This is a genomic window from Brevundimonas sp. AVps31 (assembly GCF_058681355.1).
In genome coordinates this window covers 772,182-829,256 of record NZ_CM178736.1, presented here as the reverse complement: position 1 = coordinate 829,256, position 57,075 = coordinate 772,182, and the positions used below count along the sequence as shown (strand labels likewise).

The following is a 57,075-nucleotide window of genomic DNA, read 5'->3' as shown; positions in this document are numbered from 1 at the left end:
CAGGGTCGGGGGCATGAAGACGACGGTGATCCGTCGCTTGAGCTCATCAAGAACGGCGGCGCGATCGGGCGCAGCCAGCAGGACGTGGGCGCCCCCCGCCGCCAGCACCGGCAGGAGGTAGTGGGACGAGCCGTGGGTGAGGGGCGCGACGGCCAGGTTCACATCATCGGCGGTGAACTCGTAGAAGGCCTGAAGCGAGCGCAGGGCGGCCACACCGCTGGCTTGGGACTGGATCACCCCCTTGGGCACGCCGGTGGAGCCGCCGGTGAATTTCAGGGCGAAGGGGGCGCTTGCGTCGTCGAGGATGGCGGGCGGGGCGGCGTCGGCTAGCTCGGCCAGCCAGTCTTCCAGCAAGACCGGCTCGGCGGTTGCGCCCATCAAGGCGGCGGAGGCGGCGTCGTGCAGGGTCAGGACCGGCGCGGCGCGGTTCTGGAACTGGCCGTTCAGGGCAGCGCCGTTGCGTGGGTTCAGCGGCATCCACACCGCGTTGGCGCGCAGGATGGCGAGGTAGGCGACGACATGCCGCCAGCTGTTGGCGGCGCACAGGCCGATGCGGTCGCCCGGCTGGATCCCGCGCGCGGTCAGGTCGGCGGCGGCGCGCTCGACCAGGGTGATCAGTGCGGCGTGAGTCAGGGTGATCGCGCCGTCGAACAGGGCGGGGCGTTCAGCCTTGGCGGGCAGGTTGTCGTAGAGGGCGCGGATCGGATGGGTCATGCGGCCCAGCCTTCCAGAACGGTGACCACGGTGGCCGCCTCCTCGACGCCGAGGAAGCCGCCGCCGTTCTCGGCCACGGCGATACGGGCGCGGGCGACCTGACGCGGACCGGCCTCGCCGCGCAGCTGGGTCGTCAGTTCGAACAGCTGGGCCAGGCCCGTGGCGCCGACCGGGTGGCCCTTGGCCACCAGACCGCCGGAGGGGTTTACGGGCGTGGCGCCCCCGAGGGCGAAGTCCCCGCCTGCCGTGCGCGCGCCGACCGATCCGGGCTCGGCGAGGCCGAGGTTCTCGATCTGCTGCAACTCGGCATAGCTGGTGGCGTCGTGGACCTCGGCGAGGTCGATGTCGGCGGGGCTGATCCCGGCCTGTTCGTAAGCTTGAGCCGCAGCGCGACGGCCGATGTGGTTGTCGAAGTCGCGCGCGTCGCGGGCCCCGGCGCTGACCAGCGCACAGCCCCGGATACGGATGGCGCGGGTTTCGCTCCCCAGCCGTTGCAACCCCCTCTGCGAGCAGACGACGACCGCGGCGGCGCCGTCGCTGACCGGGGCGCACATGGCGCGGGTGAAGGGGAAGACGATGGGCTTGTCGGCCAGCACCTGCTCCGTCGTCATCGGGGTGCGGTACTGGCTGCGCGGATTGTGCGCGGCGACGGTGTGGTTCTTGGCCGCCAGTCGGGCGAGGTCGAGTTGGCTCGAGCCGAAGCGAGCCATGTGGGCGCGGGCCTGGGCGGCATAGAGGTCCATGAACAGGCTGCGGCCGTCCGCCGGCGCCTCGCCCCCCATGGCGCGGATGTAGGCCAGCACGCCCTCGCGGTCGTGGATGTCGGTCCCGCCGGCGAAGGCCGCGGCGACGCGGTCGGGGCGGTCCGGGAAGACCATCTTTTCGGCCCCGACGACGAGGGCGATATCGCCCGCCCCGGCGCGGAGCCAGTGGATGGCCTGGAGCAGGGCCGTGGAGCCGGAGGCGCAGGCGTTCTCGACATTGACGATCGGGATGCCGGTCAGGCCGAGCGGGCGCAGGGCGATCTGGCCGCGCACCGTGTTCTGGCCCTCCAGCATGGGCTGGCGGGTGTTGGAGAACCAGGCGGCCTCGATGTCGGCCACGGTCGCCCCCGCGTCGGCCAGGGCGGAAGTCACCGCCTCGGCGGTCAGCGACTTGACGCTGTCGTCCGGTCGTTTGCCGAAGGCGGTCATGGCGGCGCCGGCGATGAAGACATCGGTGTTCACGCGATCGGCCGCCGTCTTTGGACGATGCGGAAGCGGGAGGCGACGAAGGCCAGGTCGGCGAGGCAGGCGTTGCCCGCCGGGTTCAAACCGGTGACGTGATAGTCGCTGTAGGCGGCCGCGAAATTGATCCACATCGCGCCGGTCAGATTGATCGAAAGATTGGCCCCGGCCGCCTCGTAGGCGGGGGTCGCCCGGTCGATGAATTCTTCGTCGGTCGAATAGAGGTACGAACTGATCGAGCCTTTGGTCTTCGCCAGCCAGGTCGCCTCCATCACCGCCTCGTCGGCGGGGCGGGAGACGAGGAACAACACCGGGCCGAAGCGTTCTTCGGCATAGATGTCGGAACTGCCGGCGCCGTCGATGGCGATCACCAGAGGCGTCAGGGTCCGGGCGTTCGGGAAGTCGGGATGGGCGTAGGGCGCGGCCTCTCTCAGGACGCGCGCGCCCTCCGTGACGCCGGCGGCGCGGCGGGCCTCGGCCACCACATCGAGGCTGACCTGCCCCTGTATGGCGCCCATGATCCCCGCGGCCTGAACGGGGTCGGCGGCGAGGGCGTCGATCTGGTCCACGATGGCCGTGGACATCGCCTCGAACAGGTCAGGCGCGATGTAGACGACCTGCGGGCTGGTGCACATCTGGGCCGAGAACAGGCTGGATGAGCGGGCGATGGCGCGGGCGACGGCGCCCACGTCCGCGACGCTGTCGATGACGACCGTGTTGACCCCGGCCGTCTCGGTGAACAGCAGCTTGCCGGTCACTGTGCGTTCAAGATGGCCGCCGTAGCGAGGGCTGCCGGTGAAGTCGATGATCCGGACGTCGGGGTGATCCACGAAGTGGCCCGCGATCGGCTCGGCGAGCGTGTCCACGGCCAGGGTGACGAGGTTCGGATCGAAACCGAACTCGGCCAGCACCTGGCGGCAGGCCTCGACGCCGATAGCCATGGGCAGGACAGCGATGGGGTGCGGCTTGACGATGACGGGGTTGCCGGTGGCGAGGTCGGCGAAGACGGCGGGCCAAGCGTTCCAGGTCGGGAAGGAGGCGCAGCAGATGACGAGGCCGACGCCGCGTGGAACGAGGGTGTAGGTCTTCTCAAGCGCCACCTGATCGGCGCCGAAGGGGCGGTGATATTCGGCGCGGGGCGTCACGTCGCGCATGGCCTTGGCGGCATAGGCCAGCGCCTCGACGCCGCGATCCAGCGCGTTGGGCCCCGAGCCGCTGAAGGCCTGGGTATAGCTCTGACCCGCGACATGCATGACCGCGTGGGCCATCTCGAAATTACGCTCGTAAAGGCGCTGCGCCATCTCGAGGCAGAGGGCGAGGCGAAGCTCGAAATCGGTCTCGCGCCACTGGGCCATGGCGGTCATGGCCGCGGCGACCAGCGCGTCGGGGTCGCTGACTGGATAGCGAATGTTCAGCGGTTGTTGCGTGAAAGGCGAGACTTCTTCACCGACCGTGGCGCCGGTCTGGCCGGGTTGGTTCAGGTCGAAGGTCGTGCCCAGCCGCGCCTCGAAGGCAGCCTTGCCCGCGCCCGGCTTGTCGGGGCCGTGGATCTTCGTCGAGGGTGAATCGCTGAACGGGCTCCAGGCCTTGCGGGTCCGCACGGCCTCGATGGCGGCGTCCAAGGTCGCGGCGTGGCGCGCGATCAGTTCGGCCTGACGATCCGGTCCGCCCCCGTCCATGATCAGCCGATCCGTTCGACGATCATGGCCGCGCCGACGCCCTGGGCGCCTGCCGCGACGACAAGGCCATAGCGACCATCGCAGGCGTCCAGTGCATCCAGCAGGGAGGACAGCAGGATGGCCCCGGTGGCGCCCATCGGGTGGCCCTTGGCCATATGGCCGCCGCCGACATTGACCCGGTCCACGTCTACATCCCGCTCCCGCAGGAATTTGACGATGGTGACGGCGAAGGCCTCCATGAATTCGATCCGGTCCATGTCGGCGAGGGTCAGGCCCGCCTTGGCCAGCACACGGTCCATGGCGGTGAAGCCGGCTGTCAGGGAGGCCTCGGGATCGCCTCCGGCCTCGGCATAGGCGACGATCTTCGCTCGCGCGCCGTCGGCGACGGCGCTGACCAGCGCCAGCCCGGCACCGTCGCACATGGGCGGGGCGTGGGCGACGGTGTGGCGGTGGTCGATCTTCCGGCCGTTCAGCGCCTCGGCGTATTGCAGGCCCAGCGGCGCGAAGGCGGCGTCCATGGCCGCCAGACTTTCGGCGGTGGTCGAGGCCCGGGCGGGCTCCTCGCGATCGAGTCCGTTCAACGGGATGCGCGACTTCACAAGCGCCGTACCCTCGGCGGCTGCGGTGCGCTGCTGCGAGCGCAGGGCGGCCTCGTCCATCTCCTGACGCGAGACGCCGATGTCCTCGGCCAGCCGGTCGGCGGCGACGACCACCGGGATGTAGCGGGTGCGCGGCGGGAAGCTGGCGTCCTCATAGTAGTCGGCCCTGTCGCCCATGAAGGGGACGCGGCTCATCATCTCGACCCCGCCCGCCAGCACGGTTTTCGCATCCCCGGCTGCGATCATATTGGCCGCCTGCCCGATCGCGGTCAGGCCCGAGACGCAGTAGTTGTTCAGGCTGAAGGCATAGGCCTCGTCCGGCAGTCCGGCGTGCATCTTGGTCACCAGCGCCACATTGGCGCCCTGGGCCCCGACCTGTCCCACGGCGCCGAGGATCAGGGCGTCCACCCGGTGCGCGGCGCCCTTGTTACGGGCGTCCAGCGCATCGATCAGGCCCGTGACCAGTTCATGCGGCTTCAGCGATGCAAGGCCGCCGTCGGGGCGGGCCTTGGCCCGGGGCGTGCGGACGGCGTCCACGATATAGGCGGTCATACGGAAGTCCTTCAGGCGGAGGCTTGGGCGCGAATCTGTGCGCCCGGCGCCCAAGTGCCGTGGAAGCCGGCGGGGATGCGGGCGGGCAGGGGGATGCGGGCGATGGGGCCCGCCTCGACATCCTTGGCGGCCAGAACCTGCACCTCCGATTTGCCGGTCGCCTCGTCGGTGGTGAAGACGATGACATAGCCGTCGTCCTCGTCGACCGCGCCGACCCGCGGAGCGAAAGCGGGTTCGGAACCCCCGACGCCGGCGGCGAACTCGTGCGTCTTCGAAGCGCCGGTGCGCAGGTCGTATTTGATGATGCCCGAGAAGCGCTGAAGCTCCTCCCTGCCCATGGCGACATGGTAGGACCAGTCGGTCTTTCGGCCGGTGTAGTCGAGATTGACCACCGGGAACTCGCCGATGCGGTCGTCGAGCCGGCGCTTCTTCACAACGCCCGTGACCATGTTCATGCGCCACTCGACCGGCACGGCGTTGAGCGCCAGCACGTTCACCATTGAGGCGTAGGGACCATAGGCCGGGTTGGGCGGATAGCCGTTCGGCGTCATCATGCAGGCGGTCATGACGACCTCGTCGCCGTCCTCCCACGCATTGACGACGTGATAGATGTAGCAGGTGTCGGTTTCGAACCAGCGGACCTGATCGCCGGTCCCGTTTTTCGGCACGACGCCGAAGCGGGCGGGCTGGTCGGCGACCTTGATCTGCCACATCGAATTGCGCAGTCCGGCCTCCGTGAAGACCACCGGCAGGTCGTGCAGGATGATGTAGTTCTCGGTCAGGCCCATGTCGTGCGGCAGGCGCGGTCCGGGCAGTTCGACCTTCTGGAAATTGGTCAGGGTGTTGTTGGCGTCGACGACGCCGAACGTCATCCACGGCTCGTAGAGCGAATAGTCGAAGAAGCAGAACTCGCCTGTCTTCGGATCGACCTTGCCGTGGGCGGAGACGTGACGCGGCAGGGCGCCGTTGAAGGTCTCGTTGCCGAGGGTTTCCAGCGTGCGCGCATCGACCCGCACCGGCTTTCCCGAGATATACCACAGGGCCATCAGCGAGCCGTTGTGGAACACCAGATCGGTGTTGGCCGTGTCCTTGTAGACGAGGTCGCCCCGCTTCGAGTCCGGGCGTGTGCGGGCCGAGGCGGCCAGCACGCCCCCGGCGCCGATATCCAGCCCGGCCTGTTCGGCGCGGTAGTCGTCGGTGCCGACGTAGCGGTTGCGATACTCGGCCTTGCCGTTCTCGAAATGGACGGCGTGGACCATGCCGTCGCCGTCGAACCAGTGGTGCAGGCCGGACGGCGCCTGGGCCGGATTGGGGCCGTTGCGCACGAAGGCGCCGTACAGGTCCTTGGGAATCTCGCCGATGACCGGCAGGTCGAGCGCTGTCGTCTCGCGCGCCACCGGCTCGTACAGGCCTTGGATGTAGGGGTTCAGTTGGTTCAGCGGCGTGAGTTCGCCGGTCTCGATCCGGCGCGCCGTGGTCGCGTCATCGGCCATGGTTCGGCTCCTTGGGTCTTGAAAAGTAATCTGCTCTGAATGGTCCGTTTGTGCAAGTCACGAAAGTCGCACGGCAGTCGCCGGGCGGGCTTTCAGGAAGGCTTCGAAGGCGGCGTTGCCGTCAGTCGGCAGGGTCCAGTCCTCCAGCGACATCAACGGCCCAAGGGCTGCGGTCAGGTCGTCGGGGGACACTTCGCCCGGCGGCTGGAACTGCACGCCCGGCCCTTCGATCCGCACCGCCCGGCGCACCTTTCCGGCGCCCGCAACCAGCGTTTCGCCGTTCAGCGGGCAGTCTTGGGTCATCAGCCAACTGACGACCGGAGCGACGTATTCCGGCGGCATGGCTGCGCCGACGGCGTCGGTGACATAGGCTTCGGTCATGCCGGTAAGGGCGTAAGGCGCGACCGCATTGGTGCGCACGTCCTTCGAAATCCCCTCCAGGGCCATGACCCGCATCAGGCCGATCAGCGCCGCCTTGGACGAGGAATAGGCGGCCATGCCGTGCACCCCGTGCAGACCCGCTGCCGAGGTGGTGATGACGATGCGGCCGGCGCCCTGATCGCGCATGTGCCGATAGAGGGGCAGGGTGGCGCTGACGGTGCCGAAGAAGTTGATGTCGAAGGCGGCGCGCAACTCGGCCAGCGTCTGTTTGTGCAGGCTCTTCGCCTCGGGCGCGCCGGCGTTGTTCACCAGCCCGTCCAGACGGCCGAAGGCGGTCAGGGCGGCGTCCAGGAGACGGTCGCCCGCATCGTCCTGTTCGACCGCCAGGGCGCAGGCGACAGCCTCACCGCCCGCGGCCCGGATACGCTCGACGACAGCCTCGGCGGAGGCCGGTTGGCCGGAGGCGCGCGGTCGAGTGTTCACGACCACCTTCGCGCCCCGGGCCGCGAGGTCCAGCGCATAGGCCAGCCCCAGCCCGCGTCCCGCCCCGGTGACCACGATGACCCGGTCTTTCAGTGACCGTTGTTCCATCGACTCCTCCATACTTGCGTAAAAAGACTTGCAAACTTGGTCCGTTGGCGCAAGCTACTCTTCCTGTCGAGCTTCCGATCAACGGGAAGCCGCTGCCCTGGGGAGGGAAACGCTGATGAAGTTTGCACACGCTACAACTGCGTCCGTCGCTGCGCTGATCGTGGGCGCGGCCTTGTCGACACCGGCCTTCGCACAGCAGGCGCAGGACCCGCAGGCGGCCGCGCTGGACGATGTGATCGTCACGGCCCAGCGGCGCGAGCAGAGCCTGCAGGACGTGCCGATCGCCATCACCGCCTTCAATGCCGAGACGCTGGAGCGGACGGCGGCGACCGGCATTCAGGACATTGCCGCCAAGGCGCCGGGCGTGACCCTGACCCAGTTCAATATCGGCGAACCGCAACTCTACATCCGGGGGGTCGGGACCTCGAGCGACTCGGCGGCGAGCGACCCCTCGATCGGCTTCTCCATCGACGAGGTGTCCATCGGCCGGGCGGGCGCCAGCGCCCTGTCCTTCCTCGATATCCAGCGGGTCGAAGTGCTGCGCGGGCCGCAGGGCACCCTGTACGGCCGCAACGCCTCGGGCGGCGCGCTGAACATCTACACCCGCCGTCCCGTGTTCGAGGACTCGGGCAGCATCACCGCCCGCATCGGCAGCTTCAACGAATACGGGCTGGAAGGGATCGTAAACCGCCAGCTGGGCGACGCCGCGGCCCTGCGCTTCGCGGCCCGCTACACCACTAACGACGGCTATGCCGAGAATGTCCCGACCGGCGAGGGTCTGGAGGGCGGCACGTCCTGGGGCGCACGTCTGTCGGTGTTGAAGGACGCGGGCGACTGGAGCTTCCTGGTCAGCGGCGACTACTCGAAAGACGACATGGACGGGCACGCCCGCATTCCGGTCACGGCGTCGGGGACCGCCCCGGCCTTCGTGACCCTGATCAACACCCTGCGGACCGGGCTGGACCGCCGCCAGAGCTTCTCGTCGCCGGACAACTATCAGGACCGGACCAATTTCGGGCTGACCGGCCGGGCCGAATACTCGGGCGGGGCCTTCGACTTCGTCTCCCTGACCTCGTTCCGCAGCAACGACTATTCGTGGCGGGACAATCTGGGCGGCCTGCCCTTCCCGGCCTTCCCGCTGGACGTCGATGACCGCGCCGACGAAGAGGCCAAGCAGTTCAGCCAGGAGTTCCGGCTGGTCTCCAAGCCGGAGTCGGAGATCAACTGGGTCGCCGGCGCCTATGTCTTCCAGGAGGAGATCGACCGTTCGGAGCGCTTCGTCGTGCGCGCCGCCCTGCCGATCGCTCCGCCCTCGTTCGGCGGGGACACGACTTTTGTCCAGGACGCCATGAACCGCAGCTTCGCGGTCTTCGGTCAGGCCAACATCCCCTTCGCCGACATCTGGGAGCTGACGCTGGGCGCCCGCTGGACCTATGACTATCGCGAGATCCATCAGGTCGCGATCGACAACGAGGGCGGCGCCAATCCCCCTCCGGGCATCCCGCTCGGGCCGGGCGGCGCGCCCTATAATGTGCGGGGCGACGAGAGCTTCAGCGAACCCAGCTGGAAGATCGCGCTGGCCGTGGAGCCGATCGACAACGTCCGCCTCTATGCAAGCTATGACCGGGGGTACAAGGCCGGGTCCTTCCCGTCGACGGCCCAGTCCGGGGCGCAGGCGCTGATGCCTCTGGCGTCCGAATTGCTGGATAACTACGAGATCGGTGTGAAGTCGACGCTGATGGGCCGGCTTCGGTTCAATGCGGCGGCCTTCAAGCTCGAATACCAGGATCTGCAGGTCTATGAATTGCTGGGTCTGGCGCTGGTCACGTCCAATGCACAGGCCGAGGTCGAGGGCTTTGAAATCGAGACCGCGCTGGCGGTGACCAACAACCTGACCGTCGGGGCCTCCTACACCAGCCTGGACGCCCGGTTCACGTCCAACGCCGTCTCGGGCGCGTCCGTCCTGCCCTACAACGGCAACGCCCTGCCGCGCTCGCCGGACAGCCAGTACACCCTGTATGTCGATGGCGAATGGAGTGTGTTCGGCGGCACCCTGGCGACGCGCGCTGACTACCAGTGGACGGACGATTTCTATTTCGATCCGTCGAACAATCCCGAAGTCCTGTCCTTGGCGCATGAACTGGTCAGCGCCTTCGCTTCGTGGGAGTCGCCGACGGGCCTGAAGGTGTCGGTCTATGGCAAGAACCTGACAGACACCGAGTATCAGACCCACATCATCAAGAATGTGGGGGTCGGCTTCAGCGTCTTCGGGGCGCCGCGGTCGTTCGGCCTGGCGCTGAGCCAGAGCTTCTAGACGACTGCGGGATCAGGCGGCGCCGGAACCCTCCGGCGTCGCCGCCTCGACCTTCCAGCGGATATCCCGCGGGTCCAGCAGACGGCCAGTGGCGAGATCGCAGACGACCGGGTGGATCGCTTCTCCGGTGCGGGTGTCGATCAGCTTCAGCGGCGGCCCGTCCGGGCACAGCCAGCGCTCGGCCCAGCCATGCATCGCCATGATCATCGGGAACAGGTCGAGTCCGGCCTGCGTGAGCCGGTATTCAAACCGGGGCGGCGCGGTCTGGTAGAGCTTCTTTTCCAGCACGCCGTGCAGGACCATACGGTTCAGGCGGTCGGCGAGGATGTTGGTGGCGACGCCCAGGGCCTCGTGAAACTCATCGAACCGGCGCAGGCGGAAGAAGGCGGCGGCCAGCACGGCCCAGCTCCAGTAGTCGCCCATGATGTCGGTCGAGCGGTCGATGATGGCGCGGTCCGTCTCGACCGGCTGGGTCCGGCGGCGGCGCGAGGTGGGGGGGGCGATCGGGACCAGACCTTCGCCCGCCTCGCCCCGGATGAAGTGCGGATCGATGGGCTGGCCGAGCTCATGGTCAAAGATGGCGGGGGTGACGACCTCGCCGGAATGCCGATCGTAGAAGGCCAGCGCATAGCGTTCCTGCAGCGGCGAGCGCGCCCATTTGCGCTCCCACTGTCCCTGCATGACCGCGACCCCGAACATGTCGAGGCCCATCTCGGTCAGGCGATATTCCATGCGGGTCGGTGAATCCTTGGCCGGACGCTGTTCGAACAGGCCCGCCGTCACCAGACGGTTGAGGCGGTCGGTCAGGACGCTGCGCGGCATGCCGAGCCGGTCGCGCCACTGCGAGAACCGCCGCGCGCCGTAGAAAGCCTCGCGCAGGATCAGCTGGGTCCAGGCGTCGCCCGTCACCGCGAACGCGCGCGCGACGGGGTTGCCCATAATCAGATCACGTGTGGAAATCTGGCCCACGAACCCTCGTTTCTATCCTGCCCCGGACCGTTCTAGCACCTGTGTAAGCTGAATCGCAGGCCCGCGTGAGGACGCGTGGATCGGGACGATAAATCCCGTTTTGCAAGTCAGTCGTCAGGGGTAGGGTAGCGCCAGATCCGGCGAACCGGACGGCCTTGGAGGACAGCGTGCTGGATACAGTCGAGGACTTTCATCAGGCGCCCTGCCGGCCGATCCGCTTTGGTGACGTGGGACTGGAGATCGAGCGGCGCCACGACGGGACGCTGATCCTCTCGGCCAAGGCGCCGCTGGCGCCGTATGACCAGAACCTGATGCGTCGCTTCTGGCGGCTGGGCGAGACGCAGGCGGACAAGACCTGGATCGCGGAGCGCGACGGCGAGACCTGGCGCCGGCTGACCTATGGCGAAGCGCGCCGGAACGTGTCGGCGGTGGCGGCGTGGCTGAAGACGCGGGGCGTTCCGGGCGACCGTTCGATTCTGGTCCTTTCGGGCAACACGCCGGCCCATGCCGTGTGGATGTTCGGCGCGATGGCGGCGGGTGTGCCGATCTGTTCGGTCAGCGTGAACTACGCATTGCTGAGCACGGACTTCGAGCGTCTGCGCCATGTGGTCGAGCTGGTGAGGCCGGCGGTGATCTTCGCCGAGACCGCCGATTTCGCCCGCGCCGCCGAAGCCGTCGCCCCGCCAGACGCCGTGATCGTCAGCGCGGAGACGGACGTCTTCCCGGTCGGAACCGTCGCCTTGGCTGAGGTGCTGTCAGCGCCCGACGTGGACGGGGTCGGTCGGGCGGTCGAGACGCTCGATCCCGCGGCGCCCGCGCGCTATCTGCTGACCTCCGGTTCGACCGGACGGCCCAAGGCGGTGATCCACACCCAGGCCATGATGACCGGCAACACCGCCAGCGGCACCCAGGCCATGGGCGACGCCTTCGACTGGGGCGGAACCATGCTGGACTGGTTGCCGTGGAGCCATATCGCCGGATCCTCCCTGCTGACCAACATCACCTGGCTGGGCGGAACGCTGCATATCGATGATGGCCGGCCGACGGCGTCCGGCTTCGCCGCCACCCTGCGGAATCTGAAGGAGGTTCCGGTCCGCTTCTACGGCACCATGCCCAGCGGGTACGCCATGCTCGCCGATGCGCTGGAGGCGGATGAAGATCTGCGCCGGACCTTCTTCAGCGAGCTTCGGGTCATGCTGTTTGGCGGGGCGGGGCTGCCCCAGCCCCTGCACGACCGCCTGCAAAGGCTGGCGGTGGCGACGACGGGGCAGAGGTTCATGTTCGTGTCCGGCTACGGCTCGACCGAAACGGGCTCCGCGATCAGCTACACCTGGTGGGAGAGCACCCGGGTCGGCATCGGCCTGCCGGTGCCCGGCGCGGCGCTGAAGCTGGTGCCCGCAGACGGCGCCTATGAGGTGCGGGTCAAGGCGGCCAGCGTCACGCCCGGCTATTTGGGCGATGATGCGCGCACCGCAGAAGCGTTCGATGAGGACGGCTTCCTGCGCATGGACGATCTGGCCGATTTCCATGATCCGGAAGAGCCGCTGCTGGGCCTGTTTTTCGCCGGTCGACGGGTGGAGCAGTTCAAGCTGGCCAACGGCACCTTCGTGGGCGCGGGCCGTCTGCGGGCCGATCTTCTGGAGACCCTGCCGGGTCTGTTCCGGGATGTGGTCATCTGCGGGGAGGGGCAGGCCGATTTGCGAGTGCTGGCCTGGCCTGATCCGGAGGCGGCGCGGCGGCTGGTTGACGAGGCCGCGCTTCGCACGGCCGTGGCCGAGGGGCTGCGCCGCTACAACACGACTCACACCGGCCAGAGCGAGCGGCTGGCTGGCCTGTTGTTCCTGGACACGCCGCCGGACGTCGAGGGGCATGAGGTGTCGGACAAGGGGTCGATCAACCGGGCCATGGTCCTGCGCCGCCGCGCCGCGGATGTGGCGCGGCTGTATGCGGGGGGCGAGGGCGTGATCGCGCCCTAGGCGCCGGCCCTGACCGCCTGTTCCCACGCCAGCCGGGCCAGTTCCGGAAACTCGTCGGCGCGCTTGCAGGCCTTGGACGAGACGGCGTTGCCGCGGATCACCCGGCCCCGGATGCCGTGGATGATGGCGGCGAAGCGGAACATGTTGAACGCCACGAAGACATCGAGATCGGGCAGGGCGCTGCGACCGGTTCGCTCCCCATAGGCGGCGACATAGTCCGCCTCCGCCGGGATCCCGAGCGCCTGCAGATCGCGCCCCGCCAGCCCGCCCAGATGCACCGGCATCCGGTACATCATCAGGTGATAGGCGAAGTCCGCCAGCGGATGGCCGAGGGTCGACAGCTCCCAGTCTATGACAGCTGAGACCTGCGGCTTGTCGGGGTGGAGGATCAGGTTGTCGATGCGGAAGTCGCCGTGGATGACCGAGGTCTCGTCCGGCAGGTCCTGCCCCGCCAGCCAGTCCGCCACTCGGTCCATATTGTCGTCGCGTCCGGCGTCCACGTCCTCGCGATACTGGCGGGTCCACAGGGCGGTCTGGCGTGTGACGAAGCCGCCGGGGCGACCGTAGTCGCTCAGGCCCAGGGTCTCGATGTCCAGCGCGTGAAGCTGCGCCAGTGTCGCGTTCATGGCGTCGAAGGTGGCGGCGCGTTCGGTCGGGGTGGCGATGTCCGTCGCGGGATCCCAGACGATGCGCCCCTCCACATGGGCCATCAGATAGAAGGCCGTGCCGATGACGGACGGGTCTTCGCAGACGCCGAGGATGCGGGGAACGGGAAAGCCGGCCTCACCCAGTGCGTCCATGACCCTCGCCTCCCGCAGCACGTCGTGGGCGCCTTTCAGCAGCGGGCCCGGCGGCTTGCGGCGCAGGACGAAGCTGTGGCCGCCCGCGGTGACGCCGTAGGTGGGATTGGACTGGCCGCCCGAGAATTGGCTGATGTCCAGCGGAGCCTTGGGCAGGTCCAGTCTCGCCCGCATCCAGTCTTCCAGCGCGGCGACGTCGAGTTCGAACCCCGCGCGCACGCCGTCGTCAGTCCTCACGGCGCCCTCACTCACAACGACTGGCCGTCATCGACGACGAAGACCCCGCCGGTGATCGGCGCGGCCTCGTCGGAGCCCAGCAGCACCAGTGTCGGGTCCAGACCATCGCCGGGCATCAGGCGGCGACGCGGGAAGCTTCTGATCTGCTTTTCGCCACCGGGGCTGGAGAACCAGTCGGAGTTCATCTCGGTCTCCAGATAGCCAGGGCAGACCGCGTTTACATTGATCCCCTCACGCGCCCACTCACGGGCCAGCCCCTTGGCCAGCGACACGACGGCCGCCTTGGAGGCGCAGTAGCCCGTCAGGCCCGGCAGCTGCAGCTGGGCGCCGATGGAGGCGATCAGGACAATGCGGCCGCGCCCGTCGTTCGCCGCTCCATTGGCCCTGAACGCCCGCGCCGCTTCACGCGCGGTCAGGAAGGCGCCGCGCACATTGACGGCGAACATCTGGTCGAACTCTGCGATCGGGGCGTCAAGCGCGACCCCCGGCAGACCGATCCCGGCATTGGCGTAGGCCGAGTGAAGCGGACCGAGCGCGGCCTCGGCGGCGGCGATGCCGGCGATGACGCTGGGCTCGTCGGACACGTCCATCGCCACGGCGAAGGCGTCGCCGCCCTCGGCCCGGATGGCCTCGACCACGGCGGACAGGCGGTCGGTGCGGCGGGCGGCGACGGTGACCTTCGCCCCCTCACGCGCCGCGACACGGGCCAGATGCTCGCCTATGCCGGACGAAGCGCCGGTGATCAGGACGTGGCGCCCGGACAGACGGCCTTCAGCGGGCATGACGCAACCTCGCCGACCGGTCGGTGGTGGCGACGGAGGAGGCTGAGCGACCGGCGCCCAACCCTTCCAGCCCGTCAGCTTTCAGTTCGATGAGGGCCGTGCGCAAATCCTGGATGCGAGCAGCGGCGGCGGCGATCTCGGCGTCAAGGAAACGGGCGACGCCCTGGCCGCCATCGGTGGCGGCGAGAGCGGCGTGGATGTCCGGCGTCGGCATGCCCAGACGGCGCAGGCGCGCGATCAGGGCGGCGCGGTGACGCTGGTCGGCGTCGTAGCAGCGGGCTCCTGACGCGCGCCGTCCGGCGGTCAGCAGGCCGATGTCCTCATAGTGCCGAAGCGCCCGCAGGGTCGATCCTGTCTGCGCCGCCAGTTCGCGGATGCTGATCGCCGGCCGGTGCGCCGAACTGGTGGAAGCCCTGTGATGCAGCGGGACGACGGTCATGCCTCTCTCCGTAACTTGCGTAACCGAACCTGAATGCATCAGTTCGGGTTTGCAAGTAACCCCGATGACGTTTTGCGGTGATTGTTGGCGCCGGGACAGGGCTGAAAACGAACGCACACTGTTATGTCGATTACGGTATATAACTCCGATCTGCTGGCGGGGGCGTGTCAAACACCATTGATCTTTCGAGAAAAAGATGCGTTTCTGCCCGGCCGTGGGAGTGCGCGCAGTGCGGGCAGAAGAGCGAAGTCGTCCGATATCCTATGCATGGGATGTGTCGTCCCGGTCCGAGCCGGATGCGTACGACATGTACCGGCACAGCATGGCCGATCTCTACGACGTTGAAGGCGTAGCGGAGCCGGACCGACAGGCGTTCGTGAGCCATACCTACGGCGCCCTGTTCGAGAACGGCACCGTCGCGCGGGGGCGGTCAGTGGCCCAGACGCTGCGCCGCACGCCGCGCACGGTCCGTGCTTCCGGCCTGGACGCGATCAGCATGTTTGTCCTGTTCGCGCCGATGGTGGGGGACGTGGACGGGCTGGACGTCAACGCGCCTTCGGGCACGGTGCATTTCCGCGATCTGTCGCGGCCGTCGGCCGCCCACGCCCACGCCATTGATCTGGTGAATGTTGTGGTGCCGCGCATGGTGGCGCCGATGTGGATGCGTGACGGAGCGGTGCACGGCGCCTCCATTCCGCCGAGCAACCCGATGGGTCGTCTGCTGGCCAGCCACCTGTGCCTGTTGTCCGAGGGTGGATCGATGATGCGCCATGATGAAGGCGGCGCGGCTATCGAGGCTGCCCTGCTGATTGCGGAACGCGCCCTGGGCCGACACAGCGAAGTCACCGCAGATCAATCGGCCTCGATCCACGCCACGGTCCGCCATCAGGCGACCGGCTATATGAAGGCCCGTCTGCTGGATCCGACCCTGACGGTGCAGGATATCGTGGAGGCGACCGGGGTGTCGCGCACCACCCTGTTCCGGGCCTTCGCGCCAGGCGGCCTGCGTCGCCACATGGTGAACCTGCGACTGGATCAGGCTCGCTCGGCGCTGAACGGCCGGGATCCGCGGCGCCAGACGGTCGCCGAGGTCGCCTACCGCCACGGCTTCGCCAGCGCGGCGCACTTCGGCAGACTGTATCGCGAGCGTTTCGGCCATGCGCCGGGTGAGATGACCGCCCGCTATGTGGAGACGCGAACGGCCAACGACGCGACTCACTCGGCTATCCGCCACGATCTGGTGTTCAGTTGGCTGCGCGGACGACGCCAGGACGGACAGCCCGCGAAAGCCGCCTGACTTCAGTCCGGGCTGCTGCCGGGCGGATATCCGAACGTCTTCCGGAACGCGCGGCTGAAGTGGGAATCGCTGGCGAAACCATGGGTATGAGCGACCTCGCCGACCGTGGGGCGGGCGCCGACTCGCGCCGCCAGGACATCACGCGCGTTCTCCAGCCGTCGCTGGCGAATATAGGCCTGCACCCCGCCGACAGGTCGGAAAGCGCGATACAGGCTTGAGCGCGACAGGCCCAGCGCGACCATCAGGGTGTCGGCGCAGAGTTCCGGATCGAGCAGTCGCGCCTCCACGAGTCGCGCCGCCTCGACCATCTCGGCATCGCCCTTGGCCCAGTCGGGCGCGTCCGGCTCAGGCGGGCGGTCCCAGACCTGTCGGGCCATCAGCAGGATGGCGTCAATCACGACGGCGGTGTCTTCCGTGTCGGAAGGAGCCGGCAGCCCGACCAACCCGACCATCAGGCTGTTGATCAGCGCGGTCAGCGTCGAGGGCGCGACCGCCTGGATGCCGGTGATCCCGGTCAGCCAGGGCGGCGCGCCTTCGCGCGTGGCCGCCAGGATGATGCGGGCGTCAATGACGGGGCGCGGCTCCAGCCCGGTCAGGCGTCCCAGCCAGAGATGCAGGCTGTCGTCCCCTGCTGCATGGCGCTCGACGATCAGGCCGACCGTGTCGTCCGGCATCGACGGGATGCCCTGCGCCGCCGACAGCACAGCATAGGCGCCGTGAACGGTCGCGGACCCGATGCGGGGGTAAGGCAGTGATGGAGGAACGCGAAGGGACGCGGGCATTCTGACTGTCCGTAAGCCTGCCCGCCTTCGGGAAACGCCCCCGGAGGCCAGCGCAGATCATGGTGCACATCTGTGCCTGACGGCTGCAAGTGCTTACGCTTAAACGGAAAAATATATTTCCCTGTGGGACGCTCAGACAAGATTTTGGGACGCGGAGGCATGGTTGCAGTGGCGTATCTGCGGCTAACAAGGGTGCTGGATGCGCGCGGGCGCCGGGCGGGGACGCCGGGGCGACGCGCATGACCGATGGTGTCGACTGTAGGCCGGGGGGCTATCGCCGACACCCGAACGCCGGCCTCGAGAGGGGTCGGCGTTTTTCTTATGTCCGACATGAAGGCGCGCCGCCTGACGCGAAGTTCGCGCGGCGTCGGGTCAACTCAAATGCTCTGGAAACCGCCCGGGTCGGCGGAAAGCGAATGGCGCACCCAAAGAGATTCGAACTCCTGACCCCCAGATTCGTAGTCTGGTGCTCTATCCAGCTGAGCTATGGGTGCGCACGGCCGCTAACGGCGAGGGCGGGTCTCTACCCCACGTATGCCGGGGGGGCAAGACCGGAGTGACGATTTCCGGACGATTTCGCCATGGGCCCTTCAGGGGTTCCGTTCGCGCCGTGGACGCGGCAGGGTGGATGCCCTCCCTGTACACGTCAGAGCGCCTTCATGAGCCTTCGTCCGACCCGTCCCGTCCGCACACTGGCGGCGGCCGCCGCTGTTCTCGCGATGGGGCTGTCGGGCTGTGCGGGCTGGACCGGCGCGGCTTCCCCGGCAGCGACACCCGCCCCGGCGCCGGCCCAACCGCCGCCGGCGCGCGGGCCGTTCGTGGCCGCCGCCAATCCGCTGGCGGTCGAGGCGGGCATGAGGGTGTTGCGTGACGGCGGGTCGGCGGTGGACGCCGCCGTGGCCGTGCAGGCGGTGCTGGGGCTGGTGGAGCCCCAATCGTCCGGTCTGGGCGGCGGGGCCTTCATGATGGTGTTCGACGCCGCCTCCGGAGAGGTCACCAGCTATGACGGGCGCGAGACCGCCCCGGCCGCCGCCACGCCCGAGCTGTTTTATGAGGACGGGCGGCCTCTGGACTTCCCCTCGGCGGTGCTGAGCGGGCGTTCCACCGGCGCGCCCGGCGCGGTCGCCATGCTTGCGATGGCCCAGAAAGAACACGGCCGTCTGCCGTGGAGCGCCCTGTTCGGCGACGCCGAACAGCTGGCGCGCGACGGCTTCGTGGTCAGCCCGCGGCTGGCCAGGATGATCGCCGCGTCACGGGGAGCGGGCCGGACCGTCTGGGCCAACGCCTATTTCACGAAGGCGGATGGCAGCCGCTATGTCGCCGGCGACGTGCTGAAGAACCCCGACTATGCGCGCACGGTAGCCGAGCTGGCGACGCAGGGGCCGGACGTCTTCTATCGTGGCCATATCGCCCAGGACATCGCCGCGACGGTGGCGCAGCAGCCCCGTCCGGGCGCCCTGACCGCTGCGGACATCGCGGCCTACCAGCCGGTCGAGCGCGGGGCCCTGTGCCGTCCCTACAGGATCTATGTGGTCTGCGTGCCGCCCCCGCCGTCGTCGGGCGTCGCGGTGCTGCAACTGCTGGCCATGGCCGAGCAGACGCCGGATATCGATCTGGGTCCCGACAGCGCCGCCGCCTGGACCGCCTTCGCCCAGCTGCAGCGGCTCATGTACGCCGACCGCGACCGCTTCGTCGGCGATCCGGCCTTCGTCGGCGTGCCGGTGCAGGGCCTGCTGGATCCGACCTATGCGGCGTCGCGCGGGGCGCTGGCGCCCGGCCTGACCGGTGCGGCCCAGCCGGGGACGCCGCCGGGCGGCTCCCTGATGGGGCCGGACGCCACGCATGAACCGTCGGGCACCAGCCATATGGTTATCGTCGATGCCGCAGGGAATGCGGTCAGCATGACCACCACGGTCGAGAGCGTGTTCGGCTCGGGCCGCATGGTCGGCGGCTTCTTCCTGAACAACCAGCTGACCGATTTCTCGTTCGCGCCGATCCGCGCTGACGGCGGGACGGCGGCGAACGCGGTTGCGGCGGGAAAGCGCCCCCGCTCCTCCATGTCGCCGATCATCGTGCTGGATCGTGAGGGCCGGCTGGTGGGGGCTTTCGGCTCTCCCGGCGGCCCGTCGATCCTGGCCTATAACGCCAAGGCCCTGATCGCGGTGCTGGACTGGAACATGCCGGTCGCCGACGCTTTCGCCCTGCCGAACCTTGTGGCGCGCGGCGACGGGTTCGGCGCGGACACGGACCGGTTCTCGCCCGCGGTCCGCGACGGCATGGCGGCGAACGGCATCACCCTTCAGCCCAATTCCAGCGAAAACTCCGGCCTTCACGGCGGCATCTGGCGGCGGCGCGGGGATGGCGTCTGGGCCTGGGACGGCGCGGCGGACGACCGGCGCGAGGGCGTGGCGCGGACCGAATAGGTTCGGGGGGGCGGGTTCCACGTTCGGGGGCAGACGCGGCTTCCGAAGGCCACGCCTCTGGTCCCCAGCCCTGGAGCCTGATCCCTTACTCCGGCTTGATGCTCAGCTGGAAGGCGATCAGGCCTTCGGACACGTCGGTGTCGATGCCGGAGCCGGTGCGCAGGCCTTCGACGCCGATCTCGCGATAGACCAGTCCGATCGAGCTCTGCACCGCGCCGCGGCGCATGGCCACGCCGATGGAGGCGTCGCCCATGAAATTGCCGCTGTCGTGGCTGACGCCGGAGCGGGCGTAATCGCCATCCCGGGTGCGGGCGAAATTATAGCCGACCGCGCGGCCGGAGCCGGCGGCGTAGATGTACCAGCGCTGGCGTTCGCCGAAGGCCTCGGTCCCTTCCGGCACCATGCGATCCAGATCCGGGCCGATGCGCAGGGTGGCGCCCGCCTCGGTCGAGCTGCCGCGGCTGCCGACGCCGACGCCGACGTGCGGGGTCAGGGTGACGTCGAGGCCCGACTCGGTCCGGCCCAGGGTCTCCGTCCAGCCGCGCACATAGCTGACGTCATAGTGTTCGGTGTCCAGCGCGGCCGGGTCCAGCGGTCCGGGCGGAACCGGGGCGCCGTCGGCGCGACGCAGACGGCCTTCAGTGCGCAGACGCAGGCGATCATTGTATTCGCCGCCCTCGAACCAGACATCGCGGTTCGAGGCCGCCCAGGCGGCGTCGCGCTTCACCGGGGTAAAGGCGTCGCGGTCGGTGACTTCCTCGAAGCCGCGCGCGTTGGCCTCGGCGAAGCGGGCGTCTCGGTCGATGCTGGTCAGCAGGTCGGAGACCGTGGTCGGTCGGTCGCGGGCGACGGCCCAGGGATCGTCGATAGCGACCTGACCCGCCACGGCTTCGCCGGCGGCGACCAGGGTCGCGCACGTCGCAAAGGCCAAGGCTGCGGCTTTGATCGCCGTAATACGCATTAACGGTCCCCTCAGTCCGCCAACAGACCTGACCCTGCACGATACGGGTCCGGTCGCCAACTGACATTTTCACGACACTGAGCAGCCCCGATTACGGCCAAACGGAAGCGGGGTTCCGTATGGCTACGCTTTTCCCGTCGCGGCTGTGGCTCGGGCGCGAAAAAGGGGCGGTGGCCGAAGCCACCGCCCCTTCAGGGTCTTGAGAGGAACCGGGCGCCTACTGGCAGGCAAGGCACTCGTCATAATCGGTGCGGGCCGCCGAGAAGAGGTCCGGCTGGTTCGGATCGATCTCGACCTCGGCCTTGTCTTCCGATCCGGCGAACGACGCCCGCTGCACAGATTTGGAGCGCAGGTAGTAGAGCGACTTCACGCCGGTCTCCCACGCGCGCCAATGCAGCATGTGCAGGTCCCACTTGTCGACGTCGCCAGGGATGAAGAGGTTGATCGACTGGGCCTGGCAGATCTCCGGCGCGCGGTCGGCGGCCAGTTCAACAACCCAGCGCTGGTCCAGTTCGAACGCGGTCTTGAAGATGCCCTTCTCGTCCTCGTTCAGGGCCTCGATGTGCTGGACCGAACCCTCGTGTTCCAGGATCGAGCTCCAGACGGCCTCGGTGTTGATGCCCTTTCCTTCGAGCAGCCGCTCCAGGTAGGGGTTCTTCACCGCAAACGAGCCCGACAGGGTCTTGTGGGTGTAGATGTTGGCCGGGATCGGCTCGATGCCGGCGCTGGTGCCGCCGCAGATGATCGAGATCGAGGCGGTCGGTGCGATCGCCATCTTGTGGCTGAAGCGCTCCATGACGCCCCGTTCGGCGGCGTCCTCGCACGGGCCCTTTTCTTCGGCCAGCAAACGGCTGGCCTTGTCGGCTTCGCGGCGCAGGTGTTTGAACAGGCGCATGTTCCACGACTTGGCCATGGCGCTTTCGAAGGCGACGCCCTGGCCTTGCAGGAAGGAGTGGAAGCCCATCAGGCCCAGACCCACCGAACGCTCGCGCTTGGCGGAATAGACGGCGGCGGCCATGGCGGGCGGGGCGCGGCGGATAAAGTCTTCCAGCACGTTATCGAGGAAACGCATGACGTCTTCCACGAACTGCGGCTCTTCGCGCCACTCCAGGAAGGTCTCGGCGTTGACCGAAGACAGACAGCAGACCGCGGTGCGGTCGACGCCCAGGTGGTCGCGGCCGGTGTGCAGCATGATCTCGGCGCACAGGTTGGACTGTTTGACCGACAGGCCCAGGTCCTTCTGGTGCTGCGGCATCTGCCGGTTCACCGTGTCGGAGAAGATCAAGTAGGGCTCGCCGGTCTGCAGGCGGATCTCGAGGATCTTCTGCCACAGGGCGCGCGCGTCGACTGTCTTCATCACTTCCTTGTTCTTGGGCGACAGCAGGTCGAACGTCTTGCCGTCGCGAACCGCCTCCATGAATTCGTCGGTGATCGAGATGCCGTGGTGCAGGTTCAGGGACTTGCGGTTGAAGTCGCCCGACGGTTTGCGGATTTCGAGGAACTCCTCGATCTCGGGATGGTGGATGTCGAGGTAGACGGCGGCCGAGCCGCGACGCAGCGAACCCTGCGAGATCGCCAGCGTCAGCGAGTCCATCACGCGGATGAAGGGGATGATGCCCGAGGTCTGTCCCGCGCCCTTGACCTTCTCGCCGATGGAGCGAACGCCGCCCCAGTAGGTGCCGATGCCGCCGCCGTTCGAGGCCAGCGAGACGTTCTCGTTCCAGACGTTCTGAATGCCGTCCAGCGAGTCGCTGACCGCGTTCAGGAAGCAGCTGATCGGCAGGCCGCGGTCCGCGCCGCCGTTCGACAGCACCGGGGTCGCCGGCATGAACCACAGCTTCGACATGTAGTCGTAGACGCGCTGGGCGTGCTCGGCGTTGTCGGAGAAGGCGGTCGCCACCCGGGCGAACATGTCCTGGTAGCTCTCGCCGGCCAGCAGATAGCGGTCTTCCAGCGTCTTCTTGCCGAAGTCCGTGAGTAGATCATCCCGCGATCGATCGATCTGGATTGACGGCACGACCGACAGGTGCGGTCGGGCATCGCCTTCGGCGTCTGCAACCGTCTGGAATTCCACCGTCTTCAACGCTTCGCCGCCAGCCATTTGATCGCCGCCCTGAACAAAAAATCTTCGAGGTATCCCCGCGTCGCAACCACAAGACCTAGTGGGTGAAGCGCGCCCCGAGCCCACATATGGGGCGCAGATGGCTAACCAACCGTCAACGGGCTTGACGATCACTTTCTGGGCGAATCGGCATTTGAACGGGGGATGAGCCTGTGGAGAAGCCGCGACGCGGGCATGACACGGTCACGCCACATTTAATCACGAACGCGTGATTGGAACGTCCCACAAACGGGACCGTTAGCTTGGCCATGACCGGGGAACAACACGTCGTATTCTGGCGCCGCGCACTGCGTATCGCCCGTACTGAAATCGCGGTGCTGAGCGCGCTGCTGGTCATCGCGCTGGGCGTGATGACCTTTGTCGAAGTCGCCGACGACATGACCGAGGCGGACGGCCAGATGTTCGACCTGCAGGTCCTGCACTGGCTGCAGCCGGTGGCGGGCGAACCGCGCGGGCCTTGGTGGCTGCATGAGGCGGCCGCGGACCTGACCTCGCTGGGCGGGATTTCGGTGCTGACCCTGTTTGCGGTCATCGCCTTCAGCTTCCTGCTGATCCAGCGCAAGCGTCTGTCGGCCCTGTTGCTGGTCGTGGGTCTGATCGGCGGAGTGGGCCTGAGCGAGGGGCTCAAGGCTCTGTTCGAGCGCGAGCGCCCGCCCATCGCCTACCAGGCGGTTGAGACGTTGAACGCCAGCTTCCCCTCGGGCCACGCCCTGCTGTCGACGGTTTTCTACCTGACGCTGGGCGTCATGCTGACCCGGGCCTTCCCGCAGAAGCGGTTCAAGGCCTTCGTGCTGGGCAGCGCCGTCACCATAGCCCTGCTGATCGGCCTGACCCGCGTCTATCTGGGCGCCCACTGGGCCTCGGACGTCATCGCCGGCTGGTGCGCGGGCGCCGCCTGGGCCATGGCCCTGTGGCTTGTGGCGTATGCTGTCGAGCGCCGCCAGAGCGCGGCGCACGCGCGACTTCAGGATGAGGCGACGTCCTAAACCTCGAACACCCGGTACGGCTGGTCGCCCAGCGTCCGCAGCACCGGCAGGGCCACGTTGTAGACCGGCACGCCCTTGTGCGTCTTGCCCTCAGGCGCGCCGCGGTGGGCATGGCCGTGGACGACCAGGCTGACGTTGTCATAACGATCGATGGTTTCGGCCAGCCGGGATGAGCCGAGGAAGGCATGGATTTCCGGCGGCTCGCCCATGACGGTGTCGACCACCGGGGAATAGTGAAGCAGCACCACCGAGCGTTCAGTGCGCAACATGCGGATCGAGTTCTCGATCTGGTTGGCGTCCTCAACCGCCTCCTGAACGAAGGTCTTGATGGACGCCTCGCCGAAGGAACTGAGCATGTATCGGCCAAAACCGCCGACGAAGCCCTTGCCGCCGGCGAAGCCGACCCCCTCGATCTCGAAGGCCTGACCGGTCAGCATCTGCACGCCGGCGTCGCACAGCATCTTCGTGACGTGTTCGGGCTGGCCGCACTCATGCTCGTGATTGCCCAACACCCCGACCATGGGAATCTTGCAGGCGCGAATGTCCTCCAGCAGGATTTCGACCTCGCGGGTCTTGCCGAAATTCACCAGGTCGCCGCACAGGCACAACACATCGGCATCGTCCGAGACCCGCTCGAACAGCGCACGGTGGGGGCGCTCGTGGTTTTCGCCGACATGGAGGTCGCCGACGGCCGCGACGCGCAGCTTCTTCGACGGACCGGGCTCAAGACCGGGCTGAGGCGTCTGGGGATCGACGGGCGTGTCAGTGGATTGGGTCATGACGCTCCTCCAGCCCCTTGCCGACGATGTCGCCGAAGCCCCATTCCGTGATGTCGGCGATGTAGTCGCGCGGGCTGAACAGGCGGCCGCGGCAGACCTTCACCCGCGGCGCGGGCAGGTCGACCTGCGCCTGCAGCCGACCTGTCAGCTCGGTCATCAGCCAGGCCGGAACGTTGTCCCGCTCGGTCGGATAGGCGAAGCGGAAGTTCAGCAGATGGGCCATCAGCACCTCCCAATAGAGGTCCATCTGGTCCAGCAGGCTCTTCCAGTTGATAGCGTCGGCCTGTTTCAGGATGACGTGGTTCACGTCGGCCCCGTCATAGCGGTAGCGGTCCTGGATGAAGACCTTGGAGAGGATCAGGGCGGTCGGCGAGGTGATGCCGACCTCGTGGCCATAGACCTGGATGCGGTCGTCGCCGAACCAGCTGTCGCTCACGGCGATGGTGCCGTTGGACATGGCGAAGATCACATCGAAAAAATGCTTCTCGTCCTTCCACACCTTGGCGATCCAGCGCTCGTCCTCGACATCGGTCCGGAAGCCCCGCGCCTGGAAGTAGGACAGGATGCGGGGGTAGTCGCCGGGCTTGCAGAAGACGTCGAGGTCCTTCGTCGGCCGCGTGATGCCGGTGTAGGCCGTCACCGCATAGGTGCCTGACAGCAGGAAGGGAATGCCGCTTTCCTTCAGCAGGCGGAGTGACTCTTCGTAGAAGGCCAACGCATCCTCGGGGGGATGGAAAGTCGGTTCAGGGACGGTGTCGGACATGGCGCTTCTCCGCAGCGCGGCAGAAGGGCGGCGCAGGCGCAAAAACGGCCCGGCCTGTCCGGCGGTTCCGTGCGCAGGCCCACACTCGCGTTACGGGAAAACCCTCATGCGACCTCAGGTGAGTTTGTTTACGGATTGACCCGTAACGGTATTCCATCGGGTTGGAGCCGGGAGGGCCTCCAGTTGAAGGGTCGTTGGCGTCTGTTCAGGCATGAAGCGGGTCGGGTCGCCGGCCCTGCGCCGTGGGCGTACGTTCTGCTCTTCGCCCTCTCCCAGGTCACCGGACACTGGAGCGCGGCCAATTTCAGCGCCGTCACCGTCTGGTTGTCGAACGGGATCATGGTCGCGGCGCTGCTGCAGTTGCATCGCCGTCCGGCCATGATGGTGGTGACCGCCTGTTTCGCGATCAATCTGTTTTCCAACGTCCTGCGCGGCGACCCCGGCATCCTGCTATGGGTGAACGCGCTGATGAACATGAGCCTGACCTGGCTGGTGGCCGTTCAGACGCGTCGGTTCTGCGGCGCCGCGCTGGACATGCGCCGCCCGGCTCGGCTCGTGCGCTTCGCCTTTATCGCCGCGGCCTCGGTGATGGTTGTGACGGCGGCGGGGATCAGCATCCTGTGGGCGATCCGCCACCCCCCGTTGCCGCTTCTGCTGTTCAACGCCCAGTCGCTGTTCACCGTGGAGCTGATGGGACTGTTGCTGGTGACGCCGGTTCTGCTGCTGTTCGCCCGCGCCCACCGTTTCAAATCCACTGCCCCGGCGTCGCGGCTGGAGGCCATGGCGGCGATGACGGTCATGGTCGCGGTCTCGGGCGCGATCTTCTGGCAGGATCAGGCGCCCCTGCTGTTCCTCGCCTTCCTCCCCATGCTGTTCATTACCCTGCGTCTGTCACCGATGCTGGCCGGAACCGCCCTGCTGATCCAGGCCGCGATCAGCGGCGTGGCGACCCTGACGGGACACGGGCCGGTCAACCTGTTCGATCCCCTGCCCATCGCGGGGCTGGAGGCGGTGCCGGACATCCTGCGTCGTCTGAGCATCTACAACGCCTTCATGCTGGCGATGGTGGCGACCGTCCTGCCGCTGTCGACGGTGATGAGCGAGCGGCGTCGGCTGGAGAGCCGGCTGCGCGCCCGCACGCTCGCCGCGCAGGAAGCCCGCCGTCGGGCTGAGGATGCCCTGGCCGCCCGCTCGCGCTTCCTGGCGGTCATGAGCCATGAGATGCGCACGCCGCTGAACGGCGTGGCCGGGTTCGCCGGCCTGCTGGCCGCGCGCACCGATCTGGCGCCGGACGCTCTGCGGCAGGTGCGCCACATCCGGGAGTCCGGCGACGGCTTGCTGATGCTGGTGGAAGACATTCTGGATTTCGCGCGCGGGGACGACGCCCTGTCGCCGGAGCCGCTGGACCTGGCCGCTGTGGCGCGGGAATCCCTGACGCCCAGCCGCATCGCCGCCGATGCGCGCGGGTTGACGCTGAACATTGATGACCACCTGCCGGCGCGGGCGCGCTTCGCCTGTGATCGCCGCGCCCTGCGCCAGACCCTGCATCCGCTGGTCGCCAACGCCGTCAAATTCACCGAGGCCGGTGAAATCGTGGTGCGTCTGGATCATCATGCCGACGGCGTCGTCATCCAGGTGTCCGATACCGGTTGCGGCATCCCGCCTGAGGCCATGCCTGATCTGTTCGAGGCCTTCGCCCAGGGCGACGCGTCCATCCGTCGTCGTCACTCCGGGGCGGGACTGGGTCTGGCTCTGGTCGCGCGTCACGTGGCCCGGATGGGGGGGCGCATCGAGGTCGAAAGCGCGCCGGACCAGGGCTCGACCTTCATCCTTCACCTGCCACTGGAGCGGGTCGCGGACGCCGCGACGGAAACGGTTGGAACGCGGATTGACCTGCCCGTCGTTTCGCCTGTCGAGACGGAGGCAGAGCGGGCGCCGCGGGTGCTGGTCGTCGATGATCATCCGGTCAACCGCGAGGTCGCCCGCATCATGCTGCAGGCCCTCGGCTGTGACGTGGTCGAGGTCGTCGATGGCGTCGAGGCCATCGAGGCCGTGCAGGCCGATGTCTTCGACCTGGTGCTGATGGATGTCCGTATGCCGCGCATGGACGGGTTGGAGGCAACGCGTCGTATTCGCGGCCTGCCGCAGGGGGAGGGGCTGGCTATCGTCGCCATGACCGCCGACGCCATGCCCGAAGACGTGGTCCGCTGCCTCGCGGCCGGCATGAACGCCCACCTCGCCAAACCGGTCAGTCAGGCCAGCCTGTTCGACGCCGTCAGCCGCGCCCTGTCTGGCGATCTGCCGGATGCCGACGTCGGCCGGGCGGCCTAGCTGTCGAACGGGAACCTTTCGGTCCAGAAGGCTTGAAGCTCCGGCAAGGCGTCTACCCGCTTCATCACCGCGGCCATCTTCGGCGCGACGGCCTCGAACCGCTCACGGCGCGGCGTCCAGCGACTGACCACGGCGACGTAAAGATCCAGCACGGTCAGTTCGTCGCCCAGCAGCCAGCGCCCGGGGTTGATCTGGCTGTCCATGACCGCCCAGCAGTCAGCGATCCGATCGGCGGTCAGGGTCCTGATCCGCACTTGTGAGGCGACATCCTCGCCGCCCAGCCGCGACGGGACGTCCCGCACCCAGAACATCGAATAGATGGAGGCCGGGATGAAGCTCATCCAACGCAGGAATTGCGCCCGGCGCGCATCGCCCGGCTTCGGCGCGAGTGCGGCCTCGGGATGCTGTTCGGCCAGCCAGATCAGAATGGCGGCGCTCTCGGTGATCGTTTCACCGGCAGGCGTGATCAGGGCCGGGATCTGACGCATCGGATTGATCGGAGCGACCTTTTCGCGCTCGTGATCGCCTTCCCAGGTGATCGCCTCGATCACTTCACAGGGGGCGCCGATCAGCGTCAGCGCCGCCTCCACCGGGACCGAACCCGAGCCCGCAGCTCCGTAGAGCGTGTAGGTCATCCGCTGTCCTCCTCAGTTCAAAGCCTGCGCCCAAGGGCGGAGTTCCGCACTCAAGTCGTTGGCGTGGCGGCACAAGCTCCGCTTGGACTGTCCCCCGCTCCGTCCCCAAGATTGTATGGCTTTCCTACTACATCTAGCGGGTTTGGAAAAAGTGATCGCTAAATAGCCTCGTTTCGGCTTGGCGCCGGGGCCGCTCGCCCGCATGGTGAAACTCCATTTCACGGATTCGCCGTCAGAGCTCTCACGATGAACGCGCATGTCTCGCCCACCGGTCTGACCTCGCCGGGTCTGCTGACCCCCTCGGCCGCCTACAAGCCGTTCCGCTACCCGTGGGCGTTCGACATGTGGAAGAAGCAGCAGCAGGTCCACTGGATGCCCGAAGAGGTTCCGCTGGGCGAGGACATGAAGGACTGGGCGGTCAATCTGACCGACAGCGAGCGTAACCTCCTGACCCAGATCTTCCGCTTCTTCACCCAGGCGGACATCGAGGTTCAGGACAACTACATGGAAAAATACGGTCGGGTGTTCAAACCGACCGAGGTCAAGATGATGCTGGCGAGCTTCGCCAACATGGAGACCATCCACATCGCGGCCTACGCCCTGCTGCTCGAGACCATCGGCATGCCCGAGAGCGAGTTCGGCGCCTTCATGGAATACGAGGCCATGCGGGACAAGCACGACTACATGGGGCAGTTCGGGGTCGAGACGAACGCCGACATCGCGCGGACCCTGGCCATGTTCGGCGGCTTCGCCGAGGGCCTGCAGCTGTTCGCCTCGTTCGCGATGCTGATGAATTTCCCGCGCCAGAACAAGATGAAGGGCATGGGCCAGATCGTCTCGTGGTCCGTGCGCGACGAGAGCCTGCACTGCGAAGGCATCATCAAGCTGTACCACGCCTTCAACAAGGAGACCGGCGCGGTCACGCCACAGGTCGCCAACGACATCGTCGAGTGCTGCCGGACGGTGGTCGAGATGGAAGACAAATTCATCGATCTGGCCTTCGAAATGGGCCCGGTGAACGGCATGGTCGCCGAGGACATCAAGCAGTACATCCGCTTCATCGCCGACTGGCGCCTGCGCCAGCTGCATCTGCCGGAGCTGTTCGGGGTCAAGGAAAATCCGCTGCCCTGGCTGCAGTCGCTGCTGTCGGGCGTGGAGCACGCCAACTTCTTCGAGGCCCGCGCCACGGAATACTCCAAGGCCGCGACCAAGGGCTCGTGGCACGGCGCCGAAGGCGTCTGGGGCTCGTTCGACGCCCTGATGAAGAAGCGTCAGGAAGAGACGGAGGCGTAAGCCTCCGTCGGCCCTGTCTCCGAACGTGACCGCGTCACCGACGCGGTTGCGCTAGGATAGCGGGATGACCGCTCGCTCTGTCCCCAATGTCGCCCTCGTCGGCTTCGGCTACGCCGGGCAGACCTTTCATGCGCCTCTGATCGCGGCCTGCCCGGAGCTGCGGCTGCACACCGTCGTCAGCAGCCGGCCGGACACGGTCCGTGCGGTCTGGCCCGACGTGCGTGTCGTGGCCGACCTGGACGCGGTGCTGGCCGATGCCGACATCGATCTGGTCGTGCTGGCCACCCCAAACGTCCTGCACGCGCCACAGGCCCGCGCGGCCTTGGAGGCGGGCAAGGCTGTGGTGATCGACAAGCCGTTCGCCCTGTCGCTGGACGAGGCGCGCGGGGTTGCGGATCTGGCGCGACACAGAGGCTTGTTCCTGTCGGTCTTCCACAACCGTCGCTGGGACGCGGACTTCCTGGGACTGCAGCAGCAGATCGCCACCGGCGCGCTGGGACCCATCCGCACCTTCGAGAGCCATTTCGACCGCTTCCGCCCGGAGGTCCGCGACCGCTGGCGCGAGCGGGACGGACCCGGCGGCGGCATCTGGAACGATCTGGGACCACACCTGATCGATCAGGCACTGGTCCTGTTCGGCCTGCCGCTAGGGGTGACGTGCAAACTGGCGGTGCTGCGCGAGGGCGGACAGGCGGTCGACTGGGCCCATGCGGTGCTTCGCTATACTGACAAGCGGGTGATCCTGCACGCCGACATGACCACGCCTGCGCCTGACATGCGCTTCGCCGTGCACGGAGGGACAGCGTCCTGGCTGAAGTCAGGGCTGGATGTGCAGGAGGATCAGCTGAAGTCGGGCCTGCCGGTCAGCGGGCAGGGTTGGGGCGTCGATCCGTCGCCGGCCACGGTGGTCGACGGTGCAACGGGGGCGCGGTCGCAGGTCGCCTGCCCGCCCGGCGACTATGCGGCCTATTACGCCGCCATCGCCGCCGCCCTGACCGGCAGGGGTGCGAACCCTGTGCCGCCGGAGCAGGCGCTGGCGGTGATGGCCGTGCTGGAAGCCGGGATCGAGAGCGACCGGCTGAGGGCGGAGGTCGCCCTGTCTCAGGTCCCCGGCTGAACATAGGGGATCCGGCCGAAGAACCGCCGCTCGTCGCCGCGCGGATCGTTCTCCATCCGCGGTGGCAGGTCCATGATCATGGTTTCACGCCGCGCGAGTGAATAGGGCGTCCAACGCGGCAGGCCCGCGTGGTTCGGATCGCCGGTGCGGGCGAAGGCGAGCAGGGCGTCGGCCATCGCGGCGGAGACAATCGGCGTCAGGGCGTTGCCTCCGGCCGAGTCCGCCACCGCGACATTGTCCAGCATCAGCGGGATGTCCGACGTATGGAAGGCCCCGGTCCGACCGTTGGGCAAACGTCCCGGCCAGTCCAGCTGGTAGACAAAGGCGGGCGCTCCCTGCGCCGCGCGCATCTCCGCCTCGATCACCGCCGCCCGCCACGACCGCGCCGCCGTGGTCGCACGGATGAGGACCTGGTCAGGGCTGAGTGCGGGATGGTTGGCGCGGTACCAGGCGACCACCTCTTCCGGGGCCACGTCGATACGCATCTGTGACGGCGTCAGCTTCGCGGGCAGGGCGTCCCACGTCAGGTTCGCATTGGCCGGGTCGTCGCCGAGGAAGGCCAGCGTCTCCTCCCGGCAGTTGCCGATCATCATCGGGATGGAGGCCGACTGCGCCGGCGCGTCGGGGAAGAAGGGGTGGCGTAGCAGGCTGCGCCCGTCCAGCACCGGTCCGAAATAGAGGGAGCCGCCGAGGATGGGATCGGTCGCCCCCGCTGCCTCCAGCAGGCGCGCGACCGGCATCGTACGGACCTCGTCGATGCGATCCGGTGTGAGGCCCAGCGCCTCCAGCCAGACCTGCCCCCGCTTCGTCGCGTTCAGCGGACCGGAGGCGGTGACTTGCTGACCGCTCATGGTCACGGCGCGGTGGAACAGTCCGGCGGCGAAGGGCATGGCCATCAGGGTGGCGATCTTGGCCCCGCCGCCGGACTGACCGACAAGGGTGACGCAGGCCGGATCGCCGCCGAAGGCCGCGATATTGTCCCGCACCCATTCCAGCGCCAGGATCAGGTCCAGCTGACCCAGATTACCGCTGTCCTCGAACCCCGGCGCGATCCGGGCCAGCGGCGCATAGCCCAGCACGCCCAGACGGTGGTTGACGGTCACGACCACCACATCGCCCCGCGCCGCCAGCCGCGCGCCGTTCGTCAGCGGGCTGGAGCCCGAGCCGGTCGAGTAGGCGCCGCCGTGGATGTAAACGATCACCGGACGCGCCCCGGCGTCGACGGCGGGCGTCCAGACGTTCAGACGCAGGCAGTCCTCGGATTGGTTGGGCTCAGCGCCGCGCTGGGGCGAGGCGGGACCGTAGGCGTCGGCAACCCGTCGGCCCTGCCAAACGGCCGGCGGACGCGGCGGCTGGAAGCGCTCAGCCTGTCCGTAAGGGACGCCCTTGGCCGACAGGACATCGCCGTCCCCTGTCAGCCGCACCTCGCCGGATCGGGTCGTGGCGACGACCCGTTGACGGTCCCGCGCCTTCGCCCTGGTCGCGCCCGCGGCCAGCATCGCCCCCGCGGCCAGCCCCAGCCCGCGCCGGGTCAGATCCCCGCGTACCACTCGTATCCCCGGTCTTCCCAATAGCCGCCCTTGCCCCGGCCGAGGTGGGCGAAGCTCTCTACGGCCTCGATCCGGCGGATATATTTGGCGTGCTTGTATCCGAGCTGCCGCTCGACCCGCAGGCGCAGCGGCGCGCCGTGGGGCACGGGCAGGACCTCGCCGTTCATGCTGTAGGCCAGGATGGTTTGCGGATGGCGGGCGTCGATCAGGTCGATGCTTTCGTAATAGCGCTCGCCGTCTTCCTGCTGATCCAGGGCGTCGAAACAGTGGAAGACGAGGTAGCGCGCCTCGGGCTTCAGGCCTGCCTCGTCCAGAAGGGTTTCCAGCCGCACGCCGGTCCATTCGGCGATGGAGGTCCAGCCCTCGACGCAATCGTGCTTGGTGATCTGGGTCCGGGCGGGGCGGGCGCGCAGCTCGGCCAGTCCCAGCGACAGGGGCCGCTCGACCAGACCGTCGATGATCAGCCGGTAGTCGGCGAAGGCGTCGGCCTTGAGCGCCAGATAGTCGGATGCCGCCGGGTCGATGGAGCCGTTCGGCCGGAAGTCGGGCGAGATGTCCGCCCGGTCGTAGGTCGGGGCCAGGGCCTCGCGTGGGACCACCAGCCGCTGCGCCCGCCGGGTCAGGCCCTCGCTCATTCGCCGGGCCTGATCGGTCACCGCATAGACGGCGCGGTCACAGGCCGAGAGGGTCGCGGCTGTGACGGTGGCGAGCGCGCCGATCAGCCATCCCCGACGGTTCATGACGGCTCCTCCGCGTCCTTGGCGGGCTTGGGCGGCTCGATCCGGAACCAGCCGGTGATCATCGCCCGCATATTGTTGGCCAGCCCTGTCCAGATCACCAGCCCGACGTGGATCACGATGAAGCCCACGATCAGGCCGGCGGAGATGAAATGCAGGGTCCGCGCCGACTGCCGCCCGCCCATGATCTCCAGCAGCACCCCGCCGATGGCGTTGAATCCCGGTGACATCGACAGACCCGTCACCAGCATCATCGGCAGCACGATCAGGACCATCGCCAGATAGGTCAGCTTCTGGATCACATTGTAGACCCGGGCGCGGTCATCTTTCGGGAAGTCGAATTTCGCATGCTCGACGACGGAATGGGGCAGGTCGCGAAGGTCGGCCTTCGTCGGCCACAACCGTCGACCGATCCGGCGCGAGATCAGTCCCCAGGCGAGGTAGATCAGCCCGTTGATCACGAAGATCCAGGCGAACAGGAAGTGCCAGCTGCGCGAGGTCGCCAGATCGCGCACCGAGGGCAGCATCATCCAGCCGGGCGGCGTCGGCGGGCTGAACCAGGGATCGGCGAAGGTCGAGCGAAGCCCCCAGTACAGATGCGGATGCGCCTGCAGGATGTTCAGCCCGGTCATCAGCAGCACCACGATCGCCACGACGTTCAGCCAGTGGGTGATCCGGACCCACAGGGGATGCCGGTACGTGTCCACCCGGCCGTCCGACAAGGGCCGGTCAGCGGGGACGGTCAGCGGCGGGGCCGGGGTGTCGGTCATGCGGGCCGAACGGTGTCACGCCCGCGCAGGGGGCGCAACGGGCCCAAGGTCACTTCGGCAAGGGGGCGGGCGTGATGCAGGTGCGGCCGCTGGCGCGGCAGGCGGCGACTTCCGCATCGTAGGCGGCGCGCTCGCGCTCCCATCGGGCCTGGGCGGCGTTGGCGGCGGCGACGTCGGCCTCCCACTGCACGCGCGCGGTGCTGGAGCGGGCGGCGTCGTCCTGCCAGCGCTGGTTCTCGCTGTCGAAGCGGGCCTGTTCGGCGGCCTCGGCCTGTTCAGCGGCGGCGTTGCGGGCCGCGATGCTCTCGTTCAGCTTGGCTGTGGCGCTGATTTCGGCGGGATCCTGCGCGGACTCGGGCGCCGAATGGTAGCTTTCACCCCGCTGGCGCAGCCAGTCGTCAGACCCGGGTGCAGGCGCCACCGGCGCGGTAGCTTGCACTTCGGCGGTCGGTTTGGCGCTCTGGGCCAGGACGGGCGTGGCGGCCATCACCAAGGCGGCGAGGCAGGCTACGGCGGCGGCGTTGCGGGTCATGTCAGGTCTCCGGAAGCGAAACGTCGCGAACAAGCTGGACCGTTTCGATGTGCTCCGCGAGCGTAAACGCGGTGGACGCGAAATGGCTCAGTTTGGAAAACGCAGTTCAAAGGTGGAGCCGCCCGGTCCGGTCTCGATCAGCGTCAGGGCGCCGCCGTTGTTGACCGCCAGCTCGCGCGAGATGGTCAGGCCCAGACCGCTGCCGCCCGACGCCCGGCCGCTGACGAAGGCCTCGAACAGGCGCTCGGAAATGCGAGGCGGGATGCCGGGGCCGTTATCGGAGATCAGGATCACGCAATCACCGTCGGCGGTGGAGCCGGAAACGCGGACCGCACCACGCTTGTCCGCCCGGGTCGAGTCGCCCTCGATGGCCTGCCGGGCGTTGCGCAGCAGGTTGACGAGGATGCGATACAACTGGTCGGGATCGGCGTGGACATTGAAGCGGGCGGGCAGGGCCTTCACCAGCTTGACGCCCTCCGCCGACAGGCCGGCATCCTCGGCGGCGATCGTCAGGGCGGCGGACAGGGGCGCGCGGACCTTCTGCGGCGCGGGCTCCTCGCTGCGGCCGTATTCCAGCACATTGCTCGACAGGGCGGCGGCGCGGCTCAGGGCGCGCTCCAGACGCGGCAAGGCCTTGGCGACGGCGGGATCAGGCGAATCGGCCAACCGCTCTGACGCCATCTGGGCCGAGGTCAGCATATTGCGCAGGTCGTGGTTGATCTTGGCCACCGCCTGGCCCAGCGCGACCAGGCGGGCGCGGGATCGCAGGGACTGACGCACCTCTTCCTGCATCCGGGCCAGTTCGCGCTCGACCCGGCCGATCTCGTCCTGCCGCTTGCTGGGCGGATCGCCCTCGGCCTCGGGATCGCGGGCGAAATGCTCGATGGAGCGGGTGACCCGCCGCAGCGGCTGCAGCACCAGAAACGCCAGACCGGCGTAAAGCAGGGCCCCCGCCACCAGGGAGACGAACAGGGACGTCAACAGGCTGTTCAGAAGGAAGGCCTTCAGTTCGATCTTCAGCGGCTGGGCCGGGGCCAGAATCTCGATGAAGTCGCCCGACCGATAGCGCGGTCGCGCCTGCACCCGGATGGAGCGGTCGGGGTGGCCGAACAGGGTCTGCCAAGGATCCATCAGCCGGGCCAGTGGGCGGCGCTGGCGCAGGTCGATCAGGTCAGGCGCCCGCGGCAGGTTGGGCGCCTGGAGCAGCAGGCGGCGAACGCCCTGATCGCCGACGACGACGGCCTGCACGCCCCCGATGGCCAGCAACTGCTCGGCGGTGTCGTCCTCGACCGCGGAATAGGGCAGGGCCTCGACGCCGACAGACGCCAGTTCCGCCGATTGCAGGCGGTCCAGCAGCCAGCGCTCGTGGAAGCTGGCGACACTGGGGGCGATGATCAGCACCTCGACCGAGGCCGCGAAGATGAAGGTCAGGGCCAGCAGGCGCCACGACAGCGCGTCCGGTGCATGGAAACGCGCCCGCTCACGCCAGTCGGCGGGAACGCGCAGGCCCTTGCGGACATCGCTCAGCAGGGCGCGCAGCGGCGGCGTCATTCTTCCCCTAACGCGAGACTGGACGGAACGGCTGCTTGTCTCACGTCGCGGCCTTGCGGCCCAGAGCCGCCTGCACGCCCTTCAGGGCGAACGGAAGGACCACCGCGAGTACGAAGACGCCGGTCATCGGCGCCCAGAACTGGCCGAACAGGGCCTGAAAGTCCGGATCGGGGTTCTGCGCCAACAAGCTATTCAGCCGCGCGCCGATCCAGCAGTAGATGATGTGCGCCGGCAGGAGGCCGATCACGGTGGCCATGACATAGGGCGTCAGCCGCACCGACATCACCCCCGCGGCGATGTTGATCATGTGAAAGGGCACGACCACCGCCAGACGGCTGGCCAACACATACCAGAAGGTATCCTTGTCGATGGCGACGCACACCTTCTGCATCAAACCCTGGTTCCGTTCGGCCCGTTCGCGCAGGCTGCGGCCCAGCGCTGATTTGGCGACGCCATAGACAATGAGGGCGCCCACAGTGGCGGCGATGGAGGTCGACAGGCCGCCCACCCACGGCCCGAACAGATAGCCGGCCGTGATGGTCACGAAGAAGACGCCCGGCACCACGCTGGCGGTCAGGACGGCGAAGGCGGCCATCAGGATGAGCAGGCTCAGGACATAGTGTTCGGAGGTGAAGGCGCGGAATTGGGCCCCGTGATCGCGGATCGTGTCCAGCGACAGATAGCGGTTCCAGCCCATGCCGAAAATCAGGGCGATGACGGCCGCGAGGGCGATCAGGGGCAGGAAGCGCTTCAAACGGGCCATTTTCTCTTCGTACAGGGGGGACTGGCGGGGCGCTACGGCGTTGACTCCGTCGGATCGCCCTCGTATACGCCCGCCCTTCCTGCGGCGGACGCGTTCCGTCGCCCCTGAGTTCATTTAGCCAAGGAGCCGACCGTGAAGCGGACCTATCAGCCGTCGCGACTCGTGCGCAAGCGCCGTCACGGCTTCCGTTCGCGGATGGCCACCAAGAACGGTCAGAAGATCGTTCAGCGCCGCCGCGCCAAGGGCCGCAAGCGCCTGACGGCCTAAGTCGTCAGCGCTCTGCGCGAGCGCATGGGCGATACCCTTAAAATCCATCGCCTGACGTCGCGGCCCCAGTTTCTGGCGGCCGCGAAAGGCGTTTCAGAGGCCCGCGGGGCGGTGGTCGTGCAGCGACTGGATCGCGCCGACGGAAACGCCGCCGTGGGCATCGGTTTCACCGCCACCCGCAAGGTCGGCGGGGCCGTTGTTCGCAACCGCGCCAAACGTCGTTTGCGCGAGGCGGCCCGCGCGCTTGCGCCGCATCTGGCGGTGGCCGGAAGCGACTATGTCTTCATCGCCCGCATGGGCACGGCGGACCGGTCCTGGGACCGTTTGCTTGACGATGTGAAATCGGCGCTTACAAGGCTCGCGACCCCGCGGCCGACGCCCAGAACCGCGCCCTCGACGCCCGCTCCCGCCGGCCAGGATTCCTGATCTCCATGCCTCCTCAGAATAACAGCCGCAACACGATCATCTTCTTCGTGATCGCCGCGCTTCTGTTCGCCGCCTATGTCATGCTGGTCGCCCCCGCGCAGACCGCCGCCAAGCGCGCCGCGCAGCAGCAGGCCGCTGCCGCCTCCGCCGAGCAGAAGAACAATCTGGACACCGATGGGTCGCCCACGCCATCGGCCGTGGTCTTCGTCACCGACCGCACCCAGGCGTTGGGCGCCGGGCCGCGCGTCCGCATCCAGACGCCGACCCTGACGGGCTCGCTGGCCCTGACCGGCTCGCGCATCGACGACCTGTTCCTGACCAAGTACCGCGAGACCATCGACAAGGACTCGCCGGCGGTGGAGCTGTTCCGCCCCGAGGGCATGCGTCACGCCTTCTTCGCGCAGTTCGCCTGGGGCGGACCGAACATCCCGGGCGGCGTGCCGAACGTCACCACGCCTTGGCAGCTGACCCAGGGCTCGGTCCTGACGCCGACCACCCCCGTCACGCTGGTGTGGGACAACGGCCAGGGGCTGCGCTTCACCCGCCGCATCTCGATCGACAACGAGTACATGTTCACCGTCTCGGACACGGTGGCCAACTTCAGCCCGCGCACTGTGACCCTCAGCGCCGTCTCGGGCATCCAGCGTCAGGGCATTCCGGATGATCTGGGCAAGAACCACGTGCTGCACGAAGGCGCGATCGGCACCTTCGGCGCCGACGGCAAATACGCGACCACCCAGCTGAAATACGGCGCCTGGGCCAAGAAGCCGAACGAGGAGCATTCCTCGACCGGCGGCTGGATGGGCATCACCGACAAATACTGGCTTGCGGCCCTGATCCCGAGCCAGGACGAGAAGATCGAGGGCGCCTTCCGCATCGTCGACGCGGGCGAGGCCGACATCCATCGGGCCAATATGATCGGCGAGGCGCGCACCATTGCGCCGAACGCCACCATCACCGAGACGACCCGTCTGTTCGCCGGCGCCAAGCGCAACGAGATTCTCAAGGGCTATGAGAACAGCCTGAACCTGCCGCGCTTCGTCTATGCGATCGACTGGGGCTTCCTGTTCTTCCTGACGCGCCCGATCTTCATGCTGATCGAGTTCTTCTACGGCCTGGTCGGCAACTTCGGCGTCGCCATCCTGCTGCTGACTCTGACGGTCCGCCTGATCATGTTCCCGCTCGCCAACAAGAGCTACGAGAGCATGTCGAAGATGCGGAACCTCCAGCCCAAGATGGAGGAGATCAAGAAGAAATTCCCCGACGACGCCGCCAAGCAGCAGCAAGAGACGATGGCGCTGTACCAGAAGGAGAAGATCAATCCTCTGGCCGGCTGCCTGCCGCTGCTGCTCCAGATCCCGGTCTTCTACGCCGTCTACAAGATGCTGTTCGTGACCATCGAGATGCGTCACCAGCCCTTCTTCGGCTGGATCCATGACCTGTCGGCCAAGGACTCGACCACGATCTGGAACCTGTGGGGTCTGATCCCGTGGGATCCCGCGACTGTGCCCTTCCTCGGCCACTACATGACCGGCACCTTCGCCCTCAGCATTCTGGCGATCCTGTACGGCGCGACCATGTGGCTGCAGATGGCCATGAGCCCGCCCGCGCCGGACCCCGTCCAGCGCAAGCTGTTCCAGTTCATGCCGGTGGTGTTCACCTTCATCATGGCGACCTTCCCGGCCGGCCTGCTGATCTACTGGGCGTGGTCGAACGTGCTGACCATCCTGCAGCAGTACCTCATCATGCACCGCCTGAAGGCCGAGAACCCGATCGACACCTTCCTGGCCCGGTTCCAGAAGGCGAAGGCGTAGTTGGACGATTTCACACAGGACGAGCTCGAACAGGCGCGCATCCTCTTCGCGCGCCCGGCCACCTTCATCATGGGCTGCGCCAAGATCGAGCAACTGCCCGAGCCTGACCTGCCCGAAATCGCCTTCGCGGGCCGGTCCAACGTCGGCAAGTCCAGCCTGATCAACGGGCTGGTCGGCATGCACAAGCTGGCCCGGGCCTCGAACGAGCCGGGCCGCACGCGGGAGGTCAATTTCTTCGACCTCGACGGCAAGATGCGGCTGGTCGACCTGCCCGGCTACGGCTGGGCCAAGGCGTCCAAGTCGACGGTCAAGAAGTTCCAGGATCTGGGCCGCGACTACCTGCGCGGCCGGGTGACGCTGAAGCGGGTCTACCTGCTGATCGACAGCCGCCATGGCCTCAAGTCGGTCGACAAGGAGGCGCTGGACGCGCTGGATCTGGCCGCCGTCAGCTACCAGATCATCCTGACCAAGGCGGACAAGCTGAAGAAGGGCGAGGCCGAGAAGGTCCAGGCCGAAACCCTGACCGCCATCGCCAAACGCCCCGCCGCCTTCCCGGCGGTCATCGTCACCTCGGCCGAAAAGGGCGACGGCATGCCGGAGCTGCGCGCTGAGATCATGCGCACGACGGACGTGACGATCTGAGTCTGTCCTCCCTGGTCGCGGATCGCGACGGGGAGAGAGGCTTGCCCGATCCTTCCGCAAATGATCGGGTGGGACCATGCAGACCCGCCACATCCAGACCGACACGCTCCGCCAGCAGATCCTTGAGGCCGGCTCCGGTTCGCTCGTCCTGCTCATCCACGGCTTCCCCGAACTGGGCGTCAGCTGGCGGGCGCAGGTTGAGGCGCTGGCGGGGGCCGGCTATCACGCCGTCGCTCCGGACATGCGCGGCTATGGCGGGACGGACAAGCCGCAGCAGACGGAGGCCTATTCCATCCTGCATCTGGTCGGCGACATGGTCGATCTGGTGCGGGCGCTGGGCCATTCGACCTGCACCGTCGTCGGCCATGACTGGGGCGCGCCGGTGGCTTGGCATTGCGCCCTGATGCGGCCGGACGTCTTCACCGCCGTCGCCGGCCTGTCGGTGCCGCTGCAGCCGCGCCGCGCCAAGGGGCCGCCGACCGTGGCCATGGCCGCCATCAGCAAGCGCGCCGGGCTGGGCGAGCTCTATATCAACCAGTTCCAGGCCCCGGATGCCCATCAGGTGTTCGAGGTCGATGTCGAGGCGGGCCTACGCAAGGGCTTCTGGGCCTATGACGGCGCCACCCCGCCGGAGCGGCAGTCGACCGGCTTCATCCAGCCCGGCGAGACCTTCATCTCCACCGCCCCCGACGACGCGCCCCTGCCGCCGTGGATGAGCCCGGAGCATTTCGCGGAATATGTCGCGGCCTTCTCGGCGGGCGGCTTTCGCGCCCCGCTGGACTGGTATCGCTGCATCGACCTGAACTGGTCGCTGACGGCCTTCCTGCAGGACGCGAAGGTCCGCGTCCCCGGCGCCTTCATGGTCGGCGACCGCGATCCGGTGCGCCACTATTCCGGGCAGCATGAGGCCGGGTTGAGCAAGCTGGTCCCCGACCTGCGCTCACAGGTCGTCGTCCCGGGCGCGGGTCACTGGATCCAGCAGGAGACGCCCGAGGTGGTGAACGGCTGGCTGCTGAAGTTTCTGCAGGGGCTCTAGAGCCCCTTCACCGCCTCGGCCGTCACCTCAAGGCTGTGCAGCCGTGCGTCCAGATCGTGGATCATGCCGGTGACCATCACCTCGTCGACCTGGGTCAGGGCGAGGAAGTCGGCCAGTTTGGCGCGCACCGTCTCCACTCCGCCGACGGCGGCGTAGGTCAGGCGGCTTTCAACCGCCGCGATCTGACGGGCGTCCAGCACCGAGGTGATGTCGTCCACCGGCGGCTTCAGCTTGCCGGGCTTTCCGGTCACCACCGCCGCGAACGCCTGCTGCATCGAGGTCGAGATGCGCTGCGCCTCCGCATCGCTGTCGGCGGCGAAGACGTTGATGACGGCCATGGAATAGGGCTGGGCCAGTTGCTTCGACGGGCGGAAGCCGGCGCGATAGGTCTGCAGCGCCTGAAGCAACAGTTCAGGCGCGAAATGGCTGGCGAAGGCGAAGGGCAGGCCCAGATGTGCGGCCAGTTCGGCGCTGAACAGGCTGGAGCCCAGCAGCCAGATCGGCACCTTCGACCCGGCCCCCGGCCAGGCCGTAACGCGCTGGCCCGCGACCGGATCGTCGAGGAAGGCCTGAAGCTCCATCACATCGCGCGGGAACTGGTCGGCGGCCTCGAAATAGCGGCGCAGGGCGCGGGCGGTCTCGCCGTCGGTGCCGGGCGCGCGGCCCAGGCCCAGATCGATCCGGTCGGGATAGAGGGCGGCCAGGGTGCCGAACTGCTCGGCCACCACCAGCGGCGCGTGGTTGGGCAGCATGACGCCGCCCGACCCGACGCGGATGGTCGAGGTCTGGCCCGCGACAAAGCCCAGCGCCACCGCTGTCGCCGCGCTGGCGATGCCCGGCATGTTGTGGTGCTCGGCCAGCCAGAAGCGGTTGAAGCCTGTCCGTTCCGCCGTCTTCGCCAGTTCGGCGGTTTCCAGAAGCGCGCGGCGGGCGTCGCCGCCCTCCACGATGGGCGACAGGTCGAGAACTGAGAATGCGGTCATGGCGGACAGATCGGGTCCCGCGCCCGGCATTCAAGACCCGAAGCGGTTACCGATGGCGGTGAAGGGGGTGAAGAGTGACGCCTTGGACTTCCCTGGAGAGGCGCATAGGCTGAGCGGACTGGAGGGCTCCATGACCATTCTCTCGCTGACCGTCGCCGCCGCCGTGCTTGTGGCCGGCGCGCAAACCCCCGCCGGGGAATTGGCCGGCCGGTGGGAGGGGCGGATCTCCGCCGGCGGCCAGAGCCTGCGCATCATCCTGAATGTCGACGCGGTGGGCGGCGCCACCCTCGACAGTCCCGATCAGGGTGTGAACGGCCTGCCGGTCAGCGGCCTGTCGGTGACCGGCGGCGTGGTCCGGTTCAGCATCCCCGCCGCAGGCGGCGCCTTCGAGGGCGCCTTGGCCGACGGCGGCCGGACCTTGAACGGGGTTCTGACCCAGGGCGGCGCCAGCCTGCCGCTGGTGTTCAGCCGTGTGCTGGAGTTGATGCCGTCTGCCCCGCCGCCCAGTCTTGCGCCCGAGCCGGTCGCCGCCGCCAGGCCCCAGACCCCGCAGGCGCCATTCCCTTATCGCAGCGAAGACGTGGTCATCCCCACACCCACCCCCGGCGTCCAGCTGGCCGGGACCCTGACCCTGCCCGAGGGCGCGGGCCCTTTTCCCGCAGTCCTGCTGATCACCGGGTCAGGCCAGCAGGACCGGGATGAGACCGTCTTCGGCCATAAGCCCTTCCTGGTCCTCGCCGACGCCCTGAGCCGTCGGGGGGTGGCGGTGCTGCGGGTCGATGACCGGGGCGTGGGCGGCTCGACCGGCCCGGCGGCGACCGCCACCAGCGCCGATTTCGCCATCGACGCGGGCGCGTCCTTCGCCTTTCTGGAAGCCCGCCCGGAGATCGCCCCTGACCGCGTCGGCCTGATCGGACACAGCGAGGGCGGGACTATCGCGCCGCTGGTGGCGCAGGCTGACCCCCGCGTCGCCTTCATCGTCATGATCGCCGGTCCGGCGGTGTCGGGCGGCGATCTGCTGGTCGAACAATCCCGCGCCATCCAGCAGGCCTCGGGTGTCGCGCCGGCCGTGGTCGACGGCAATGTCGCCATACAGTCCCGGATCATGCGAGCGGTCGCAGCTGATGCGGACCGTCCCGAAGCCGCCATCGCCGCCGTTGACGCCATCCTCGCCGAAGCCGGTCAGCCGCCGGCGCAGCGTCAGGCCGTCGCCGCCCAACTCCTCGCACCCTGGACCCGCTGGTTCATCGGCCACGATCCGCAGCCCGCGCTGTCGGCGCTGCGCATCCCTGTGCTGGCGATCTATGGCGGCAAGGACACCCAGGTTCCGGCGGCGCAGAACGCCGCTGCCCTGCGCGCGACCCTGGCTTCGGCCGAGATCGTCGTCCTGCCGAACCTGAACCATCTGATGCAGCCCGCGACCACGGGTCTGGTGGCCGAGTACGGGGCCATCGCGACCACCTTCGACGCGTCCGCCCTGACAGCTATCGTGAACTGGGTGGCGGAACGCTGACCGGTCTGTCTCCCCTGAGGGGAGACCCGTCAGACCGGATGCGTCGGTTCGATCTTCACGCCTGCCTCGGTCGCGGCCGGGGTCGGCGCAGGCTCGGGCGTGGACGGCACGTCGGGCAGGGGAATGAACTCGAGGTCGTCCTCGGTCGGCAGGGCCATACGCCCCGCCTTCCAGTCGGCCTTGGCCTGATCGATCCGCTCCTGCGACGACGAGACGAAATTCCACCAGATCACGCGCGGCCCGACCGGCTCGCCGCCCAGCACCATGACCGACGAGGCGCGAATGGCCTTGATGGTCGGCTCGGCGGTGGGTTCCAGCACGATCATCTGACCCTCGTGGAAGGTGCGGTCGCCGATCTCGATCTCGCCTTTCACGACATAGAGAGCCCGTTCCGAATAGCCGCCGGCGCCCTTGCCGGGCGGCGGCGCGGTGCGGACACCCTCGGCCAGCTCCCAGTGGACATAGAAGAGCGGTGAGGAGATCGGGGCCGCCGCCTTGGCCCCATAGGCCTCGCCCGCCACCAGCCGGGCGAACAGGCCGCCGTTTTCATAGGCCGGCTGTGCGTCCTCGCCGTGGTGATGGAATGAGGGTGCGGCCTCTTCATGCTCCGTCGGCAGGGCGACCCAGGCCTGCATGCCGTGCATCGGCCCGCCCTGGCTCTTTTTCAGCGGATCGGTACGCTCGGAGTGGACGATGCCGCTGCCTGCGGTCATCCAATTGACCTCGCCTGGGCGGATGGCTTGCGTCGCTCCGGTGTTGTCCCGGTGCATGATCTCGCCCTCGAACAGATAGGTCAGGGTCGACAGGCCGATGTGCGGGTGCGGGCGGACGTTGATGGCGTCACTGCCCGGCGCGAATTCCGCAGGGCCCATCTGATCCAGGAAGATGAACGGGCCGACCATGCGGCGCGAGTGGAAGGGCAGCACGCGCCCGACCTCGAATCCGCCCAGGTCCTTGCGGCGCGCGTCGATCACCAGTTCGATCATCTGTCTGTATCCCCACAGCCGATCCACGCACTCCCTCGGGAATGGGATCGACCACCACTATCCGACGTGCGGGGTCACGATGCCAAGGGGGAGGGTGGTCACATTCTTCACGCCGCGCGTCACGATGTGGCTTTCGCAGTCCGAGACGATGTTCAGGCTCAGCAGCTTCTCGCGCAGGAATTTGTCGAAGGCGTGCATGTCGGACGTGATGATGCGCAGCACATAGTCCTCGCGACCGGTGATGGTGGCGCACTGCACCACCTCGGGCCAGTGGGCCACGGCCGCCTCGAAGGTGTCGAGGTTTTCGCTGGACGGAAGGCTCAGCTTGACGATGGCGTAGACCTCGAAATCCAGGCCCAGTTTTTCGGCGTCCAGCAGGGTCACGCGCTTGCGAATGAAGCCGGTATCTTCCAGCCTCTTGATCCGGCGCCAGCAGGGCGACGCGCTCAGACCGACGCGGTCGGCGACCTCGGCGACCGACAGGCCGGCGTCCTGTTGGAGGATATCAAGAATCCGGGCGTCGACGGGATCAAGCTCTTCGGCCAATGCGTTTCTCCTGATGTTATTATGGCGCAATAAAATACCCCTGATGGGTAGAGTGCAAGGTCGAAATCGAGCGAGCCTTGGCGCCGGCCTCGTGCTAGATCGGGGCTTGAGGAAAACGCGGTCGGATCAACCGGACAGCAGGACGGAATGAAGAAGCCCAATACGCCCCAATTGTCGCTACGTGTGCCCGAGCCCTCGGGCCGTCCCGGCGACGCGCCTGATTTCAGCCATCTGCGGTTCGATCCCGCCGGCGCGGTGTCGCGCCCGGAGGTGTCGTCGACCCCTTACGAGATGCGGGACCACGCCTTCCAGCTGGTTCGCGTGCTGGACGACGACGGTCAGGCCGTCGGTCCCTGGAATCCCAGGCTGGACCCGGAGACCCTGCGCAAGGGTCTGAAGGCCATGATCCTGACCCGCGCCTTCGACGACCGGATGCACCGCGCCCACCGTCAGGGGAAAACCAGCTTCTATATGAAGTGCACGGGCGAAGAGGCCATCGCGGTCGCCCAGGGCATGATCCTGGGCCGCGAGGACATGGGCTTCCCGACCTATCGCCAGCAGGGGCTGCTGATCGCGCGCGGCTACCCGCTGGTCGAGATGATGAACCAGATCTATTCGAACGCCGCCGACCCGATCAAAGGCCGTCAGCTGCCGATCATGTACTCGTCGAAAGAGTACGGCTTCTTCACCATCAGCGGCAATCTGGGCACCCAGGTGCCCCAGGCCGTCGGCTGGGCCATGGCCAGCGCCTACAAGGGCGACGACAAGATCGCCATCAGCTGGATCGGCGACGGCGCCACGGCTGAAGGCGACTTCCACAACGCCCTGACCTTCGCCGCCGTCTATCGGGCGCCGGTGATCCTGAATGTCGTCAACAACCAGTGGGCCATCTCGTCCTTCATGGGCATCGCCGGCGGGCTGGAAACGACCTTCGCTTCCAAGGCCATCGGCTATGGGCTTCCGGCCCTGCGCGTCGACGGCAATGACTTCCTGGCGGTCTGGGCCGCGACACAGTGGGCCGAGGAGCGGGCGCGCACCAACCAAGGCGCAACGGTCATCGAGCTGTTCACCTACCGCGGCGCCCCGCACTCGACCTCGGACGATCCCAGCCGCTACCGCCCGGGCGATGAGCACGAGAAATGGCCGCTGGGCGATCCGGTTGATCGCCTGAAGCAACACCTGATCGCGCTCGGCGAATGGTCCGACGACCAGCAGGCGGAAGCCGAGAAGGAGGCCGTCGAGCAGGTCCGCGCCGCCGGCAAGGAATCCGAAGCCATCGGCACCCTGGGTCAGTCGCGCCCCAGCGTGAAGACCATGTTCGAGGAGGTCTATGCGACCGAGGACTGGCGCCTGATCGAGCAACGTCGCGAGGTGGGAGTCTGATCATGAGCGAGCAAACCACCTTTACCGAGTCCGACCGCACCGACGGCGTCGAGCCCGACATGGTCGATCAGAACCACGCTCCGAAATCAGTCGCGCCCACCGCGGGCGTCGTGCCGATGAACATGATCCAGGCCCTCAACTCGGCCATCGACACCAAGATGTCGGAAGACCCGAACGTGCTCTCGTTCGGCGAGGACGCCGGCTATTTCGGCGGGGTCTTCCGCGTCACCGACCAGCTGCAGCAGAAGCACGGCCTGACCCGCAGCTTCGACGCCCCGATCAGCGAGTGCGGCATCGTCGCCGCCGCCATCGGCATGGGCGCCTATGGCCTGCGCCCGGTCGTCGAGATCCAGTTCGCCGACTACATCTATCCGGCCTATGACCAGATCGTCTCCGAGGCGGCCAAGCTGCGCTATCGCTCAGGCGGCCAGTTCACCGCGCCGATCACGGTCCGTAGCCCCTACGGCGGCGGCATCTTCGGCGGCCAGACGCACAGCCAGAGCCCCGAAAGCCTGTTCACCCACATCGCCGGCCTGAAGGTCGTGGTGCCGTCAAATCCCTACGACGCCAAGGGCCTGCTGACGGCCTGTATCGAGGACGACGACCCCACCATCTTCTTCGAGCCCAAACGCCTCTACAACGGCCCGTTCGACGGCTGGCACGAGAAGCCGGTCAGCCCGTGGAAGGCCCAGGACCTGGCCCAGGTCCCGACCGGCAAATACGTCGAGCCGATCGGCAAGGCGCGCATCATGCGCGAAGGCAATGACGTCACCATCCTGGCCTGGGGCACCATGGTCTGGGTGTCGCTGGCGGGCGCGGAGCATGCGGGCGTGGACGCCGAGGTCATCGACCTGCGCACCCTGGTGCCGCTGGACATCGAGGCCATCGAGGCCAGCGTGAAGAAGACCGGCCGCTGCGTCATCGTGCATGAGGCGCCCAAGACTTCGGGCTACGGCGCCGAGCTGTCGGCCCTGGTGCAGGAGCGCTGCTTCTATCATCTGGAGGCGCCGATCGCCCGCGTCACCGGCTGGGACACCCCCTATCCCCACGCCTTCGAGTGGGAATATTTCCCCGGCCCGCAACGCGTGGCCGACGCCCTGAAAGCCACCATGAGCGGAGGTCGCTGACATGGGACGTTTCGTCTTCAAACTGCCCGACGTGGGCGAAGGCACCGCCGAGGCCGAACTGGTCGGCTGGCACGTGAAGGTCGGCGACATGGTCGCCGAGGACCAGATCGTCGCCGACATCATGACCGACAAGGCGACGGTGGAAATCACCGCGCCGGTCTCGGGCAAGGTCCTCGCCATCCACGGCGAGCCCGGCCAGATGGTGCCCGTGCGCGGGCCGCTGGTGGAGTTCGAGGTCGAGGGCGCGGGGAATGCGGCTGAGTCTGTGGCCGACAACCCCTCCACCGCTTCGCGGTCCCCCTCCCCATCTGACGATGGAGAGGTGACGGCGCCTGTGTCTTCACCTCTCCATCCGCAGGATGGGGAGGTGGCGCGCGGCGCCAGCCGCGTGACGGAGGGGTCGGCCGCCGCCGGCGCCAACTACGTCTTCAAACTCCCCGACGTCGGTGAAGGCACGGCCGAGGCCGAGCTGGTCGGCTGGCACGTCAAGGTCGGCGACACGGTGGCCGAGGACCAGATCCTCGCCGACATCATGACCGACAAGGCCACCGTCGAGATCACCTCGCCGGTCTCCGGCGTGGTCGTCGCCATCCACGGCGACGCGGGCCAGCAGGTCCCCGTCGGCGGCCCGCTGGTCAGCTTCAAGGTCGAGGGCAAGGGCAATGTGGCCGCTGCCGCCACCCAGAACCCCTCCGTCGCGGCGCAAGAACGCCGCGCCACCTCCCCATCCGCTGGCGCGGACAGGGAGCAGACGGCGTCCAGGTCTTCTCCCCGTTCCGAAGGAATGGGGAGGGGGACCGCCGAAGGCGGTGGAGGGGCTCTTCCCCCGCGCACCCTTTCCGCGCGCGGTGAACGCCCACTGGCCTCGCCCGCCGTGCGCAACCGCGCCCGTGACCTCGGCGTCGAGCTTCAGTTTGTCCCCGGCTCCGGCCCCGCCGGTCGCATCGAGCACGCCGATCTGGACGCCTGGGTCGCCAACGGCGCGCGGACGTCCACGACCGCCTCCACGGGCGCCTCGACCTACGCCAGGGCCGAAGGAACCACCGAAACCCGCATCATCGGCCTGCGCCGCAAGATCGCGGAGAAGATGGCCGAGAGCGTGCGCCGCATCCCCCACATCACCTATGTGGAGGAGATCGACGTCACCGCGCTGGAAGAGCTTCGCGCCCACCTGAACGCGACCAAGGCGAAGGACCAGCCCAAGCTGAACGTCCTGCCCTTCATCGCCCGCGCCATCGTCGTCGCCCTGCGCGACCAGCCGACGATCAACTCTCACTATGACGACGAGGCCGGGGTGCTGACGACCCACGCCGCCGTGCACCTGGGCATCGCCGCCCAGACGCCGAACGGCCTGATGGTTCCGGTGGTCCGCCACGCCGAGGCGCGCGATCCCTACGACACCGCCCTCGAAATCGCCCGCGTCTCGGGCGCCGCCAAGGACGGCTCGGCCAAGCGCGACGAGCTGTCGGGCTCGACCATCACCATCACCTCGCTGGGAACCCTGGGCGGCCTCGTCCACACCCCCATCATCAACCACCCCGAAGTGGCCATCGTCGGTCCGAACAAGATCGAGGAGCGGGTCGTGGTGCGGAACGGCCAGATGGTCGTGCGCAAGATGATGAACCTGTCGTCCAGCTTCGATCACCGCATCGTGGATGGGCATGACGCGGCCGTCTTCGTGCAGCGGATCAAGGGACTTCTGGAACACCCTGCGACGCTGTGGATGGGGTAGGGGTCATGCGCCCCGCGTTCGGCATGATGATAGTGGCCGCGTTGGCCCTGTCCTCGACGGCGGCCCTGGCCTGTGCCGTGCCGCCCCGTCCGCGCACGGTTCAGGAACAGTTAGCGGACCAGCGTGCGTGGCGCGGAGAGGCCCGTGCGATTGCGCTGGGCCGGGTCGTGCAGGCGGAAGGCCGCGACGGCGTCTACGAGACCGTCGTCGCTCTCAAGGGCACCCCGCCCCGGTTTTCCGTTTTCGCCGATGGCGGCGGCGCGGATTGCAGACCCCAAAACCGGCCGGTGATGGGCAATCTCGCCATCCTGTATTTCTTTGACGGGACGTACGGCCCCGGTCCGCACCAGATACTGCCTTTGGAACGGGTCGTGGATCCGGCGCTCGGATCCCTGCTTCGGGCGGCGGCAGGGCGGGCATCGCGCGGCGAGGTTTATCTCCAAGCGCCGTCGGCCCCTGCCAGCGTAGCTCGACCTTCCCTTCGGGCCGAATGACATGACGCGGACCCTGACCAAAGTCCTGATCCTCGGCGCCTCGCTCGCGGTCACCGCCTTGGCGACGCCTGCCGCCGCCTGTCTGACGCCGCCGCCGCCGAACTTCTACGGCTGGCTCAACGATCCGTCCGTGGCGATGTTCGTCGGGCGGGTCGAGCGGGTCGAGACCCTTCCCCCGGAGAACAGCGGCGGACTCATCATCATCCCCGGGCGGGCGCAAATCGTCAGCCTCGAGATCATACAGGGCGCTCCCACGGTCGACACCGCCGAGGTCGGTGGTGCGCTGGAGGTTCGTTTTCCGGTGACGCCGGTCGGCGGCCCGCCGTGCCTCAACTACCTTGAACACAAGGTCGGCGACCTCGTCATCGTGGTGCAGCCCACGCCGTCCTACACCAGCCCCTTGGTCTACAGCCGCCACTGGGCGACCCTTCCGCAATTGACGCCCTATTTCGAGAAGTACCTGTGACCCAGACCCTCAAGACCAAAGTCCTGATCATCGGCGCCGGCACCGGCGGCTATGTCGCCGGCATCCGTTGCGGCCAGCTGGGCCTGGACACCGTTCTGGTCGACGGCGGCGACGGCCTCGGCGGGACCTGCCTGAACGTCGGCTGTATTCCGTCCAAGGCCATCATCCATGCGGCCAACAAGTTCGAGACGGTGGCCAAGGCCGCCGAGGGCGGGACGCTGGGCATCACGGCGACCGCCCCGGCCATCGACCTGACGCAGACGGTCGAATGGAAGGACGGGATCGTCCGTAAGCTGAACGCCGGCGTCGCGGCCCTGCTGAAGAAGGCCAAGGTCAAGGTCATCAACGGCTGGGCGACCTTCGCCGACGCCAAGACCTGCACGGTCAAGACCGCCGACGGCGACATCACCATCACCGCCGAACACGTCATCCTGGCCACGGGCTCCGAGCCGGTCGAGCTGCCCTTCCTGAAGTTCGGCGGCGACGTCATCTCCTCGACCGAGGCCCTGTCTCTCGACGCCGTGCCGAACAAGCTGGTCGTTGTCGGAGGCGGCTATATCGGGCTGGAGCTGGGCATCGCCTTCCGCAAGCTCGGCGCGCAAGTCGCCATCGTCGAAATGGCCGACCGCCTGCTGCCGCTCTACGACAAGGCCCTGACCGACCCGGTCGCCAACTGGCTGAAGAAACACGGCGTCGAACTGCATCTCGGCGCCAAGGCAGGCTCGTTCGAGAACGGCGCGCTTAACGTCACGGGCGCCGATGGTCAGGCCATGACGATCGCCGCCGACAAGGTGCTCGTCACCGTCGGCCGCAAGCCGCGCACCCAAGGCTTCGGGCTGGAGAACATGGGCGTGGCCATGGCCGGGCCGTTCGTGAAGATCGACGACCGCTGCGCCACCAGCATGAAGAACGTCTGGGCCGTCGGCGACCTGACCGGCGAACCCATGCTGGCCCACAAGGGCTCGGCTCAAGGCGAAATCGTCGCCGAGATCATCGCCGGCCATGACAAACGCTTCGACCCCGTCACCATCGCCGCCGTCTGCTTCACCGAGCCGGAGATCGTCTCGGCGGGCCTCGGTCCGCAGGACGTCACGGGCCGCGACGACGTCATCCAGGCCGTCTTCCCCCTGATGGCCATCGGCCGGGCGCTCGCGATCGAGGCGGGCGAGGACGGCGGCTTCGTCCGTGTGCTGGCCTCGAAGACCGACCACCGCCTGCTCGGCGTCCAGGCCGTCGGCCAGCATGTCTCGGAACTCAGCAACAGCTTCGCCCAGATGCTGGAGATGGGCGCGGTTCTGGAGGATGTGGCGGGAACCATCCACGTCCACCCGACCCTCGGCGAGGCCTTCCACGAAGCGTCGCTCCGCGCCCTGGGCCACGCCATTCACATCTAGGGCGGCCCCGGCTAGGCTCTTCCCAAGGGAGGGACGCCATGCGGATGATCCGGTGTTTTGGCCTGCTCGCGCTGGTGGCTCTTGCAGGCTGCGGCAAGCCCGAGAATACGACAGAGCAACAGGCGGCCGCCGACTTCGCAGCCGCTACCGCCCCCGAACCATCCGTCCTGTCGCACACCGCGGTGCAGGTATACCCGGACGCCGTCGAGGTCAGGCTTAAGACGGTCGATTATGGCAAGGCGGAAGGGGAGAGGGAGGTCGACCGCGGCCAGCTGACCAATCCCAGCGCCGGGCGATCGAACAGACAATCAGCATCGTCAACTACGGACCGGGTAGCCGCTCGGTCGCGAGCTGCTTCATTCCTCATCATTTCCTCAGCTACTACGATGCGAGCGGCAAAAAGGTCGGAGGGATCGCTGTCTGTTTCTGCTGCGCCGGTATCCAGGCCGACCCTGTGATTGGTGCGCCACTGCCGCCGGGCGCCGAAAGCTCGGAGCTGACCTTCGACCACGACGCTCTCAGGGCCGTATTCAACGACATGGGCGTCCCCACGGACATCGAGTGCGAAGAGGGCGAGGAATCAGGGAACAGGGATTAGGATGGGATGCGAGCCTGGCTCTGACGGTCGAGCTGAACGCGAACGACCTAATCCCTAGTCCCTACTCCCTCCCTTTCGCCCAACCGTCACAAACCTCTGGTCTAAGCGGCGCACCTCACCCGTTGTCCGGAGACTGACGATGACCCGCACCCTTCTGGCCGCCGCCTCGGCGGTCGCCCTTCTCGCCCTCGGCGCCTGTGGCGACAGCGGCGCGCCCGGTTCGCAGGCCCCGCGCGCGGGCATCTGGGCCGCCGGCTCCTCGACCGTCTTCCCTTTCGCCACCCGCGTGGCCGAGAATTTCGCCCGCACCTCGGGCGGCGCGGCGCCGCGCGTCGAGGCGGTCGGCACCGGCGGCGGCATCAAGGCCTTCTGTGAGGGCGTCGGCCCCTCGACTCCGGACATCGCCAACGCCTCGCGTCCGATGAAGGCGTCGGAGTTCGAGCTGTGCCGCACCAACGGCGTGACCGACATCGTCGAGATCAAGATCGGGTTCGACGGCATCGTCATCGCCACGGCCCGCTCGGGCAACAGCTTCAATTTCCGCCTTGAAGACATCTACCTCGGTCTCGCCAAGGAAGTGCCGGGCGCCGGCGGCGCCTTCGTCGCCAACCCGAACACCACCTGGCAGCAGGTGAACCCGGCCCTGCCGGCCCAGCGCATCCAGGTCTATGGCCCGCCGCCCACCTCGGGCACCCGCGACGCCTTCCTGGAGCTGGGCATGGCGCCGGGCGCCAAGGAGATGCCGACCCTGGCCGCCCTGGCCACAGCCGACGCCGACCGCTTCGAGACCCTGGCCCACACCCTGCGTGAGGATCAGATGTGGATCGACTCGGGCGAGAACGACAACGCCATCGTCCAGACCCTGACCCGCACCCCGGGTTCGCTGGGCGTGTTCGGATTCTCGTTCCTCGAGCAGAACATGGACACGGTTAAGGCCGAGACCATCGACGGCGTCGCCCCCACCGCCGACACCATCGCCGACGGCTCGTACCCGCTGGCCCGCAGCCTCTACATCTACGTCAAGAAGCAGCACGTCGGCGTGACGCCGGGCCTGGAGCAGTTCGTCATGGAGTTCATGTCGGAAGCCTCGGCCGGTCGCGGCGGCTATCTGCAGGATCGCGGTCTGGTGCCGCTGCCGGAAGACCAGCTGGCCGCCCAGCGCGCCATCGCCCAGGCCCTGACAGTGATGACCGCGCCCGCGAAGTAAGGGCGGACGTACCCGTCTCCTCCCCGTCGCGGTCCGCGACGGGGAGGTGGCTCGTCGGCGATCCGCCGACGAGACGGAGGGCGCGCTCGGTTTTTTGGGAATAACGCGGAAGGATGGCGTGCGTCAGCGCCGCCCCCTGCGTCTCGCTGCGTATCCGCAGCGCGCCACCTCCCCATTCGCGATGCGAACGAGGAGGAGAGGTTTACGCCGCCGCCTTCCGCCGCAGCCGCGCGATCCGGCGCAGGCGGCGCCAGAAGCGACCGCGGTCCGGCTCGGGATAGGGCTGCAGGTTTTCGATGAACTGCTCGGCGGACGCCCGCCAGCTGAATTTCTCGGCATAGGCGCGCACGGTGGCCCGGTCGCACTTCAGCGCTTCCAGACAGGCGGTGCGCAGGTCCTTGTCGATGGCCCCGGCGTCGGAGCCCGGGATGATGTCGATGGGGCCGTGCGCCGGATAGGCCGCGACCGGCGTGCCCGTGGCCATGGCCTCCAGGATCACCAGGCCGAAGGTGTCGGTCCAGCTGGGGAAGACGAAGACGTCGGCGTCGCGGAAGCACCGCGCCAGCTCCTCGCCGAACCGGGCGCCGAGGAATTTGGCCTCCGGGTATTTCTCCTGCAGCTCGGCGCGGGCCGGGCCGTCGCCGACCACGATCTTGGTGCCGGGCAGGTCCTGCTCCAGGAAGGATTCAATGTTCTTCTCGACCGCCACCCGGCCGACGTTGAGGAAGAAGGGGCGGGGCCAGTCGGCGCCGCCCAGCTCGTCATAGATGCGCGGCAGGTCGGGGTTGAACTGTTCGGTGTCCACGCCCCGCGTCCACGGCGAGACATTGCGGAAGCCGTGCGCCGTCAGCTCGTCGCGCAGGGTCGGGGTGGCGACCATCAGCCGTCCCGACGGCTTGTGGAACCACTTCATATAGGCGTAGCCGACCTGAACCGGGATCGGGAACCGGGCCGAGACATATTCGGGGAATTTGGTGTGGTAGCTGGTCGTGAACGGCAGCTTCCACTCCACGCAGATGCGGCGCGTGGCGATGCCGATGGGGCCCTCGGTGGCGATGTGGACCGCCTCGGGCTCGAAAGCGCGCAGCCGTTCGCGAATCTCCTCCTCGGCCCCGAGCGCCAGCCGGATCTCCGGATAGGTGGGGCAGGGGATGGTCTTGAACTGGCTGGGCTCGATCACCTCCACCTCATGACCCATGGCGCGGCATTCCGCCGTGATCCGGGACAGGGTGCGGACGACGCCGTTGACCTGGGGCTCCCAGGCGTCGGTGGCCAGAACGATGCGCATATGGGCCGGGTGGCTCCGCCGTTGATCGGAGGAACGGTCTAGCGGTTTGCGATGACGTTGGCGAGACGGACCTATAGCGGCAAGGCCGTCGTCGCCTTCACTTCTTCAAGAACGGCATAGGTCCGGGTCTCGCGAACTCCGGGCATCCGCACCAGGACATCGCCCAGGAAGGCGCGATAGGCGTCCATGTCGCCGACGCGGGCCTTGATCAGATAGTCGAAGCCGCCGGCGACCATATGGCACTCCAGCACCTCGGGCTGGCGGCGCACGGCCTCCGCGAAGGCCTCGAACATGTCGCCCGTCGTGCGGTCCAGCAGGACCTCGACGAAGATCATCAGTCCCCGCCCGACCTTGGCCGGGTCGATCAGGGCGGCATAGCCGGTGATGACCTTCTTCTCGCGCAGGCGGCGGACGCGTTCGAAGCAGGCGGCGGGCGACAGATTGCAGCGCCGGGCCAGTTCCGCGTTGGAGATGCGACCGTCCTCCTGCAGCGCCTTGAGCAGGCGGCGGTCGACGGCGTCGATGTTTTCCATCGTTCTCAGCCCTGTTCACCGAACGATCTTCGGCCTTGGCGGCCATCATACGATGCACATTCGGAGTTGTCGGCCATATATGCGCTAAGGCCTTTCAGGATCCTCGCCCATGACCACCGTCGCCTTCACCCCCTCGAGCGTCGCCGGCTGGGACACGCTGGACCACGGCAAATTCGCCGATGAGACCGCGACCGTGCACGGCCTGCTGGGCCACTCCCCGCTGGACGGGGCCGAGCGCGCCGCCGTCCTGGCCTCGGCCACCGACCTTGTCGAGCGCGCCCGGCGCAGCGTGAAGAAGCAGGGGGTCGTCGAAAGCTTCCTGCAGGAGTTCTCGCTGGGCACCCGCGAGGGTCTGGCCCTGATGTGTCTGGCCGAGGCCCTGCTGCGCACCCCGGACGAAGAGACCCGCGACCGACTGATCGCCGAAAAGATCGGTTCCGCCGACTGGGCCAGCCACCTGGGTCAGTCCGACAGCCTGTTCGTCAACGCCTCGACCTGGGGGCTGATGCTGACCGGCAAGCTGGTGGACGTGGACGAGGAGGCGAAGACTGACCTGCCGGGCTTCCTGAAGAGGATCGTCGGCCGTCTGGGCGAGCCGGTCATCCGCGAGGCCGTGGCCGCCGCCGTCCGCATCATGGGCGAACAGTTCGTGGTCGGCCGCACCATTGAGGCAGCGCTGAAGCGGTCCAACAAGGAAGGCTGGCTCTGCTCCTTCGACATGCTGGGCGAGGGCGCCCGCACCGCCCACGACGCCGAGCGCTATGAGAAGATCTACGCCGACGCCATCGAGGCGGTGGGCAGGACCTCGAAGGGGCAGGGGCCGGAGGTCGGCCACGGCGTCTCGGTCAAGCTGTCGGCCCTGTCGCCCCGCTATGAGGCCACGCATGAGGACCGCGTCTGGTCGGAGCTGTATCCGCGCGTGAAGCGCCTCGCCCTGATCGCGGCGAAATACGACATCAACTTCACCATGGACGCGGAGGAGGCCGACCGCCTCGCCCTGTCGCTGAAGCTGCTGGATCGGCTGGCGAACGAGAGTGAACTGGGCGGCTGGACCGGCCTCGGTCTGGCGGTGCAGGCCTATCAGAAGCGCTGCCCGGAGGTGATCCGTCGCGTCGCCGAGCTGGCGAAGACCTCGGGTCGTCGCCTGATGGTCCGTCTGGTCAAGGGCGCCTACTGGGACACCGAGATCAAGCGCGCCCAGCAGTTCGGCCGCACCGACTATCCGGTCTTCACCACCAAGGCCGCGACCGACCTGAACTACCTCGTCTGCGCCCGCCTGATGATCGAGGCCGCGCCGCATATCTACAGCCAGTTCGCGACCCACAACGCCCACTCGCTGGCGGCCGTCTACAGGATGGCCTCGGAGCGCGGCGTGAAGATCGAGTTCCAGCGCCTGCACGGCATGGGCGAGGCGCTTTACGACGCGGCGAAGGACGCCTTCGGTCCCGTGACCGTGCGCGCCTACGCCCCCGTCGGCGGGCATGAGGACCTGCTGCCCTATCTGGTGCGCCGCCTGCTGGAGAACGGCGCCAACTCCAGCTTCGTCCACGCCCTGCTGGACGAGCGCGTCCCGGCCGCCGCCGTCGCCGCCGACCCCATCACGACCGTCGAGGCCCACCCCGACCGTCACGCCAAGATCCCCGTTCCGAAGGATATGTACATGGACCGCCAGAACTCGCTGGGCCGCGACTACAGCCAGGCCGCCGACCGCGAGCGGCACGCCCTCGCCCTTGCGAAGGTGGACAGCGAGAAGCTGACCTCCGGGCCGATCATCGGCGGCAAGCTGAAGGCCGGGACCAATGCCCAGGACGTGACCAATCCGTTCGACAGGACGCAGGTGCTGGGCCATGTCTCGGAAGCCTCAGCGGCCGATATCGACGCGGCGGTCGACGCCGCCGCCCGCGCCCAGGTCGCCTGGGACCGCAAGGGCGGCGCGGGCCGGGCGCCCGTGCTGCGCGCCATGGCCGACGCGCTGGAAGCCGACATGGACCGTCTGGTCGCCCTGCTGTCGCGGGAAGCCGGCAAGACCCTGAACGACGGCGTCGCCGAGGTGCGTGAGGCCGCCGACTTCTGCCGCTACTACGCCATGCTGGCCGAGCGCGACTTCGGCGGCGCGACCGAGCTGAAAGGCCCGGTCGGCGAGATCAACACCCTGGTCCTGCACGGCCGCGGCGTCTTCGCCTGCATCAGCCCTTGGAACTTCCCCCTGGCCATCTTCACCGGCCAGATCGTCGCCGCCCTGGCCGCCGGCAACGCCGTGCTGGCCAAGCCCGCCGAACAGACCCCGCTGATCGCCGCCGAGGCCGTGCGCCTGTATTACAAGGCCGGTCTGGACGCGAACCTGCTGGCCCTCGTCCCCGGGCGGGGCGAGACCGTAGGCGCGGCGCTGGTCAGCCATCCCGGCATCGACGGCGTCGCCTTCACCGGCGGCACGGACACGGCCACCGCGATCAACCGCTCGCTGGCGGCCCGTCCGGGGGCCATCATCCCCTTCAT

50 protein-coding genes and 1 tRNA gene (2 of these 51 running past the window's edge) are annotated in these 57,075 nt (G+C 67.9%); 23 read left to right on the top strand and 28 right to left on the bottom strand.

What is annotated here, in order from left to right:
• The 6 genes in view from ACW174_RS03920 to ACW174_RS03895 are tightly spaced (at most 57 nt apart) and all read right to left on the bottom strand, a layout consistent with a single transcriptional unit that may run on beyond the window.
• A protein-coding gene (locus ACW174_RS03920; RefSeq protein ID WP_492016397.1) for a class I adenylate-forming enzyme family protein crosses the window boundary here: on the bottom strand, nt 1-714 show its beginning. 789 nt of this gene lie to the left of the window's left edge; only the first 714 of its 1,503 coding nucleotides appear in the window; it begins with the start codon at nt 712-714; its stop codon lies off the left edge, out of view.
• The gene (locus tag ACW174_RS03915; protein ID WP_492016396.1) at nt 711-1,940 is read right to left on the bottom strand and encodes a thiolase family protein; all 1,230 of its coding nucleotides are present in this window, start codon (nt 1,938-1,940) and stop codon (nt 711-713) included. Before ACW174_RS03915 ends, ACW174_RS03920 begins: the two co-directional genes overlap by 4 nt.
• Complete coding sequence (locus ACW174_RS03910) at nt 1,937-3,619, bottom strand: aldehyde dehydrogenase family protein (protein WP_492016395.1); 1,683 nt, start codon at nt 3,617-3,619, stop codon at nt 1,937-1,939. Before ACW174_RS03910 ends, ACW174_RS03915 begins: the two co-directional genes overlap by 4 nt.
• A 2-nt stretch (nt 3,620-3,621) precedes the next feature.
• Nucleotides 3,622-4,770, bottom strand: a complete 1,149-nt coding sequence (locus ACW174_RS03905) for an acetyl-CoA C-acyltransferase (RefSeq protein ID WP_492016394.1) — start codon at nt 4,768-4,770, stop codon at nt 3,622-3,624.
• Between the two features lie 11 nt (nt 4,771-4,781).
• Nucleotides 4,782-6,263, bottom strand: a complete 1,482-nt coding sequence (locus ACW174_RS03900) for a carotenoid oxygenase family protein (RefSeq protein ID WP_492016393.1) — start codon at nt 6,261-6,263, stop codon at nt 4,782-4,784.
• A 57-nt stretch (nt 6,264-6,320) separates the two neighbouring features.
• A complete protein-coding gene (locus ACW174_RS03895; RefSeq protein WP_492016392.1) occupies nt 6,321-7,235 on the bottom strand; it encodes an SDR family NAD(P)-dependent oxidoreductase in 915 nt (304 codons plus the stop codon).
• 115 nt (nt 7,236-7,350) lie between these two features.
• On the opposite strand from ACW174_RS03895, the gene ACW174_RS03890 reads away from it, so the two are divergent.
• Nucleotides 7,351-9,549: a TonB-dependent receptor gene (locus ACW174_RS03890; protein ID WP_492016391.1), complete on the top strand. Its 2,199-nt coding sequence runs from the start codon at nt 7,351-7,353 to the stop codon at nt 9,547-9,549.
• A 12-nt stretch (nt 9,550-9,561) separates the two neighbouring features.
• Here the strand turns inward: ACW174_RS03890 and ACW174_RS03885 are convergent, their stop codons facing one another.
• Entirely contained in the window at nt 9,562-10,488 is a 927-nt protein-coding gene (locus ACW174_RS03885) for a winged helix-turn-helix transcriptional regulator (protein WP_492016390.1), read from the bottom strand.
• 197 nt (nt 10,489-10,685) lie between these two features.
• Here ACW174_RS03885 and ACW174_RS03880 point away from each other — a divergent pair, with 197 nt between their 5' ends.
• The gene (locus ACW174_RS03880; RefSeq protein WP_492016389.1) at nt 10,686-12,494 is read left to right on the top strand and encodes an AMP-binding protein; all 1,809 of its coding nucleotides are present in this window, start codon (nt 10,686-10,688) and stop codon (nt 12,492-12,494) included.
• Here ACW174_RS03880 and ACW174_RS03875 read toward each other — a convergent pair.
• From ACW174_RS03875 to ACW174_RS03865, 3 genes are read right to left on the bottom strand one after another with little or no spacing between them, the layout of a single operon-like run.
• Nucleotides 12,491-13,531 (bottom strand): phosphotransferase family protein, encoded by a 1,041-nt coding sequence (locus tag ACW174_RS03875; protein WP_492016388.1) that lies wholly within the window; start codon nt 13,529-13,531, stop codon nt 12,491-12,493. The two genes, ACW174_RS03880 and ACW174_RS03875, sit on opposite strands and share 4 nt — an antisense overlap.
• Before the next feature lie 11 nt (nt 13,532-13,542).
• The gene (locus tag ACW174_RS03870; protein ID WP_492016387.1) at nt 13,543-14,313 is read right to left on the bottom strand and encodes an SDR family NAD(P)-dependent oxidoreductase; all 771 of its coding nucleotides are present in this window, start codon (nt 14,311-14,313) and stop codon (nt 13,543-13,545) included.
• Nucleotides 14,303-14,752 (bottom strand): MerR family transcriptional regulator, encoded by a 450-nt coding sequence (locus tag ACW174_RS03865; RefSeq protein ID WP_492016386.1) that lies wholly within the window; start codon nt 14,750-14,752, stop codon nt 14,303-14,305. Before ACW174_RS03865 ends, ACW174_RS03870 begins: the two co-directional genes overlap by 11 nt.
• 307 nt (nt 14,753-15,059) lie before the next feature.
• On the opposite strand from ACW174_RS03865, the gene ACW174_RS03860 reads away from it, so the two are divergent.
• Entirely contained in the window at nt 15,060-16,049 is a 990-nt protein-coding gene (locus ACW174_RS03860; RefSeq protein WP_492016385.1) for a helix-turn-helix domain-containing protein, read from the top strand.
• Between the two features lie 2 nt (nt 16,050-16,051).
• On the opposite strand, the gene ACW174_RS03855 is transcribed toward ACW174_RS03860, so the two are convergent.
• Entirely contained in the window at nt 16,052-16,831 is a 780-nt protein-coding gene (locus ACW174_RS03855) for a helix-turn-helix transcriptional regulator (RefSeq protein WP_492016384.1), read from the bottom strand.
• A 417-nt stretch (nt 16,832-17,248) separates the two neighbouring features.
• Nucleotides 17,249-17,325 (bottom strand) — tRNA-Arg (locus ACW174_RS03850).
• Between the two features lie 165 nt (nt 17,326-17,490).
• On the opposite strand from ACW174_RS03850, the gene ACW174_RS03845 reads away from it, so the two are divergent.
• Nucleotides 17,491-19,254, top strand: a complete 1,764-nt coding sequence (locus ACW174_RS03845) for a gamma-glutamyltransferase family protein (RefSeq protein ID WP_492016383.1) — start codon at nt 17,491-17,493, stop codon at nt 19,252-19,254.
• Nucleotides 19,255-19,339: 85 nt separating this feature from the next.
• Here ACW174_RS03845 and ACW174_RS03840 read toward each other — a convergent pair whose 3' ends face one another.
• Together ACW174_RS03840 and ACW174_RS03835 are read right to left on the bottom strand one after the other, a co-directional pair.
• Nucleotides 19,340-20,185 carry a lipid A-modifier LpxR family protein gene (locus tag ACW174_RS03840; protein WP_492016382.1) on the bottom strand — a complete coding sequence of 282 codons (846 nt, stop codon included), beginning with the start codon at nt 20,183-20,185 and terminating at the stop codon, nt 19,340-19,342.
• Between the two features lie 247 nt (nt 20,186-20,432).
• Nucleotides 20,433-22,316 (bottom strand): ribonucleoside-diphosphate reductase subunit alpha, encoded by a 1,884-nt coding sequence (locus ACW174_RS03835; RefSeq protein ID WP_492016381.1) that lies wholly within the window; start codon nt 22,314-22,316, stop codon nt 20,433-20,435.
• Between the two features lie 269 nt (nt 22,317-22,585).
• On the opposite strand from ACW174_RS03835, the gene ACW174_RS03830 reads away from it, so the two are divergent.
• Nucleotides 22,586-23,323, top strand: coding sequence for a phosphatase PAP2 family protein (locus tag ACW174_RS03830; protein WP_492016380.1), 738 nt, complete (start codon nt 22,586-22,588; stop codon nt 23,321-23,323).
• Here the strand turns inward: ACW174_RS03830 and ACW174_RS03825 are convergent.
• Both ACW174_RS03825 and ACW174_RS03820 read right to left on the bottom strand, forming a co-directional pair.
• Nucleotides 23,320-24,102: a metallophosphoesterase family protein gene (locus tag ACW174_RS03825; RefSeq protein WP_492016378.1), complete on the bottom strand. Its 783-nt coding sequence runs from the start codon at nt 24,100-24,102 to the stop codon at nt 23,320-23,322. The two genes, ACW174_RS03830 and ACW174_RS03825, sit on opposite strands and share 4 nt — an antisense overlap.
• On the bottom strand, nt 24,086-24,865 hold the full coding sequence (locus ACW174_RS03820) for a nucleotidyltransferase family protein (protein ID WP_492016377.1): 780 nt from the start codon (nt 24,863-24,865) through the stop codon (nt 24,086-24,088). The genes ACW174_RS03825 and ACW174_RS03820 overlap by 17 nt, the downstream gene beginning before the upstream one ends.
• Before the next feature lie 183 nt (nt 24,866-25,048).
• Between ACW174_RS03820 and ACW174_RS03815 the strand changes: the two genes are divergently transcribed.
• Entirely contained in the window at nt 25,049-27,196 is a 2,148-nt protein-coding gene (locus ACW174_RS03815; protein WP_492016376.1) for an ATP-binding protein, read from the top strand.
• On the opposite strand, the gene ACW174_RS03810 is transcribed toward ACW174_RS03815, so the two are convergent.
• A complete protein-coding gene (locus ACW174_RS03810) occupies nt 27,193-27,831 on the bottom strand; it encodes a glutathione S-transferase family protein (RefSeq protein WP_492016375.1) in 639 nt (212 codons plus the stop codon). The genes ACW174_RS03815 and ACW174_RS03810 overlap by 4 nt on opposite strands.
• Nucleotides 27,832-28,077: 246 nt before the next feature.
• On the opposite strand from ACW174_RS03810, the gene ACW174_RS03805 reads away from it, so the two are divergent.
• Together ACW174_RS03805 and ACW174_RS03800 are read left to right on the top strand one after the other, a co-directional pair.
• On the top strand, nt 28,078-29,124 hold the full coding sequence (locus ACW174_RS03805) for a ribonucleotide-diphosphate reductase subunit beta (RefSeq protein WP_492016374.1): 1,047 nt from the start codon (nt 28,078-28,080) through the stop codon (nt 29,122-29,124).
• Nucleotides 29,125-29,188: 64 nt separating this feature from the next.
• Nucleotides 29,189-30,241 carry an oxidoreductase gene (locus tag ACW174_RS03800; RefSeq protein ID WP_492016373.1) on the top strand — a complete coding sequence of 351 codons (1,053 nt, stop codon included), beginning with the start codon at nt 29,189-29,191 and terminating at the stop codon, nt 30,239-30,241.
• Here ACW174_RS03800 and ACW174_RS03795 read toward each other — a convergent pair.
• The 6 genes from ACW174_RS03795 to ACW174_RS03770 all read right to left on the bottom strand — a co-directional run bounded on the left by ACW174_RS03795 (nt 30,226) and on the right by ACW174_RS03770 (nt 36,144).
• Nucleotides 30,226-31,791, bottom strand: coding sequence for a carboxylesterase/lipase family protein (locus ACW174_RS03795; protein WP_492016372.1), 1,566 nt, complete (start codon nt 31,789-31,791; stop codon nt 30,226-30,228). The genes ACW174_RS03800 and ACW174_RS03795 overlap by 16 nt on opposite strands.
• Nucleotides 31,773-32,531, bottom strand: coding sequence for a molybdopterin-dependent oxidoreductase (locus ACW174_RS03790; protein WP_492016371.1), 759 nt, complete (start codon nt 32,529-32,531; stop codon nt 31,773-31,775). Before ACW174_RS03790 ends, ACW174_RS03795 begins: the two co-directional genes overlap by 19 nt.
• Nucleotides 32,528-33,298 carry a cytochrome b/b6 domain-containing protein gene (locus ACW174_RS03785; RefSeq protein WP_492016370.1) on the bottom strand — a complete coding sequence of 257 codons (771 nt, stop codon included), beginning with the start codon at nt 33,296-33,298 and terminating at the stop codon, nt 32,528-32,530. The genes ACW174_RS03790 and ACW174_RS03785 overlap by 4 nt, the downstream gene beginning before the upstream one ends.
• Before the next feature lie 49 nt (nt 33,299-33,347).
• Complete coding sequence (locus ACW174_RS03780) at nt 33,348-33,830, bottom strand: hypothetical protein (RefSeq protein ID WP_492016369.1); 483 nt, start codon at nt 33,828-33,830, stop codon at nt 33,348-33,350.
• Between the two features lie 87 nt (nt 33,831-33,917).
• Complete coding sequence (locus ACW174_RS03775; protein ID WP_492016368.1) at nt 33,918-35,381, bottom strand: sensor histidine kinase; 1,464 nt, start codon at nt 35,379-35,381, stop codon at nt 33,918-33,920.
• A gap of 40 nt (nt 35,382-35,421) precedes the next feature.
• Nucleotides 35,422-36,144, bottom strand: coding sequence for a TVP38/TMEM64 family protein (locus tag ACW174_RS03770; protein ID WP_492016367.1), 723 nt, complete (start codon nt 36,142-36,144; stop codon nt 35,422-35,424).
• Between the two features lie 132 nt (nt 36,145-36,276).
• Between ACW174_RS03770 and rpmH the strand changes: the two genes are divergently transcribed.
• The 5 genes from rpmH (at nt 36,277) to ACW174_RS03745 (ending at nt 40,329) form a co-directional block, all read left to right on the top strand.
• Entirely contained in the window at nt 36,277-36,411 is a 135-nt protein-coding gene (rpmH, locus tag ACW174_RS03765; protein WP_123288089.1) for a 50S ribosomal protein L34, read from the top strand.
• Between the two features lie 24 nt (nt 36,412-36,435).
• Entirely contained in the window at nt 36,436-36,837 is a 402-nt protein-coding gene (rnpA, locus tag ACW174_RS03760; RefSeq protein WP_492016366.1) for a ribonuclease P protein component, read from the top strand.
• A gap of 5 nt (nt 36,838-36,842) precedes the next feature.
• Nucleotides 36,843-38,651, top strand: coding sequence for a membrane protein insertase YidC (yidC, locus tag ACW174_RS03755; RefSeq protein WP_492016365.1), 1,809 nt, complete (start codon nt 36,843-36,845; stop codon nt 38,649-38,651).
• The gene (gene yihA, locus ACW174_RS03750) at nt 38,652-39,293 is read left to right on the top strand and encodes a ribosome biogenesis GTP-binding protein YihA/YsxC (RefSeq protein WP_492016364.1); all 642 of its coding nucleotides are present in this window, start codon (nt 38,652-38,654) and stop codon (nt 39,291-39,293) included.
• A gap of 76 nt (nt 39,294-39,369) precedes the next feature.
• Nucleotides 39,370-40,329, top strand: coding sequence for an alpha/beta fold hydrolase (locus ACW174_RS03745; protein ID WP_492016363.1), 960 nt, complete (start codon nt 39,370-39,372; stop codon nt 40,327-40,329).
• Here ACW174_RS03745 and ACW174_RS03740 read toward each other — a convergent pair.
• On the bottom strand, nt 40,326-41,312 hold the full coding sequence (locus ACW174_RS03740; protein ID WP_492016362.1) for an LLM class flavin-dependent oxidoreductase: 987 nt from the start codon (nt 41,310-41,312) through the stop codon (nt 40,326-40,328). The genes ACW174_RS03745 and ACW174_RS03740 overlap by 4 nt on opposite strands.
• Before the next feature lie 130 nt (nt 41,313-41,442).
• Here ACW174_RS03740 and ACW174_RS03735 point away from each other — a divergent pair, with 130 nt between their 5' ends.
• Entirely contained in the window at nt 41,443-42,825 is a 1,383-nt protein-coding gene (locus tag ACW174_RS03735; protein ID WP_492016361.1) for an alpha/beta hydrolase, read from the top strand.
• Between the two features lie 29 nt (nt 42,826-42,854).
• Here ACW174_RS03735 and ACW174_RS03730 read toward each other — a convergent pair whose 3' ends face one another.
• A complete protein-coding gene (locus ACW174_RS03730; RefSeq protein WP_492016360.1) occupies nt 42,855-43,811 on the bottom strand; it encodes a pirin family protein in 957 nt (318 codons plus the stop codon).
• Between the two features lie 57 nt (nt 43,812-43,868).
• Nucleotides 43,869-44,357 (bottom strand): Lrp/AsnC family transcriptional regulator, encoded by a 489-nt coding sequence (locus ACW174_RS03725; RefSeq protein WP_439470766.1) that lies wholly within the window; start codon nt 44,355-44,357, stop codon nt 43,869-43,871.
• A 147-nt stretch (nt 44,358-44,504) separates the two neighbouring features.
• Here ACW174_RS03725 and ACW174_RS03720 point away from each other — a divergent pair, with 147 nt between their 5' ends.
• The 8 genes from ACW174_RS03720 to ACW174_RS03685 all read left to right on the top strand — a co-directional run bounded on the left by ACW174_RS03720 (nt 44,505) and on the right by ACW174_RS03685 (nt 52,758).
• Nucleotides 44,505-45,740: a thiamine pyrophosphate-dependent enzyme gene (locus tag ACW174_RS03720; protein WP_492016359.1), complete on the top strand. Its 1,236-nt coding sequence runs from the start codon at nt 44,505-44,507 to the stop codon at nt 45,738-45,740.
• A gap of 2 nt (nt 45,741-45,742) precedes the next feature.
• Complete coding sequence (locus tag ACW174_RS03715; RefSeq protein WP_492016358.1) at nt 45,743-46,867, top strand: alpha-ketoacid dehydrogenase subunit beta; 1,125 nt, start codon at nt 45,743-45,745, stop codon at nt 46,865-46,867.
• Between the two features lies 1 nt (nt 46,868).
• A complete protein-coding gene (locus tag ACW174_RS03710; RefSeq protein ID WP_492016357.1) occupies nt 46,869-48,599 on the top strand; it encodes a dihydrolipoyl dehydrogenase family protein in 1,731 nt (576 codons plus the stop codon).
• Between the two features lie 5 nt (nt 48,600-48,604).
• Complete coding sequence (locus tag ACW174_RS03705; protein ID WP_492016356.1) at nt 48,605-49,093, top strand: hypothetical protein; 489 nt, start codon at nt 48,605-48,607, stop codon at nt 49,091-49,093.
• A gap of 1 nt (nt 49,094) precedes the next feature.
• The gene (locus tag ACW174_RS03700; RefSeq protein WP_492016355.1) at nt 49,095-49,559 is read left to right on the top strand and encodes a hypothetical protein; all 465 of its coding nucleotides are present in this window, start codon (nt 49,095-49,097) and stop codon (nt 49,557-49,559) included.
• Complete coding sequence (lpdA, locus tag ACW174_RS03695; protein WP_492016354.1) at nt 49,556-50,953, top strand: dihydrolipoyl dehydrogenase; 1,398 nt, start codon at nt 49,556-49,558, stop codon at nt 50,951-50,953. Before ACW174_RS03700 ends, lpdA begins: the two co-directional genes overlap by 4 nt.
• A gap of 38 nt (nt 50,954-50,991) precedes the next feature.
• Entirely contained in the window at nt 50,992-51,411 is a 420-nt protein-coding gene (locus ACW174_RS03690) for a hypothetical protein (protein ID WP_492016353.1), read from the top strand.
• Nucleotides 51,412-51,690: 279 nt separating this feature from the next.
• Entirely contained in the window at nt 51,691-52,758 is a 1,068-nt protein-coding gene (locus ACW174_RS03685) for a substrate-binding domain-containing protein (protein WP_492016352.1), read from the top strand.
• 202 nt (nt 52,759-52,960) lie between these two features.
• Here the strand turns inward: ACW174_RS03685 and ACW174_RS03680 are convergent, their stop codons facing one another.
• The gene (locus ACW174_RS03680; protein WP_492016351.1) at nt 52,961-54,046 is read right to left on the bottom strand and encodes a glycosyltransferase family 4 protein; all 1,086 of its coding nucleotides are present in this window, start codon (nt 54,044-54,046) and stop codon (nt 52,961-52,963) included.
• Nucleotides 54,047-54,117: 71 nt separating this feature from the next.
• A complete protein-coding gene (locus ACW174_RS03675; RefSeq protein WP_492016350.1) occupies nt 54,118-54,579 on the bottom strand; it encodes an Lrp/AsnC ligand binding domain-containing protein in 462 nt (153 codons plus the stop codon).
• A gap of 109 nt (nt 54,580-54,688) precedes the next feature.
• On the opposite strand from ACW174_RS03675, the gene putA reads away from it, so the two are divergent.
• Nucleotides 54,689-57,075 carry the 5' portion of a bifunctional proline dehydrogenase/L-glutamate gamma-semialdehyde dehydrogenase PutA gene (gene putA / locus ACW174_RS03670; RefSeq protein ID WP_492016349.1) on the top strand. 739 nt of this gene lie beyond the right edge of the window, so the window shows 2,387 of its 3,126 coding nt (coding positions 1-2,387); the start codon lies at nt 54,689-54,691; its stop codon lies beyond the right edge, outside the window.

Coding starts and splice junctions, on each gene's coding strand:
- ACW174_RS03910 (WP_492016395.1), bottom strand. CDS start 3,619: ATGGACGGGGGCGGACCGGATCGTCAGGCCGAACTGATCGCGCGCCAC.
- ACW174_RS03905 (WP_492016394.1), bottom strand. CDS start 4,770: ATGACCGCCTATATCGTGGACGCCGTCCGCACGCCCCGGGCCAAGGCC.
- ACW174_RS03900 (WP_492016393.1), bottom strand. CDS start 6,263: ATGGCCGATGACGCGACCACGGCGCGCCGGATCGAGACCGGCGAACTC.
- ACW174_RS03895 (WP_492016392.1), bottom strand. CDS start 7,235: ATGGAACAACGGTCACTGAAAGACCGGGTCATCGTGGTCACCGGGGCG.
- ACW174_RS03890 (WP_492016391.1), top strand. CDS start 7,351: ATGAAGTTTGCACACGCTACAACTGCGTCCGTCGCTGCGCTGATCGTG.
- ACW174_RS03885 (WP_492016390.1), bottom strand. CDS start 10,488: ATGGGCAACCCCGTCGCGCGCGCGTTCGCGGTGACGGGCGACGCCTGG.
- ACW174_RS03870 (WP_492016387.1), bottom strand. CDS start 14,313: ATGCCCGCTGAAGGCCGTCTGTCCGGGCGCCACGTCCTGATCACCGGC.
- ACW174_RS03865 (WP_492016386.1), bottom strand. CDS start 14,752: ATGACCGTCGTCCCGCTGCATCACAGGGCTTCCACCAGTTCGGCGCAC.
- ACW174_RS03860 (WP_492016385.1), top strand. CDS start 15,060: ATGTACCGGCACAGCATGGCCGATCTCTACGACGTTGAAGGCGTAGCG.
- ACW174_RS03855 (WP_492016384.1), bottom strand. CDS start 16,831: ATGCCCGCGTCCCTTCGCGTTCCTCCATCACTGCCTTACCCCCGCATC.
- ACW174_RS03845 (WP_492016383.1), top strand. CDS start 17,491: ATGAGCCTTCGTCCGACCCGTCCCGTCCGCACACTGGCGGCGGCCGCC.
- ACW174_RS03835 (WP_492016381.1), bottom strand. CDS start 22,316: ATGGCTGGCGGCGAAGCGTTGAAGACGGTGGAATTCCAGACGGTTGCA.
- ACW174_RS03830 (WP_492016380.1), top strand. CDS start 22,586: ATGACCGGGGAACAACACGTCGTATTCTGGCGCCGCGCACTGCGTATC.
- ACW174_RS03825 (WP_492016378.1), bottom strand. CDS start 24,102: ATGACCCAATCCACTGACACGCCCGTCGATCCCCAGACGCCTCAGCCC.
- ACW174_RS03820 (WP_492016377.1), bottom strand. CDS start 24,865: ATGTCCGACACCGTCCCTGAACCGACTTTCCATCCCCCCGAGGATGCG.
- ACW174_RS03810 (WP_492016375.1), bottom strand. CDS start 27,831: ATGACCTACACGCTCTACGGAGCTGCGGGCTCGGGTTCGGTCCCGGTG.
- ACW174_RS03805 (WP_492016374.1), top strand. CDS start 28,078: ATGAACGCGCATGTCTCGCCCACCGGTCTGACCTCGCCGGGTCTGCTG.
- ACW174_RS03800 (WP_492016373.1), top strand. CDS start 29,189: ATGACCGCTCGCTCTGTCCCCAATGTCGCCCTCGTCGGCTTCGGCTAC.
- ACW174_RS03790 (WP_492016371.1), bottom strand. CDS start 32,531: ATGAACCGTCGGGGATGGCTGATCGGCGCGCTCGCCACCGTCACAGCC.
- ACW174_RS03785 (WP_492016370.1), bottom strand. CDS start 33,298: ATGACCGACACCCCGGCCCCGCCGCTGACCGTCCCCGCTGACCGGCCC.
- ACW174_RS03780 (WP_492016369.1), bottom strand. CDS start 33,830: ATGACCCGCAACGCCGCCGCCGTAGCCTGCCTCGCCGCCTTGGTGATG.
- ACW174_RS03775 (WP_492016368.1), bottom strand. CDS start 35,381: ATGACGCCGCCGCTGCGCGCCCTGCTGAGCGATGTCCGCAAGGGCCTG.
- ACW174_RS03770 (WP_492016367.1), bottom strand. CDS start 36,144: ATGGCCCGTTTGAAGCGCTTCCTGCCCCTGATCGCCCTCGCGGCCGTC.
- rnpA (WP_492016366.1), top strand. CDS start 36,436: ATGGGCGATACCCTTAAAATCCATCGCCTGACGTCGCGGCCCCAGTTT.
- yidC (WP_492016365.1), top strand. CDS start 36,843: ATGCCTCCTCAGAATAACAGCCGCAACACGATCATCTTCTTCGTGATC.
- ACW174_RS03745 (WP_492016363.1), top strand. CDS start 39,370: ATGCAGACCCGCCACATCCAGACCGACACGCTCCGCCAGCAGATCCTT.
- ACW174_RS03740 (WP_492016362.1), bottom strand. CDS start 41,312: ATGACCGCATTCTCAGTTCTCGACCTGTCGCCCATCGTGGAGGGCGGC.
- ACW174_RS03735 (WP_492016361.1), top strand. CDS start 41,443: ATGACCATTCTCTCGCTGACCGTCGCCGCCGCCGTGCTTGTGGCCGGC.
- ACW174_RS03730 (WP_492016360.1), bottom strand. CDS start 43,811: ATGATCGAACTGGTGATCGACGCGCGCCGCAAGGACCTGGGCGGATTC.
- ACW174_RS03720 (WP_492016359.1), top strand. CDS start 44,505: ATGAAGAAGCCCAATACGCCCCAATTGTCGCTACGTGTGCCCGAGCCC.
- ACW174_RS03715 (WP_492016358.1), top strand. CDS start 45,743: ATGAGCGAGCAAACCACCTTTACCGAGTCCGACCGCACCGACGGCGTC.
- ACW174_RS03710 (WP_492016357.1), top strand. CDS start 46,869: ATGGGACGTTTCGTCTTCAAACTGCCCGACGTGGGCGAAGGCACCGCC.
- ACW174_RS03705 (WP_492016356.1), top strand. CDS start 48,605: ATGCGCCCCGCGTTCGGCATGATGATAGTGGCCGCGTTGGCCCTGTCC.
- ACW174_RS03700 (WP_492016355.1), top strand. CDS start 49,095: ATGACGCGGACCCTGACCAAAGTCCTGATCCTCGGCGCCTCGCTCGCG.
- ACW174_RS03690 (WP_492016353.1), top strand. CDS start 50,992: ATGCGGATGATCCGGTGTTTTGGCCTGCTCGCGCTGGTGGCTCTTGCA.
- ACW174_RS03685 (WP_492016352.1), top strand. CDS start 51,691: ATGACCCGCACCCTTCTGGCCGCCGCCTCGGCGGTCGCCCTTCTCGCC.
- ACW174_RS03680 (WP_492016351.1), bottom strand. CDS start 54,046: ATGCGCATCGTTCTGGCCACCGACGCCTGGGAGCCCCAGGTCAACGGC.
- ACW174_RS03675 (WP_492016350.1), bottom strand. CDS start 54,579: ATGGAAAACATCGACGCCGTCGACCGCCGCCTGCTCAAGGCGCTGCAG.